Source organism: Shewanella sp. cp20 (assembly GCF_000832025.1).
Taxonomy (GTDB): domain Bacteria; phylum Pseudomonadota; class Gammaproteobacteria; order Enterobacterales; family Shewanellaceae; genus Shewanella.
Genome location: NZ_JPII01000042.1, coordinates 1 through 57,671, shown reverse-complemented (window position 1 = coordinate 57,671; position 57,671 = coordinate 1). Strand labels below are relative to the sequence as shown.

53 protein-coding genes and 1 pseudogene are annotated in these 57,671 nt (G+C 55.6%); 10 read left to right on the top strand and 44 right to left on the bottom strand.

Annotated elements, in window-relative coordinates; genetic code table 11:
• Positions 1 to 54: 54 nt before the first annotated feature.
• From DB48_RS13915 to pmbA, 7 genes are all read right to left on the bottom strand, one after another.
• Positions 55 to 510, bottom strand: coding sequence for a CopD family protein (locus DB48_RS13915; RefSeq protein ID WP_041510837.1), 456 nt, complete (start codon positions 508 to 510; stop codon positions 55 to 57).
• Positions 511 to 871: 361 nt separating this feature from the next.
• Entirely contained in the window at positions 872 to 1,120 is a 249-nt protein-coding gene (locus DB48_RS13910) for a PspC domain-containing protein (protein ID WP_041510836.1), read from the bottom strand.
• A 185-nt stretch (positions 1,121 to 1,305) separates the two neighbouring features.
• Positions 1,306 to 2,535 carry an organoarsenical effux MFS transporter ArsJ gene (arsJ, locus tag DB48_RS13905; RefSeq protein ID WP_041510835.1) on the bottom strand — a complete coding sequence of 410 codons (1,230 nt, stop codon included), beginning with the start codon at positions 2,533 to 2,535 and terminating at the stop codon, positions 1,306 to 1,308.
• 11 nt (positions 2,536 to 2,546) lie between these two features.
• Positions 2,547 to 3,557 carry an ArsJ-associated glyceraldehyde-3-phosphate dehydrogenase gene (locus DB48_RS13900; protein ID WP_041510834.1) on the bottom strand — a complete coding sequence of 337 codons (1,011 nt, stop codon included), beginning with the start codon at positions 3,555 to 3,557 and terminating at the stop codon, positions 2,547 to 2,549.
• 41 nt (positions 3,558 to 3,598) lie between these two features.
• Entirely contained in the window at positions 3,599 to 4,633 is a 1,035-nt protein-coding gene (arsB, locus tag DB48_RS13895; protein ID WP_041510833.1) for an ACR3 family arsenite efflux transporter, read from the bottom strand.
• A 4-nt stretch (positions 4,634 to 4,637) separates the two neighbouring features.
• Positions 4,638 to 4,985: a metalloregulator ArsR/SmtB family transcription factor gene (locus DB48_RS13890; protein ID WP_041510832.1), complete on the bottom strand. Its 348-nt coding sequence runs from the start codon at positions 4,983 to 4,985 to the stop codon at positions 4,638 to 4,640.
• Positions 4,986 to 5,183: 198 nt separating this feature from the next.
• Complete coding sequence (gene pmbA / locus DB48_RS13885) at positions 5,184 to 6,524, bottom strand: metalloprotease PmbA (protein ID WP_041510831.1); 1,341 nt, start codon at positions 6,522 to 6,524, stop codon at positions 5,184 to 5,186.
• A gap of 145 nt (positions 6,525 to 6,669) precedes the next feature.
• Here pmbA and yjgA point away from each other — a divergent pair, with 145 nt between their 5' ends.
• A complete protein-coding gene (yjgA, locus tag DB48_RS13880; protein WP_041510830.1) occupies positions 6,670 to 7,212 on the top strand; it encodes a ribosome biogenesis factor YjgA in 543 nt (180 codons plus the stop codon).
• A gap of 104 nt (positions 7,213 to 7,316) precedes the next feature.
• Here yjgA and DB48_RS13875 read toward each other — a convergent pair whose 3' ends face one another.
• The 35 genes and pseudogenes from DB48_RS13875 to DB48_RS13710 all read right to left on the bottom strand — a co-directional run bounded on the left by DB48_RS13875 (position 7,317) and on the right by DB48_RS13710 (position 46,516).
• Positions 7,317 to 8,450 carry an ABC transporter permease gene (locus DB48_RS13875; protein ID WP_041510829.1) on the bottom strand — a complete coding sequence of 378 codons (1,134 nt, stop codon included), beginning with the start codon at positions 8,448 to 8,450 and terminating at the stop codon, positions 7,317 to 7,319.
• 1 nt (position 8,451) lies between these two features.
• Positions 8,452 to 9,618 (bottom strand): ABC transporter permease, encoded by a 1,167-nt coding sequence (locus DB48_RS13870; protein ID WP_041510828.1) that lies wholly within the window; start codon positions 9,616 to 9,618, stop codon positions 8,452 to 8,454.
• A 12-nt stretch (positions 9,619 to 9,630) separates the two neighbouring features.
• Positions 9,631 to 10,602, bottom strand: a complete 972-nt coding sequence (locus DB48_RS13865) for an HlyD family secretion protein (RefSeq protein ID WP_041510827.1) — start codon at positions 10,600 to 10,602, stop codon at positions 9,631 to 9,633.
• Positions 10,592 to 11,995 carry a TolC family protein gene (locus tag DB48_RS13860; protein WP_041510826.1) on the bottom strand — a complete coding sequence of 468 codons (1,404 nt, stop codon included), beginning with the start codon at positions 11,993 to 11,995 and terminating at the stop codon, positions 10,592 to 10,594. The genes DB48_RS13865 and DB48_RS13860 overlap by 11 nt, the downstream gene beginning before the upstream one ends.
• A gap of 159 nt (positions 11,996 to 12,154) precedes the next feature.
• On the bottom strand, positions 12,155 to 13,603 hold the full coding sequence (tldD, locus tag DB48_RS13855) for a metalloprotease TldD (protein WP_041510825.1): 1,449 nt from the start codon (positions 13,601 to 13,603) through the stop codon (positions 12,155 to 12,157).
• Between the two features lie 41 nt (positions 13,604 to 13,644).
• Positions 13,645 to 14,475 carry a carbon-nitrogen hydrolase family protein gene (locus DB48_RS13850; protein ID WP_041510824.1) on the bottom strand — a complete coding sequence of 277 codons (831 nt, stop codon included), beginning with the start codon at positions 14,473 to 14,475 and terminating at the stop codon, positions 13,645 to 13,647.
• Entirely contained in the window at positions 14,399 to 18,733 is a 4,335-nt protein-coding gene (locus DB48_RS13845; RefSeq protein WP_041510823.1) for a YhdP family protein, read from the bottom strand. The genes DB48_RS13850 and DB48_RS13845 overlap by 77 nt, the downstream gene beginning before the upstream one ends.
• A complete protein-coding gene (gene rng, locus DB48_RS13840; protein WP_052813792.1) occupies positions 18,733 to 20,235 on the bottom strand; it encodes a ribonuclease G in 1,503 nt (500 codons plus the stop codon). The genes DB48_RS13845 and rng overlap by 1 nt, the downstream gene beginning before the upstream one ends.
• Positions 20,236 to 20,334: 99 nt before the next feature.
• Positions 20,335 to 20,922: a Maf family protein gene (locus tag DB48_RS13835; RefSeq protein ID WP_041510822.1), complete on the bottom strand. Its 588-nt coding sequence runs from the start codon at positions 20,920 to 20,922 to the stop codon at positions 20,335 to 20,337.
• 2 nt (positions 20,923 to 20,924) lie between these two features.
• Entirely contained in the window at positions 20,925 to 21,413 is a 489-nt protein-coding gene (gene mreD, locus DB48_RS13830) for a rod shape-determining protein MreD (protein ID WP_041510821.1), read from the bottom strand.
• A complete protein-coding gene (gene mreC, locus DB48_RS13825) occupies positions 21,410 to 22,291 on the bottom strand; it encodes a rod shape-determining protein MreC (RefSeq protein ID WP_041510820.1) in 882 nt (293 codons plus the stop codon). The genes mreD and mreC overlap by 4 nt, the downstream gene beginning before the upstream one ends.
• Before the next feature lie 133 nt (positions 22,292 to 22,424).
• Positions 22,425 to 23,474, bottom strand: a complete 1,050-nt coding sequence (locus DB48_RS13820; protein ID WP_011864209.1) for a rod shape-determining protein — start codon at positions 23,472 to 23,474, stop codon at positions 22,425 to 22,427.
• A 165-nt stretch (positions 23,475 to 23,639) separates the two neighbouring features.
• Positions 23,640 to 25,789: pseudogene (locus tag DB48_RS20560) on the bottom strand (DUF6701 domain-containing protein).
• Positions 25,790 to 26,333: 544 nt separating this feature from the next.
• On the bottom strand, positions 26,334 to 26,771 hold the full coding sequence (locus tag DB48_RS13810) for a hypothetical protein (protein WP_041510819.1): 438 nt from the start codon (positions 26,769 to 26,771) through the stop codon (positions 26,334 to 26,336).
• On the bottom strand, positions 26,761 to 27,558 hold the full coding sequence (locus DB48_RS13805; protein ID WP_041510818.1) for a PilW family protein: 798 nt from the start codon (positions 27,556 to 27,558) through the stop codon (positions 26,761 to 26,763). The genes DB48_RS13810 and DB48_RS13805 overlap by 11 nt, the downstream gene beginning before the upstream one ends.
• The gene (locus DB48_RS13800; RefSeq protein WP_041510817.1) at positions 27,558 to 28,109 is read right to left on the bottom strand and encodes a type II secretion system protein; all 552 of its coding nucleotides are present in this window, start codon (positions 28,107 to 28,109) and stop codon (positions 27,558 to 27,560) included. The genes DB48_RS13805 and DB48_RS13800 overlap by 1 nt, the downstream gene beginning before the upstream one ends.
• A complete protein-coding gene (locus tag DB48_RS13795) occupies positions 28,099 to 28,548 on the bottom strand; it encodes a type II secretion system protein (RefSeq protein ID WP_041510816.1) in 450 nt (149 codons plus the stop codon). Before DB48_RS13795 ends, DB48_RS13800 begins: the two co-directional genes overlap by 11 nt.
• A 145-nt stretch (positions 28,549 to 28,693) precedes the next feature.
• The gene (locus tag DB48_RS13790) at positions 28,694 to 29,212 is read right to left on the bottom strand and encodes a type II secretion system protein (RefSeq protein WP_041510815.1); all 519 of its coding nucleotides are present in this window, start codon (positions 29,210 to 29,212) and stop codon (positions 28,694 to 28,696) included.
• A gap of 16 nt (positions 29,213 to 29,228) precedes the next feature.
• Entirely contained in the window at positions 29,229 to 29,735 is a 507-nt protein-coding gene (locus DB48_RS13785; protein ID WP_041510814.1) for a type II secretion system protein, read from the bottom strand.
• A gap of 74 nt (positions 29,736 to 29,809) precedes the next feature.
• Complete coding sequence (locus tag DB48_RS13780; RefSeq protein WP_041510907.1) at positions 29,810 to 30,424, bottom strand: type IV pilin protein; 615 nt, start codon at positions 30,422 to 30,424, stop codon at positions 29,810 to 29,812.
• Positions 30,425 to 30,518: 94 nt separating this feature from the next.
• Complete coding sequence (locus tag DB48_RS13775) at positions 30,519 to 31,010, bottom strand: hypothetical protein (RefSeq protein WP_041510813.1); 492 nt, start codon at positions 31,008 to 31,010, stop codon at positions 30,519 to 30,521.
• A gap of 32 nt (positions 31,011 to 31,042) precedes the next feature.
• Positions 31,043 to 32,260, bottom strand: a complete 1,218-nt coding sequence (locus DB48_RS13770) for a type II secretion system F family protein (RefSeq protein ID WP_041510812.1) — start codon at positions 32,258 to 32,260, stop codon at positions 31,043 to 31,045.
• 2 nt (positions 32,261 to 32,262) lie between these two features.
• Positions 32,263 to 34,023, bottom strand: a complete 1,761-nt coding sequence (locus DB48_RS13765) for a GspE/PulE family protein (RefSeq protein WP_041510811.1) — start codon at positions 34,021 to 34,023, stop codon at positions 32,263 to 32,265.
• Complete coding sequence (locus DB48_RS13760; RefSeq protein ID WP_082035643.1) at positions 34,020 to 35,279, bottom strand: tetratricopeptide repeat protein; 1,260 nt, start codon at positions 35,277 to 35,279, stop codon at positions 34,020 to 34,022. The genes DB48_RS13765 and DB48_RS13760 overlap by 4 nt, the downstream gene beginning before the upstream one ends.
• On the bottom strand, positions 35,255 to 36,160 hold the full coding sequence (locus DB48_RS13755; RefSeq protein ID WP_041510809.1) for an ExeA family protein: 906 nt from the start codon (positions 36,158 to 36,160) through the stop codon (positions 35,255 to 35,257). Before DB48_RS13755 ends, DB48_RS13760 begins: the two co-directional genes overlap by 25 nt.
• A gap of 4 nt (positions 36,161 to 36,164) precedes the next feature.
• Positions 36,165 to 37,841, bottom strand: a complete 1,677-nt coding sequence (gene mshL / locus DB48_RS13750) for a pilus (MSHA type) biogenesis protein MshL (RefSeq protein ID WP_041510808.1) — start codon at positions 37,839 to 37,841, stop codon at positions 36,165 to 36,167.
• Positions 37,842 to 38,159 carry an MSHA biogenesis protein MshK gene (locus DB48_RS13745; protein ID WP_235375405.1) on the bottom strand — a complete coding sequence of 106 codons (318 nt, stop codon included), beginning with the start codon at positions 38,157 to 38,159 and terminating at the stop codon, positions 37,842 to 37,844.
• Positions 38,143 to 38,799: a hypothetical protein gene (locus DB48_RS13740; protein ID WP_041510807.1), complete on the bottom strand. Its 657-nt coding sequence runs from the start codon at positions 38,797 to 38,799 to the stop codon at positions 38,143 to 38,145. Before DB48_RS13740 ends, DB48_RS13745 begins: the two co-directional genes overlap by 17 nt.
• Positions 38,796 to 39,401, bottom strand: a complete 606-nt coding sequence (locus DB48_RS13735) for a PilN domain-containing protein (protein ID WP_041510806.1) — start codon at positions 39,399 to 39,401, stop codon at positions 38,796 to 38,798. Before DB48_RS13735 ends, DB48_RS13740 begins: the two co-directional genes overlap by 4 nt.
• Positions 39,402 to 40,280, bottom strand: coding sequence for a hypothetical protein (locus DB48_RS13730; RefSeq protein ID WP_041510805.1), 879 nt, complete (start codon positions 40,278 to 40,280; stop codon positions 39,402 to 39,404). It lies immediately after the preceding gene.
• A gap of 236 nt (positions 40,281 to 40,516) precedes the next feature.
• Complete coding sequence (gene csrD / locus DB48_RS13725; protein WP_041510804.1) at positions 40,517 to 42,427, bottom strand: RNase E specificity factor CsrD; 1,911 nt, start codon at positions 42,425 to 42,427, stop codon at positions 40,517 to 40,519.
• Between the two features lie 307 nt (positions 42,428 to 42,734).
• On the bottom strand, positions 42,735 to 43,982 hold the full coding sequence (locus tag DB48_RS13720) for a malic enzyme-like NAD(P)-binding protein (RefSeq protein ID WP_041510803.1): 1,248 nt from the start codon (positions 43,980 to 43,982) through the stop codon (positions 42,735 to 42,737).
• A 180-nt stretch (positions 43,983 to 44,162) separates the two neighbouring features.
• Complete coding sequence (locus DB48_RS13715; RefSeq protein WP_041510802.1) at positions 44,163 to 44,933, bottom strand: thermonuclease family protein; 771 nt, start codon at positions 44,931 to 44,933, stop codon at positions 44,163 to 44,165.
• A 368-nt stretch (positions 44,934 to 45,301) separates the two neighbouring features.
• A complete protein-coding gene (rpmE, locus tag DB48_RS19945) occupies positions 45,302 to 45,514 on the bottom strand; it encodes a 50S ribosomal protein L31 (protein WP_011864187.1) in 213 nt (70 codons plus the stop codon).
• A 204-nt stretch (positions 45,515 to 45,718) separates the two neighbouring features.
• Positions 45,719 to 46,516: a FimV/HubP family polar landmark protein gene (locus DB48_RS13710; RefSeq protein ID WP_041510801.1), complete on the bottom strand. Its 798-nt coding sequence runs from the start codon at positions 46,514 to 46,516 to the stop codon at positions 45,719 to 45,721.
• A 278-nt stretch (positions 46,517 to 46,794) separates the two neighbouring features.
• Here DB48_RS13710 and priA point away from each other — a divergent pair, with 278 nt between their 5' ends.
• The 3 genes from priA (at position 46,795) to DB48_RS13695 (ending at position 51,453) form a co-directional block, all read left to right on the top strand.
• Complete coding sequence (gene priA / locus DB48_RS13705) at positions 46,795 to 48,990, top strand: primosomal protein N' (protein ID WP_041510800.1); 2,196 nt, start codon at positions 46,795 to 46,797, stop codon at positions 48,988 to 48,990.
• Positions 48,991 to 49,114: 124 nt separating this feature from the next.
• Positions 49,115 to 50,860, top strand: a complete 1,746-nt coding sequence (gene argS / locus DB48_RS13700; protein WP_041510799.1) for an arginine--tRNA ligase — start codon at positions 49,115 to 49,117, stop codon at positions 50,858 to 50,860.
• 14 nt (positions 50,861 to 50,874) lie between these two features.
• Positions 50,875 to 51,453, top strand: a complete 579-nt coding sequence (locus tag DB48_RS13695; protein ID WP_041510798.1) for an SPOR domain-containing protein — start codon at positions 50,875 to 50,877, stop codon at positions 51,451 to 51,453.
• A 98-nt stretch (positions 51,454 to 51,551) separates the two neighbouring features.
• On the opposite strand, the gene DB48_RS13690 is transcribed toward DB48_RS13695, so the two are convergent.
• Positions 51,552 to 53,246 carry a beta strand repeat-containing protein gene (locus DB48_RS13690; RefSeq protein WP_041510797.1) on the bottom strand — a complete coding sequence of 565 codons (1,695 nt, stop codon included), beginning with the start codon at positions 53,244 to 53,246 and terminating at the stop codon, positions 51,552 to 51,554.
• 103 nt (positions 53,247 to 53,349) lie between these two features.
• On the opposite strand from DB48_RS13690, the gene DB48_RS20235 reads away from it, so the two are divergent.
• Positions 53,350 to 53,499, top strand: coding sequence for a hypothetical protein (locus DB48_RS20235; RefSeq protein ID WP_160290151.1), 150 nt, complete (start codon positions 53,350 to 53,352; stop codon positions 53,497 to 53,499).
• 70 nt (positions 53,500 to 53,569) lie between these two features.
• Here the strand turns inward: DB48_RS20235 and DB48_RS13685 are convergent, their stop codons facing one another.
• Positions 53,570 to 53,800, bottom strand: a complete 231-nt coding sequence (locus tag DB48_RS13685; protein WP_152619163.1) for a hypothetical protein — start codon at positions 53,798 to 53,800, stop codon at positions 53,570 to 53,572.
• 41 nt (positions 53,801 to 53,841) lie between these two features.
• Here DB48_RS13685 and hslV point away from each other — a divergent pair, with 41 nt between their 5' ends.
• From hslV to DB48_RS13660, 5 genes are all read left to right on the top strand, one after another.
• Positions 53,842 to 54,366, top strand: a complete 525-nt coding sequence (hslV, locus tag DB48_RS13680) for an ATP-dependent protease subunit HslV (RefSeq protein ID WP_033539082.1) — start codon at positions 53,842 to 53,844, stop codon at positions 54,364 to 54,366.
• A 55-nt stretch (positions 54,367 to 54,421) separates the two neighbouring features.
• Entirely contained in the window at positions 54,422 to 55,747 is a 1,326-nt protein-coding gene (hslU, locus tag DB48_RS13675) for an HslU--HslV peptidase ATPase subunit (protein WP_041510795.1), read from the top strand.
• Between the two features lie 72 nt (positions 55,748 to 55,819).
• The gene (locus DB48_RS13670; protein ID WP_041510794.1) at positions 55,820 to 56,215 is read left to right on the top strand and encodes a gamma-butyrobetaine hydroxylase-like domain-containing protein; all 396 of its coding nucleotides are present in this window, start codon (positions 55,820 to 55,822) and stop codon (positions 56,213 to 56,215) included.
• A 19-nt stretch (positions 56,216 to 56,234) separates the two neighbouring features.
• The gene (locus DB48_RS13665) at positions 56,235 to 56,669 is read left to right on the top strand and encodes a DUF3859 domain-containing protein (RefSeq protein ID WP_041510793.1); all 435 of its coding nucleotides are present in this window, start codon (positions 56,235 to 56,237) and stop codon (positions 56,667 to 56,669) included.
• Positions 56,670 to 56,764: 95 nt separating this feature from the next.
• A complete protein-coding gene (locus DB48_RS13660; protein ID WP_041510792.1) occupies positions 56,765 to 57,631 on the top strand; it encodes an AraC family transcriptional regulator in 867 nt (288 codons plus the stop codon).
• The last annotated feature ends 40 nt before the right edge of the window (positions 57,632 to 57,671 follow it).

Here is a 57,671-nt window from a genome sequence, read left to right as displayed (position 1 = left end):
ACTCAACCCCAACCTCGTCTGCGAGCACAAGCCTGATGAGCCTGTCGCCCACACTTAAGAGACGAGGTAGGCCAAGCCCCCCAGCTTGAAGGAGACACCAACCAATACGAACATGATTGATAATAAGGTTACCGGGACAATGTGGAGCGCCATATCCGTCAGGTTTGACGGTGACAGCTTAGGAATGACCCTGAACCTAGCATCTAAAGCCAGAAGGAAAGTGAGCCCGAGTAAGGTTAATTTCGCCGCAATACCATGAGCCAAGGGAACCGACATGTCGAACCACAGGCTAACATCTGGCAGCAGCCGATACGCTAACATCAGGCCGGTTATGATCTGGATAACCAAGGCGGGCATGCCGATTTTTTCGTAGACGGATTCAAATTCCAATAAGCGTTGAGGCGATCGCTCTTTGAGTACACGGGGCAGTACTACCACCGAAAGCACTATATGCCCACCCGTCCAGATGGTCGCCGCCAAAATATGTAGCGTGAGAATTAAACCATACATACTTAGGTAATCTCCTGTGAGTTCCAGCACTTCTCATAAGGGTTAATTTTCTAAAACCTGTGGCGAATGAGGTTTACCGCCTTTAAGTCAAGCGACATCCCCAACACAAAACCTACGCTCACACCATGGGGTTACTCATCGATAGGAAATCTATATTACACGACTTAGACACTGCATAATGCCCGTTGCGATCAATAATGAGACGTAAAAACATCTTAATTCTCTAGTCACTCTGATGGATTGCTCAACGACTCCTCGCACCTCTATCTCTCGGCACTTGAACTAAGAGCATCTAACTAAGGAAGCAATCGGCTAACTGAGATATGTCTAGCCTCGATACAGATAGCTAATACCCCGCTATTCAACGGAGTTGACTAGCCTTACGCTGCAGCTGACGGCGCATCGCCTGCGTGGTGGGAAATTGTGGCAACACTAACCAGCAAATCAGATAAACCAAGACAGGAAGGAAGAAGAATAGGCTGGTTAAGACAAAAGCAATTCGCAACCCATTGACTCTTAGACCAAAGTAGTCGGCTAAACCAGAACAGACACCGGCAATAACCCCCTTATCACCCCGGGTTAATATCTTAATACTCTCTAAATCTGTCATGAAAATCCCTTTTAAATTCAGATTACTATTAACAAACGGTCACGTTTGAACCTAGAGTCACTATAACCAAATTATCTTGATTTTGTTACACCAAGAGTCTAAGTCTTGGTATATGAGTTCTTAAGCAGTTCCCGCTGTTGCTAGAATATTTAGCAACCTCAAAGTATTCAGTCTTCATTACAAGGCTAGCGCCTCGGCAGCCCCACGCTAATCACTGCTGTTAGCCCGAGCAGCACCGTCGAGATCCATAAGCAAGCCGCCAGCCCATAGGCCTGATACACCCAGCCCGAGAGGATAGTGCCCAATAGCCGTCCCATGGCGTTAGCCATGTAGTAGAAACCGACATCCAAGGAGACGCCATCGTCACTGGCATAGCTAACGATCAGGTAGCTGTGTAAGGAGGAGTTGATGGCAAACACGGCGCCGAAGAGCAAGAGGCCGACAAGCAAAGCCGCTTCTTGGGCCATCGCCGACGCAAACCCGAGTTGTCCAGCTAGGGCCAACGCGATCGCGGCGGGGATCAGTGTCAATCCACCCGCCCATAACATGGCACTGCGGCCATCGGGCACCAGGCCGCTGGCCTTGCCGGTGATTCTGGGCGCCAGGCTCTGCACCGCGCCATAACCTATGACCCAGAGTGCCAGAAAGCCCCCCACCCGATAGTGGTCCCAGCCGAACTGACTGGCAAGATAGACAGGCAGAGCCACCACAAACCAGACGTCACGGGCGGCAAACAGACACATGCGCGCCGCCGATAAGATGTTGATCGCCCGGCTCTTAGAAAAAAGCTCGGTAAACTTTGGCTTGTTTTTGGCCTTGCCCAGATCTTGCTTGAGTTTGATGATGCTAACCAGCCAGACGATGCTGAGTAGGGCCGCCATCAGGCCGATAGCCCCCTTGAAGCCCAGCAGCGCCAGCAGGGCGCCGCCGAGGAAGAAGCCAGCCCCCTTGAGGGCATTCTTAGAGCCGGTCAGCACGGCAACATACTTGTACAGTCTGCCCTCTTCGCCCTTGGCCACCAGCATCTTGACGCTGCTCTTGGCGCTCATCTTGTTGAGATCTTTGGCAATTCCTGACAGAGCCTGGGCGGCCATCACCCAGGGCACGGTGAGCCAGGCACTTGGTACCAGCAGCATACCCAGTGCCGCGACCTGCAAGCCGAGGCCGATGTTCATGGTGCGATTGAGCCCCAAGCGGGCGCCAAGATAGCCGCCCACCAGGTTAGTCACCACGCCGAAGATCTCGTAGAAGAGAAACAACATGGCGATCGATAGCGGCGAATACCCAAGCTGGTGAAAATGCAGCACCACCAGCATGCGCAGCGCACCGTCGGTCAGGGTGAAGGCCCAGTAGTTGCCGGTCACCAGCAGATACTGGCGCATCTCACTCGGTAGGGCGCGCAGGCTAGTTAGCATGCTGGCGTACCTTAGGCCTTATCCAACCGGCCGACCATACGTGCCAGCTCGGCCGTACGGTTGGCATAACCCCACTCGTTGTCGTACCAGACATAGAGCTTGAGCTGTGTATCGTTGATCACCATGGTCGACAGGGCGTCGACTATGCTGGAGCGCGGATCTGTCTTGTAATCCACCGACACCAGCGGGCGCTCCTCGTAGCCTAAGATATCTTTCAGCTCCCCTTGGGCTGCCTGCTTGAACAGGGCATTCACCTCGGCCTCGGTAACACCACGCTGCATCTCAAACACACAGTCAGTGATTGAGGCGTTGGCCAGCGGCACACGCACCGCATGGCCATTGAGCTTACCCTTAAGCTCGGGGAAGATATGGGTAATGGCGGTGGCCGAACCTGTGGTGGTCGGGATCAGCGACTGACCACAGGCGCGGGCACGGCGTAGATCCTTGTGGGGCGCATCTAAGATGGTCTGGGTATTGGTGATGTCGTGAATGGTGGTCATGGAGCCATGTTTGATGCCGATCTGCTCATGCAGCACCTTGACCACGGGGGCGAGACAGTTGGTGGTGCAGGAGGCCGCCGTGACTATCGGATATTTGTCCTTGTCATACAGCTGATGGTTGACCCCCATGACGATGTTGAGCACGCCCTCCTCCTTCACCGGCGCGGTCACCACCACTCGCTTGACCCCTTGGTCGAGATAAGCCTGCAGCAACGCCTTCGACTTCATCACCCCCGAGGCCTCGATCACTAAGTCGCAGCCCGACCAATCGGTATCGCCGATGGCGCGGTTAGCGCTAGTTGCAATGCGCTTATCACCTATGACTATCTGATCGTCTTCGGCAACAGCCTCATGCGCCCAGCGGCCATGGATGGAATCGAAGGTGAGCAGATGGGCCAGGGTAGCGGCGTCGCCCGCCGGGTCGTTAATCTGCACAAACTCGATATCGTCCCACGCCCAGGCGGCGCGCAGCGCCAGACGTCCCATGCGGCCAAAGCCGTTGATGCCTACTTTGATTGTCATCTTGTTATCCTATTCTCTCGATTCGCTGTTTCTGTTGCCGCCTAGGCCTTACCTAGGCCGCGCAAATAATTAGTTTTATCCCGATTGACGAAGGCCACTAGGGAGAGCATCACGGGCACCTCCACCAGCACCCCCACCACGGTCGCCAGCGCCGCGCCTGAGTGCAGGCCAAACAATGAGATGGCCACGGCCACCGCCAGCTCGAAGAAGTTAGAGGTGGCGATCATACAGGCGGGCGCCGCCACCTCCTGTTCCAGCCTGAGTCGCTTAGCGGCGAAATAGGCGATAAAGAAGATGCCATAGGTCTGGATAAGCAAGGGTATGGCGATCAGCAGGATATTCTGCGGCTGATCCAATATGGTGTTGGCCTGCAGGCCAAACAGCAGCACCACGGTCGCCAGCAGTCCCAGAATAGACCAGGGCTTGAGGCGAGCGACAAAACCCTCGACGCTCAACACATGACCCTTTTTATTCAAAAAATTACGGGTGATCACGCCGGCGACAAGCGGCAGTACCACATAGAGCACCACTGAGATCAGCAGCGTCTGCCAAGGCACCTGGATGTCGCTAACGCCCAGCAGGAAGGCACAGATAGGCGCGAAGGCAAACACCATGATGATGTCGTTCACCGACACCTGCACCAGGGTGTAGTTAGGATTGCCCTTGGTGAGCTGACTCCAGACAAACACCATGGCGGTACAGGGCGCAACCCCCAACAGGATCATGCCAGCGATATACTCGCTGGCGGTCTGCGCGTCCACCCAGGAGGCAAACAGGACTCTGAAAAACAGCCAGCCCAGCAGCGCCATGGTAAAGGGTTTAACCAGCCAGTTCACCACAAAGGTCAGCAACAATCCCTTGGGACGCTTGCCCACATCCTTCACCGCCGAGAAGTCGATCTGCACCATCATGGGGTAGATCATCACCCAGATAAGCAGGGCGATCAGCAGATTGACGCTGGCATATTCAAAGGAGGCGATTAGGGCAAATTGCGCCGGCAGCAGATAGCCCAAGGCGACACCAGCCACTATGGCCATTCCTACCCAGACACTCAGATAACGTTCAAATAGTCCCATGGATTTATCCTTTACAACAGACTTGTACCCGCTCGGGGCGCTGACCCATTCTAGCCAGACGGGCCTGGGCCTGACGCAAGAGTTCAGGGTTGCCCGCCAGGGTCTTTTGGATCACCTCGCCAGCCCAGGCGGGTAGCTCGGGGTTGATACGGTAAAACACCCACTGGCCCTGACGACGGTCACTTAACAGCTCAGCCTTACGCAGCTGCGCCAGGTGACGTGAGACCTTAGGCTGGCTCTCGTTAAGCGCCGCCATCAACTCACACACACACAGCTCGCCCTCTGCCTGGATCAACAGCAGGCTCAGCAGGCGGGTCTCATCGGAAAGGGCTTTAAAGATTGCGACGGCCATTGGCACTCCCACACATAAATATATGGATAAGCATATATATGGTTTTCCGTATATTCAAGTCTTGTTTGCCACGCTTGTAACACGCCCCCCAGCCGACGAGCAGACACAAAAAAGCGAGCCATCGGGCTCGCTTCCTAGCATTTAAAACATCAGTATTTAAAATAGCAGCATGAAAAATATCAGTCTGAATATGCCGGATTAGTTACCGGCAATCTTCATCTCATCGAGCAAAATGGCACCGGTGCGGATGGAAGAGCGCAGATCCCGCTCCTTACCCACGGCCACCATGTTGCGATACATATCCTTGAGATTACCGGCTATGGTGATCTCTTCCACGGGGAATTGGATCTCGCCCCTCTCCACATAGAAACCGGCCGCGCCGCGAGAATAATCGCCGGTCACGCCGTTGACCCCCTGACCCATCACCTCGGTGACAATAAGACCTGTGTCCATCTGCTTCACCAGCTCATCGAAGGTCTGCCCGGTATGAGAAAGCGTCCAATTATAGATACCACCGGCATGGCCCGTGTTAGTCAGGCCGAGCTTGCGCGCCGAGTAGCTGGTCAGCAGATAGGTAGAGAGAATGCCACTGTCGATGATGTTGCGATCGATTGTCGCCACCCCTTCGCTGTCATAACAGGCGCTGGCCAGTGCTCCCTTGAGGTGCGGCTGCTCGGCGATGGTAAACCACTCGGGGAAGATCTGGGTATCTAAGGCATCGAGCAGGAAGCTCGACTTGCGATACAGGCTGCTACCGCTGATGGCGCCTACCAGATGCCCCATGAGACCGGTGGCCACGTCAGGTGCAAACAGAATCGGCAGCTTAGTGGTGGCAATCTTGCGTGCCCCCAGACGACTCAAAGTCTTCTTGGCCGCCTGCTTGCCCACCGCCTCCGGCGTCCATAGGTCTTCGAAGCGACGGGCGACCGTGTAGTCATAGTCACGCTGCATATGACCGTCTTGCTCGCCGATCACCACACAGCTCAGGCTGTAGCGTGAGCTAACATAACCATTTAAGAAACCATGGCTGTTGCCATACACCTTGGCACCTGTGTGCGCATTGGCACTGGCACCGTCGGAATTGATGATGCGGGCATCGCTATCTAAGGCCGCCGTTTCAGCGCTTGCCGCCAGAGCTTCGAGTTCGGCAGGCGCAGCCTCGTGAGGATAGTAGAGTTCGAGATCTTCTATCTGCTTGGCCATCAACTCGGCATCCGCCAGGCCATTGAAAGGATCTTCCGAGGTGAAGCGGGCAATATCATCGGCGGCCTTCACGGCGCGGCGAATCGCCTCAGGGCTCAGATCTGATGTCGATGAGCTCCCCTTGCAGCCATCCCTGAACAGTGTGATCCCCAGCGCACCATCTTTATTAAACTCAACGGTCTCAACCTCTTTCAGGCGCGTAGAGACTGAGAGTCCCTGCTGCTTGCTGATGGCCACTTCGGCCCCTGAGGTACCCAATTTGGCGGCATATTCCAATGCCATAGACACGGCGTCTTTCAGTGAATTCAATTCGGTTTCGATGCTGGGAGAAGGCACAAATCTACTCTTTTGTTATCAAACGTGGCCGTAGCATAGCAAACCCGTCCGGCTTTCACATTAAATAACTGAGTCGTTTCGTAGGCGATATTGGCCGGAAATGGTATCATTAGGGGAGTTATGGCTTAGACCCCAGAGAGTTTTAATGAATAATATTGTTGGTGACTCAGAACACTTTAAACAGCCCTTCGATCATGACGATGATTACGTCAGCAGAGCCGATATAAAGCGCGAGATTGCCATTTACCAAGAGCTAGGTAAGAAACTGGTCTCCCTCAGCAAGAGCCAGCTGAAGAAGCTGGAGCTGGACGAGCTGCTGCACGACAACATCTTGAAAGCCAAGACGATACGCATCAATAGCGAGGCCCATCGCCGCCAACTGCACTATGTCGGCAAGCTGATGCGCAACGTAGATATCGACGAGCTGCAGGAAAACCTGAAGAACGTGCTCAACCAGAATCGTAACGAAAGCTCTAAGCAGAACGTCGCCGAGAAGCAGAAAGATCAGCTGCTAAGTGGCGGTGATGAGGCGATTCAGGCCCTGCTCGAACAGCATCCAGGCCTAGAGCGTCAGAAGCTGCGCCAGCTGGTGAGACAGGCTAACAAGGAGCTGACCAAGAAGCCCGACGAGGCCTCTAAGTCTGCCGCCGAATTGGTCAAGTATCTGCGCGCCGAGACTGGCGAATAGGCACTAATTCCTTGAAAAGATAATCCCTCGAAAAGATAGCCCTTCGAGCGAATAGCCTTTCGAACAAATAGCCTTTCGCGAAAATTGCCCGCCATCAGCGCGGGCTATTTGCTATTTAAACGGTACCTGACGCCCAGATAGGCTAGCAGAAGATAGACCAGGGCCAAGCCCCATAGCTGCCACCAGAAGCCGGCAACACTGCTCCAGCTGGCGCCCATCTGATTTAACTGCAACATGCCCTGTATGCTAGGTATGGCGGGGATCACCTGGGCGATCCAGATAAGCGGCGACGGGATCAACTCAAACGGCCAGATAAACCCTGAGACAAACAGGATCGGCATAGAGATAAGCAAAAGCACCTGGGTCGGCAGATCACGCCGGGTAAACATACAGCTAAAGGCGACACCGGCAATTGCCGTACAGATAACGAAGGGCACCAGGAACAGGACCACCTGGGATAGCACTCCCTGTACGCTGACCCCATACCAGTAGTTACAGAAGCCCACATAGAAGCTGGTAAATAGGCTGTAGATAAGGGCGAACACACTCACCCGGGCAAAAATAAGCTTGATGGCAGGCACCTGCTGCCAGTAGCCCTCTCTTCCCCATTGCCCCGCACCGAGTATGCCCGCGCCAATAAGCAGGGTCTGGTGCAGCACCAATAACAGCACGCCAGGCACCACATAAGGGATATAGCCCAGGCTAGGGTTAAAGGCGGGTACGCTGTTGAGCTTAATCGGCTCCAGGTCATGCTTCACCTGTTTGGCCGAACTCCCCCTGGCCAGCAGACCATTAAATTGTACATATTTGCCCGCATCTATCCCGGCAGACACTAAACCTTCGAGCACGGCAGAGTAGATCAAGAAGTAGTTTGCATCGCCGCCGTAGGCTAAGGTCACCCCTTTTTGACGAATCAGATCCCGCCTAAATCCTTCAGGAATCACCATATAGCCATGGGCTCTACCCGAGGCGATCCAGTCCTCCGCCTGGTTAATATTATTCAGCTCAGCGACGACCTCGAGCTTGGGGCTGGCATCGGCATGGCGAATCAACTGACGACTCAGGCTCGAGTGATCCCCGTCGACGACGACTATCTGCTGCTTGGTCGGCACTTCATGCAGATAAGGCAGTGGATAGAGCACAGAGTAAAAGAGCACGCCGCCAAACAAGGTGATAGCGATCGCCTTGTCTGTCACTATCGACTTAAAGTCTGCCCACATCAAAGACCAAAAATCCATATTAAGGCGCCTCATTCATAGGCTGACTGCTGGCTTCGGCAGGCCATTCCCGCCTGACCCGGCGAGCCAAGAGCACAATCACAGGCACCAACAACAAGAAGCCCCAATAGCTAGTCACCTGCTGGACAAAGACAGAAAAATCCTGGCCATAGCTCACCACACCAACATGGGTATCTATGTAGTGGCTCGATGGCATGAGCTTTCGCCACCACTGGGCCAACTGCGGCATCTCCTGGGTTGGAAAGGTGATCCCCATAAAGGGAAATGCCGGAGCAAACAGCGCGGTGCAGAAACTGATCACCCTGGCGGCGTCTTGCAACAGGAAGAAGATGGTGAGTACCAACAGCCACACCGCCAACAACATCACTATCTGCGCCAACAATAGCTGACCGAATACCCCCGCCAGCGGTAATCCCAGGTACTGATATAGCAGGGTCAGGATCAGGCGCCCCTGCAGCACAATCAAGGGCGTATAAACAAGCATCTTGGCCCATAACACGCGCCGCGTGCCCAGGCTAAACCACTCGGTCATGGTCTCCTGTCTTAGCTCCCGATTAAGGGAGTTGGCAAACACTAACATGGCGAGCAGTTGCCCCAGGGCGAGCAGTATCGGTGGCAGCAAGAACACCACATAGTTACTGTTGGCATTATAGAGCGCGCTTACCTGGGTCTTCACTAAGTTAAGGTTCACTTCGGCCTGCGCCATAGGCACACCCGCGGCCAATTGCTTCAACAGCGCCTTGCTCTTGAGTCCATCGGCCAGGCTGAGCTGGATCTGGCTCGATAACAGCTTACCAACCAAGAGGTATTGGCTGTTGTAACGTATATCTATGGTTGGCTGATGACCCGTAAGTAGATCGCGATTGAGCTGAAACGGCAACACCACCATGGCATAGGTTTCGGCGCTCTCCATCGAGGCCTTGGCACTATTGATGTCTTGATAATGAATTGGGGTGATCACAGAGTTAGCCTGTAGCCGCCTCACCAGCATACGGCTGATCTGACTCTGATCCTGATCGACGATCGCCACGGGCAACTCACGTGGCAGACCGGCACTAAATAGCCACCATAAGCCGAATATCCCCACCAAGGGGATATAGCTCACTAAGGCGAGTTGCCAAGGGTCATTCCACAAGGCGATTAACTCGCGTTTAATTAGCTGCTTCATGGTGGCCAAGGCTTAACGCACCAGCAAGGTTGTCATGCCCACTCTCAGATCGGCGATCGGGGCGTCTGGCCGCAACTCCATCTCGAAGGTGCGCATATCGAAGTCGTGACCGCTCTCGGTAGAGCGCCAGGTCGCAAAATGGCCCATCACACCAATATGCTTGATGGTGAACGGATAACTGGCCCCCAATGCCGGAATCTCGACCTCGAGGGTGTCGCCTATCTTGTAGTTTTTAAGCTGATCCTCACGCACCTGAAAAACCGCCCAGGCATCCTGCATGTCGATAATGCTCACCACGGGGAATCCACTCGGCGCCAGCTCACCTGGCTGCAACAGGACTTCGCTCACCTCGCCGGCTCTGGGCGAGCGCATCTGGCTGTCGGCCAAAATGGCACTAACCTCTTTCACCGCCCCCTCGGCCATACGCGCATTGCCTTCGGCCGCGGCCTTGGTCTCTTCGCGGGCGCCCTCTTCGGCCATCTGATACATGGCGTAGGCCGCCTGCTCGGTATACTTGGCTGCCTGCCACTGAGTAAAGGCCTCGTCGCGTTTCTGGCGCGCCAGCACCCCTTCGCTAAACAACACCTCTACCCGTTTATAAGTGGTCTCGGCCAGGGTCGCCGCCGCCTTGGCTTTCAACCATTGCTCTTTCGACGCGGCAACCTGCTGCTTACGGGCGCCATTATCCGCCTCCTGCTGCAAGGCCTTGGCAGCATCGCGGCCCCCCTGGGCCTGCATCAGCTTGGCGTTGAGCTCGGGACTGTCGATGGCAAATAACAGATCCCCCTCGGCCACCCGATCGCCACGGCGCACCAGCACCTCGGCGACGCGTCCCGGCACCTTGGAGGAGATGTTGTATTCCCTGGCCTCTATCTGCCCCTGTAGTCGTTCGGGCATAGGGGTATGGGCTAGCTTTAATCCGTACCCGAGTAAAGCCACCAACACCAGTAAGGCGACAACGGCTAAGGCTCTATTAGTTCGCATTGACTCTCTCCTGGGCACTCGATGAGCGACCGATAAATTCATCTAACTGGCCACTGATGGCCATCAATCTGGCATAGGCCTGCACATAGCGGTACTGAGCCGCCAACTGTTGGGTCTGCACGCCGCTTAGCTTGAGCTCGGCGTCAACTTTCTCAATAGAAGTCGACAGCCCCTGACTGAAGGCGAGATCCCTCAGGCGTTTATTCTCTTTGGCGAGGGCCAGCGATAGGTTAAGTGACTCGGTCTCCTCTCTGGCCTGCTCGAGCTGGCGATAGCTCTGATCCAGCAAGAGGCTGAGATCCTGTTGGGTCTGCGCCTTGGTGTAGCGTGCCTGAAGCAAGGCACTGCGGGCGGCTTCGACCTTGCCGCTGCGTCCATCACGACTGATCAGCGGGATCTTCACCCCGACGCCGACCATCCAATCGGGCTCCATCTTAGCCAGCAGGCTATCGTCTTCATACAGGGTGTAGTTGCCGTAAAGGAAGACGGTGGGGTAATAACTGCCCTTCTCTACGTCGATAAGGCCATTGGCCTGGACTTCCTTGGCTTCCAGCAGCTTGAGCGCCGGGTGTGTCGTCAGGGTCAGCTGGCTTAATTGGCCTAAAGAGGGCGAGTTTTCCAGCATGAACAGCCTGGAGGCGGTATCGATATTCTCCCGATGTAACATGCGCGACAGGGCGATCTGAGTCATCTCCAGCTGACGCTTGGCGCTGGCATAGTCCACCCTCGCATTTTCCAACGCCACCTGGGCGTTGAGACGCTCGACCTTGGCGATCTGTCCCTGCTCCTCCAGCTTGACCGCATGCTCGGCATGCTCACTCAAGGCGTCCACCAGCTGGCCTCGGGTGGTCATCAGGGCATGACTCACCGCCACGCCATAATATCTGTCCACCAGCTTGACGAAGAGATCCCGCGTCGACAGCTGATGCTGCTGCTCCTTCTCGGCGACTTGCGCCTCATGGATCCCCTGCGCGGCGCTGATACGACCACCGGTATAGATGGGCCACATCGCCTGCAGGCTGGAGCGGAAGACATCCTGCTCGGTAAAAGGGGTAATAAACAGCGAGCCAGGAATGGCGCCTAGGGCGGCGCCGAGCGCCGGTGGCAGACTCGCGGGATCGAGACTGGCCAAGGGATTGAGATCCCTCAGGTCCAGCTCCAGGGGGTTCTCTAAGCGTGTGTAGCTGCCGTTGATCGACAGCGAAGGCAGGTTGAGATCCTCCCCGGCGGCTCTTTCGGCCAGGGCACGGTTAACCTCCTGCTGACTGGCCTGCAGCTTGTCGCTGACCTGTAGCAGCTGCTGCCAGGCCTCGCCAAAGGCGAGTTCTTGCGCCTGCGCCGCATGCCCCGCCAAGGTCAACAACGACAGCCAAACAATATGTGAATATCTCATCTACACCTCTAGAGCTAATACTCTACTTCCTTGGCAAATGTTAACACCCTATGGAGGCGTTGAGAAGCAGGCCTTGTTGACAAGCCTCTCTAGCGCCTTATCGGCAGCCTTCCCAGCAATCGCCGCTAACGCTCTCTACAGACAGCGAGATCCGGCTAACTAGGCCGTCCCCCCCACCGTCAAGCGGTCGAGTTTCAGGCTAGGCTGGCCCACACCCACGGGCACGCTTTGACCATCTTTGCCACAGACACCGACGCCCTTATCGAGCGCCAAATCATTCCCCACCATGGAGATCTGCCCCATGGCCTCGGGGCCATTACCAATTAGGGTCGCCCCCTTGATCGCCTGGGTGATCTCGCCCTTCTCGATGAGGTAGGCTTCGGACGCCGAGAACACAAACTTGCCCGAGGTGATATCGACCTGACCGCCGCCGAAGTTAGGCGCATAGATCCCCTTGTCGACCGACTTGATGATATCTTCAGGCGAACTGTCGCCGGCTTCCATATAGGTATTGGTCATGCGCGGCATCGGCAGATGCGCATAAGACTCACGGCGACCATTACCGGTTGAGGCCTGGCCCATTAGGCGGCCGTTGAGCTTGTCTTGCATATAGCCCTTAAGGATACCGTCCTCAATAAGCACTGTCTTCTGCGTCGCCACCCCTTCATCGTCTATGCTCAGCGAGCCGCGGCGATTTTCCAGGGTGCCATCGTCCACCACGGTCACCAGGCTTGACGCCACCTGCTGGCCGACCAGGCCGCTAAAGGCGCTGCTGCCCTTACGGTTAAAGTCACCCTCCAGGCCATGCCCCACCGCCTCGTGTAGCAAGACACCGGGCCAACCGGCGCCCAGTACCACAGGCATCTCGCCGGCGGGGGCATCTATAGCGGTCAGATTGACCGAGGCCTGACGCACGGCTTCACGGGCAAAGGCAAAACAGCTGGGCAGACCGTCGTCGCCCGACTCGAAAAAGACTTGATAATCATGGCGTCCGCCGCCACCGCTGGCGCCGCGCTCGCGCTTGCCTTCCTGCTCCAGCACCACACTACAGTTGAAACGTACCAGCGGGCGAATATCCGCCGCCAGGGTGCCGTCACTGGCCGCCACCAGGATCTCCTCATGCACGCCTGAGAGGCTGATCACCACCTGTATGATGCGCGGGTCCAGGCTGCGTACATAGGCGTCTGCCTGCTTGAGCAGTTCTATTTTCTTCACCTCTTCCATGGCGGCGATAGGGTCGGCGCTCTGATAGAGCGGCGTGACCTTCTGCTGTTTCCAGGCCTGCACACCACCGCTTTTGCCCGCCGCCGAGATGCCGCGAGCCGCCTCGACCGCCGCGCTAAGTGCCACGGGGGTGATCTCATCGGCATAGGCGAAGCCTGTCTTCTCACCACTGATGGCACGCACGCCCACGCCGCGCTCGATATGGAAGCTGCCTTCCTTGACTATGCCATCTTCTAACACCCAAGACTCGTGGCGACTGCCCTGAAAATAGAGATCGGAAAAGTCCACCTGATGCTGATGAATGCTATTGATATAGCCTTGCAACTGATCCAGCGACAATCCGTCTTGCAAGAGGCTCTGTTCTACTTGGGTTAAAAATGGCATTAATTCTCTCTCTATGGCGCCTGCATGAAGACGCGATTTTATTATCTCTTTAATTTGGGTGGCTCGAAACGATTGTGAGCGACCACTGGGATGTTACGACGTATCCCTTCTAGGGTCGCCAGGTCTATCTCTGCCGACAACCAGCCACAACCTTCGGGCTGAATAGCCTGCACCTCCCCCCAAGGAGAGATGACGCAGGAGTGTCCCCAGGTCTCGCGCCTGCCCTGATTGTGCTCGCCCCATTGAGCGGCCGCCAACACAAAGCACTGGGTCTCTATGGCTCTGGCCTGCAGCAAGGGCAGCCAGTGCACCCGCCCGGTCACCCGGGTAAAGGCCGCCGGCAAGACGATGATCTCCGCTCCCTGCAGACGCATGGCCCGAAATAGATCGGCAAACCTGATGTCATAGCATATCGCCATCCCGACCTTACCGAAAGGCGTATCGATAACGCTAATCGCCTCACCGGGGCAAAAGGTATCGCTTTCCCGGTAGGACTTGGTGCCATCGTCCACATCCACATCGAACAGGTGCAGCTTGTCGTAATGGCCTAAGGTCTCGCCGTTGTCGTCAAACAGATAGCTGCGGCTAAACACCCGCCCCTCATCCGCTAGGATAGGAATGGTGCCCGCCACCAGATAGATGCCATACTGCTTGGCCAAGGCGGCCAGGGTCTGCTTGAGTTCGCTGTCGGCATCATTGCCGGCATAGGCCAACTGTTGGCGCTCGTGACCACCAAACAGCAGGCAGCACTCTGGCAGCACCACCAGATGGGGGCGCTCACTACTCTCTAGCAGATCAAGCTGCTCGCGAATAAACTTGAGGTTCTCCTCGACGTCGCGACCACTCTGACATTGTAATAGGCTGACCTGCATCGCTTGGCTCCTTGTTCACCGGCTTTTCCTGTGATTCTTGCTGTTGCGGCGCCTGAGGTTGTTGCTCGACGGGCTGCAGGCCGGTCGGCGTCTCCTTAAACTCGGGCATGGCTTCGACCGCACTCTTAGGGATGGTGACACCCGATGGCATCACCTGCTCATCTGCCGAAACGGCCTCGGGCTGAGCCGCAGTCTCTTGTGGAGCCGCAGGCTGTTGCACCTGATTCTGTTCTTGTTGAAGCTGTTGTTTTGGCTCTTGCGCCTTTTTCTGTTTCGGCTCTTTCGATTCGCTCTGGGGCTTAGTCTCTGCGCCAGGCTGCTGTTCTGGTTGACGTGGCAAGACAGACTCGGGGATCTCTATCTCCTTGCTCTTACGCTCCAGCTCCTCGAGCTTAGGCTCTGACATGGTCCCCGTCAGCCTGAAGCGAATTTCCGAGATCACCTCGATCACCGGCTCCAGCACCTTGGTGAGGGCAAACGCGCCTAGGCCTAGGGTCCAACCACCTGTGCTGAGCAGCACCACGGTCGGCACGCTGGAGGCCAATTGCGGCACGAAACGTATGTCATAGTTGAGGCTCTCTGTGGTGAGGTCGGTATAGCCCCGCACCTTCATGTTACCCGCCACCGCATCCATCTCGGAATCTGTGGTCTTCACCACGCCGTTGTCCAGCTTGAGGGTACCGGTAAAGGCATTAAAGTAGAGTCCCTTACCGAAGACATCGGAGAAATCCAGCGACAGCTTACGCAGCAGGGAATCCAGGCTGAACAGGGAGAAGATACGCGCGCCCTTGTCGCTCACCTCTGACAGATGGCCCTTACCTAGCTTATAACTTATCTGGCCGTTGAGGGTCTCCAGCGAGAAGGCGTGGGGTGCTCCCTGCCAGGACAGCTCGGCCTGCAGATCCAGCGGCGCCTCCTTGAGACCCGGGTCTATGCCCAGCCGCTCGGAGACCTCATCGAACTGCTTGGCCTTGAGATCCACCTCAAACTCGGTCAGGTTCTGCCCCTCACTGTTCGACCAGGCACCCTTACCCTTGAGGGTGATCCCGGGCGTGGTGATGGCGATTGTCTGAATCTGATAGTCGCCATTCTTGGGGGTCGCCTGCAACACTAGGTGACCGAGAGACTTGCCGTGGACACTAAACTGATCCACATCCACCGCCAGCGGCGGCAGTATGCTAAGCACCTCGTCGCTGGCTAACTCAGACTCATCGCCTTGTGTCCTTTCGGGGGCAAAGTTAAACCGGCTCGCCACCAGCTTTAACCCCTGGGTCGACCAGTCGGGATAGAAATCGACCCGGCCGCTAAATTCGTTTGCGTTCCCCTCGAAGCGCCAACCATGCTCTGTGGGATAGGCCTCCAGGCTCAACTCGGTCAGCGGCTGCCCATAGAGATTTAACTGGCGTACCTGGCCATCCACGGCGATCAAGAGCGGGAAGAAATGGCTCTTCTGAGGTGCTTCTTCTGCCTGCAGCAGCGGGGTTTCTTGTGTTTGTTCTTCAAGGGCCTGACGCATGGCGGCATCTAGGGAGGATTCCAGCGCGGCGTCCCCCATGAATCCCTTGATGATGGGGAGCCAGGGGGCAAACTCGGTGGCCGGCATGTCCAGCTGTAGATGGCCGGCCTGACGCTTGAGTTGATCGCCGGGCTTAAACAGGCGTCCCAGCAGCAGGTCGAAGTGCGCCAGATGGTCGCCCGACTGCTCGTCGAAACCGCCCCAGAACTCCATCTGATCCCCAAGCTTGGCGCCCAGAGAGGCCTGCTTGTTATCGCCGATAAGCTCGAAGGAGAGCGCTCGCTGACTGTCCGCCGTCTTGGCAAACTTACCCGGCAGGCTGAGCTCGACGCCCTGCATGTCGCTCTTCACCTGCGCCTGAATACGATAGCCTAGCTCATCGAAGATCAGCGTCATGGCGCCCTGCCAATCCAGCTCGCCGCTATAGTAATCCTTCAGCGGATTATCCAATGACGGTGGGAGCGAGGCCAGTGCCCACTTACCCTGCATATCCAGGTTCAGGCCATAATTTTTGTTGCTCTTACCGGTATCGAAGCTGAAACTCACGGGTTGCTCAAACAGACGCGCCTGTATCTCCTCGCCCGTCACCACATCGTTGGCAAAATGCACCACACCGGTTACGCCCTCGAGCTGCACACCGGGCTGAGTAACATAAACGGGGGTGTCGTCGAAGCTTACCTGCCCCAATATCTGCGCTTTGCCGCCATGATAGAGGGGGATACTCAGATCCAGCTTGCCCGAGACATCGCCTTGCACCTGCACCACCTCGAGTGTCGCGCCAACCGTATCGGCCAGGGGCGAACGCAGCAGCACCTGCTTGGCCGCCTCACCCTGAGTGCGAAGATCCGCCTTCACCGTCAGCAGAGTCTCATGACTCATACGCGGAATGGCCACATGGGCGCCGTCAGCGGGAACATCCATTAACATCCCCTTGTTCACCCAGATATCCATAGCCGCATTTTCAAACAAGGCATCGAGACTCAGCTCGGTCACCTCGGGCCAATCGGGCTGAAACTGATAGCGAGCCTGATTGAGGGAGAAACCGGCCTGGAATACGCCGCTGTTGTCGTCATAAGGAAAATGCTTGAGGGCGCCGTTCCACACCACCTTGGCATCCTGGCTCTGTCCCGCCTTGATGGCGCCGCTGAGGTAATCGACAAGCGACTCACTCATCCCATGTTTCGGAAAATAGTATTTGGCCCTGGCGGCGTTTTTCACCTGTACGTCGGCCAGCAGATTTAGGCTGGCTTCGCCTGAAAAGCCAAACTTCATCGCCGCGTCGAGATCCAGATCGGCGTTATAGAAATGCAGCTTAGGCGCAACCAGCGCCGCCTCGCCCATGGCGTATTTAAGCGTAAAGGCATCGCCGTCGAGCGACAGTGGCGCCTCGAAGCCGCCATCAAAATCCAATCGATAATGCTGCTCTGGCGCAGACAGATAGAGATCGCTGCCCTGGATGCCGAGCATAAGATCGATTGCCTCGGCCCCCGGGATGGAACCACTCGCCTGCCAGGCAAACTGAGTTAACTGCGCCGACAGGGCAAAGCCCTGCTGCTCGCCATAACCCAACTTGAGCTGCTCTATGGTGCCACTGGGATCCATCGTCTGCCACAGGTGGAGGCCATCGAGATCCATGCCGGGCACTAGTGGCAAGAGGGGCAGCAATACCTTGGCATCGAGTTGATTAATATTGGCCATCAGCTGGTCGTCACGCTTACGCGCGCCAATATGCAGCACCGGCCAGGCCTGGCCATTGGTCACAAAGGCCAGATCTGAGCTAGTCAGTTGCCAACCCGAGACTTGCGGCTGCCAGTTGAATTGCCCGCCCTGTATCTCAAATTTTTGCTGCTCGCCCTTGAGCTCCCATTGCAACCAGCTCGGCTCGAAGGCGACCGTCGCCGCGGTAAAGGCTCGGTTGGAAAATTCGGCCCAGGCCTGCAGGTTCACCACGCCTTCTAGAGGCAGCTTCTTACCCGAGGCATAGGGGTTTTCCTGGCGCGATGCCCATTCGCCCAGATCCAGTGAGTTGGCCGCCAGATAGAGCTGACCGGTCAAAGACTCGGGGCTATGGCCATCGCCACGAATATCGACGGCGAGAGAGAGACGCTCGACCTCTGAGGCCCGCTCGTCGAGAAACAGCGCCCCCTCGGCCCTGTGTCGCCCAGCTAAGTTACGCCAGCGCAGGTCCCTGATATGAATAGGCCTGAACTTATGGGAACGACTGATCAGCTGCATGGTCACATCTGTGATGGCGAATCGATCGAACTGCTCCAGCATCAGGGCATAGAGCCAATCGGTATTCTGCTCCACCACAGGAGCATCGCTGCTCTGCTCGCCCTTGCCGCCCTGGCCGACGCGATCCAGATCCAGGGCAATCTTAACCCCTTCGAAGATCACATTCTCAATTTGCGGCGAGGCCGAGACCAGGCTGTCCCAGAAATCCAGCTTGAGATGGACATTATCTATGATGAAGGTGACCGGCAGATTCTCCTGCACGGGCAACACCAGATGCTTGATGGTCACCGCCGGGCCGAACGCCTGCCATTCGGCGGTCAGCTCTGACACTTCGACCTTCACCTGATACTGTTGGTAGATATAGCTCACCAGCTCCTGACGGACCTGATCCAGCTTAGGCAGCAGGCCTCTGAACAGGCTGACACTCAGGGCGAAGAGCACCACTATGATGGCGATCATCTGCCAACATAGGCGGCCGAAGGTGCGGGGACAGAATGGGCGGGACACTACATTATCACCACATCGAATTTGTTTTGCGCGTACATGGGCTCGTTTTGCAGACGCACATGCTTGCCGATATAGGCTCCTAGCTCTGCCACCAGATGACTCTCCTCGCCCGTGAGGCTGTTATAAACCGTGGGGGCGCAGTAGACCAGGAACTCGTCGGCATCATAGCCGCGGTTGAGGCGGATGATCTCGCGGAAGATCTCATAAGAGACGGTTTCGACTGTCTTCAGGCTACCGGTACCGAAACAGGCCGGACACTCGCCACACAGCACATGCTCCAGGCTCTCGCGAGTACGCTTACGGGTCATCTCCACCAGACCTAGGCCCGAGAAGCCGCTGACATTGGTCTTCACCCTGTCGTTGGCCAGTGCCGCCTCTAGGGTACTGAGGACACGCTTCTTATGATCTTCATTCAACATGTCGATAAAATCTATGATGATAATCCCCCCCAGATTTCGCAGGCGCAATTGGCGGGCGATGGCGTGTGTCGCCTCCAGGTTGGTGTTGAATATGGTCTCTTCAAGGTTGCGATGACCGACGAAGGCGCCTGTGTTGATATCCACAGTGGTCATGGCCTCGGTCTGATCTATGATCAGATAGCCGCCAGACTTGAGCTCCACCTTGCGCCCCAGGGCGCGCTGCACCTCGTTCTCCACATCGTAGAGATCGAAGATGGGTACCCGGCCGGAATAGTGTTCTATCTTGTCGGCGATCTCGGGCATAAACTCCTGGGTAAACTGCAGCAGCTCCTCATAGGTCTGACCTGAATCTACCTGGATCTGATCCAGCTCTGTACCGACGAAGTCGCGTACGATACGCACTGGTAGGGCGAGATCTTGATAGAGCAGCGAGACACCGGGACGCTTACGACGCTCACACACCTTGGCCCAGACCCGGCGCAGGAAGGCCGCATCCTGAACCAGCTCCTGCTCGCCGGCATTCTCGGCGGCGGTGCGGATAATGAAGCCGCCATCTTCGTCGACGAAGGGCTCGGTCAGCCCCTTGAGACGGGCACGGACCTCTTCGGACTCGATCCGTTGCGACACGCCCACATGGCTGGAGCCCGGCATGAACACCAGATAACGTGAGGGTAAGGTGATATCTGTGGTGAGGCGCGCGCCCTTGGTGCCCAAGGGATCTTTTACCACCTGCACCATGATGTCCTGGCCCTGACGAACCAGCTCGGCAATATCACGCACCACGAAGTTGCCCTTCTCGATATCCGCCACACACTCGGTATGAGGCACGATATCTGAGGCATGAAGAAAGGCCGCCTTGTCCAGGCCGATATCCACGAAGGCTGCCTGCATGCCTGGCAGCACCCGGCTGACCTTGCCCTTATAGATATTGCCAACCAGGCCACGCTTCATGCGGCGCTCGATATGCACCTCTTGCAGGATGCCATATTCCACCAGCGCTACCCGCGCCTCGGTCGGCGTCACATTGATCAATAACTCAGAACCTATCTTTTTCTGTACTCTGTTTTTGACTATGTGACTCATGCTTACTCACTTAAATATGATTAATGCATTAACGGCCCCAGTGGACCGTTAATTTTAGAACAATTTACACCTAAATGGCTCAATCTACTGGGTAAAATGCTAAATGGATAACAGCTTCATCTCGGCCAGCAGCGCCCGGGTTTCCACCAGGGGTAGGCCCACTACCGCCGAATAGCTGCCATCTATGGCCTCGACGAAGCAGCCGCCCAGGCCCTGAATACCGTAGGCACCGGCCTTATCCATAGGCTCGCCGGTGGCGATATAAGCCAAGATAGCCTGTTCTGTTAGGCCGCAAAATTGCACTTTAGTTTCAACTAATCGAGACAGGGTCCGCTGACCATCGGTCACCGCCACCGCCGTCATCACACTATGGCGCTTACCAGAAAGCGCGCTAAGCATCTGCCTGGCGTCTGCTTCATCCTTAGGCTTACCTAAGATAGCCCCCTCTAATACCACTATAGTATCTGAGCCCAGCACCACGGCATCCGCTTGCCCCCACAGCGCCAATCCGGCATTGGCCTTCTCAATCGCCAGACGCACCACGAACTCTGCGGCACTTTCCCCGGCCCTATGGCTCTCATCGATATCGGCGGCCAGCGCCTCGAAACTAAATTCAGCTTGGCCCAGGCCGACCTGCAACAGCAGCTCACGACGACGGGGAGAGGCAGAGGCTAATACCAGTTGCATGATTATCTCACTTTATAAATACGACGAATGCGTCTCAGCATCCAAAATACCCAAGGCCAGATGATCAGGCTCGACAGGGCTGGCAGGAACAGGCTGGCATCGAAGCTGGCCACATTCACCACAAACTGTGTCCAGAACACCAGCAGATGGTGCAGACAAACCAGGCTAGCCACCATCAGAGCCTGCTGCCACATGGGGAAGTTACGCAGCCGCTGGAAATGCAGCACCACCACATAGATCACCAGCGACATGGAGAGCGCGCGTATGCCAAGATGTGCCCCCAGCAAGATATCCAGCAACACGCCCAGTAACCAGGCAGATAAGATGTTATAACGGTGCGGCAGTGCCATCGCCCAGTAGATCATGACCAACAGCAACCAGTCGGGACGCCAGGGTTCGACCAGGCCGGGCAGCGGCATGATCTGAAACAACATGGCCAGCAGGAAGCTTAGCCAGACCACCCAACGTCCATGGGGAATATGCATGCTCATGGCGTCTCCTCCGCTTTAGGCTCGTCGGCTTTAGGCTTGGCTTGAGGCTCGCTCAATTCACTCTGGTTGCCGTCTGGCCAGATCAACAGCAGATAACGAATACGGTCCAGCGCCGCCAGGGGCTGGGCGGTTACCGTGGCATAGCTCTGGCCATCATCACGCTCGACCTTCATGATACGCGCCACCGGGTAGCCCTCGGGGAAACGTTTACCCAGGCCTGAGGAGACCAGGAGATCGCCGACCCTGAGATCAGTGCTCTTCGCCACATGGCGCAGCTCGAGCTCATCGAGCTCACCTATACCCTGGGCCACCAGGCGGACATCGTTGCGGGTCACCCGCACCGGAATGGCGTGAGTCACGTCTGAGATCAGCAGTACCCGACTGGTCAGCTCGCTGATCTCCACCACCTGGCCGACGACGCCGTGGGCATCCACCACCGGCTGACCGACGAATACGCCGCTACGGGCGCCATGGTTGAGTACCACATAGTGACGAAAGGGATCGCTGGCCACCTCCATCACCTCGGCAACCATCTTCTTGGAGTCCATATGCACCGGAGAGCCAAGCAAGGCGCGCAGACGATCGTTTTCCTGTCTCAGGTGCTCGAAACGCTGCAGACGCTCGCTCATCAAGAGTTGCTGCCTGAGCAGCTGCTTGTTTTGCTTGGCCAGCATGTTGCGGGTAGCGATACTCTCGGCCGACCAATCCAGCACGACACCGGGAATATTGGCCACGTATTGTAAGGGGCTGAGCAAAGAGGAGATAGATTGGCGAACCGGCTCCAGCCTATCGTTGGCCACCAGTAAGATCACCGACAAAACGATTGCCAATGTGAGCCTGAATTGATTCGAAATACCGCGGGCAAAAATAGGTTTCATAAAACACTTAAGGCAGCGAACCCGGTACCCGCTTTACCCTTTCACCTTGTGGTGTCGGGGCGGCGAGCCATCAGTTGCTGTGTCTCGCCCGGAGGATAACCAGAGTCTTGCTGCCTATTTTATTTGGGCCGAATTAGTTTTCGTCAGAGAAGAGATCGCCACCGTGCATGTCGATCATCTCAAGTGCCTTACCACCGCCACGGGCCACACAGGTCAGCGGGTCGTCGGCTACCATCACTGGGATGCCTGTCTCTTGCATCAACAGACGGTCAAGATCACGCAGCAGGGCGCCACCACCAGTCAGTACCATGCCGCGCTCAGAGATATCTGAGGCCAGTTCTGGCGGAGACTGTTCCAGTGCAACCATCACGGCGCTGACGATGCCAGACAGTGGCTCTTGTAGTGCCTCGAGGATCTCGTTGCTGTTCAGGGTAAAGCTACGTGGTACCCCTTCGGCCAAGTTGCGGCCGCGCACTTCGATCTCCAGCACTTCGTCACCCGGATAGGCGGTACCTATGGTGTGCTTGATACGCTCGGCCGTGGCTTCACCGATCAGGCTGCCATAGTTGCGGCGCACATAGTTGATGATGGCGTCGTCAAACTTGTCACCACCGATACGCACAGATGATGAGTAGACCACGCCGTTTAGCGAGATGATAGCCACTTCGGTAGTACCGCCACCGATATCCACTACCATAGAACCAGTCGCTTCCGATACCGGCAGACCGGCACCGATTGCCGCCGCCATCGGCTCTTCAATCAGGTAGACTTCACGAGCACCTGCGCCCATGGCCGACTCACGAATCGCACGACGCTCGACCTGAGTCGCTCCCACTGGCACACATACCAAGACGCGTGGGCTTGGACGGAAAACGCTGTTGTTGTGCACCTGTTTGATGAAATGCTGCAGCATCTTTTCGGTCACATAGAAGTCGGCGATCACGCCGTCTTTCATTGGACGTATGGCCTGGATGTTGCCCGGCGTACGACCCAGCATCTGCTTAGCTTCTGTTCCCACGGCGGCAACCGATTTTTGGCCGCCGCTGCCGCGTTCGCCTCGAATTGCAACAACCGAAGGCTCATTTAACACTATGCCCTCTTCGCGAACGTAAATTAAGGTGTTAGCCGTACCCAAATCGATCGAAAGATCGTTAGAAAAAATGCCACGCAGCTTCTTGAACATGTAACCAGCCTGTCTCAGTGGAGTCGGAAAAATAAAAATCAGGTAACTTTATCAATGCCCCCCGCATTCCACAAGGATATTATGCTGATCCTTAGATAAATATCTGTTCATCATTGGCCCTAGTGTCAGCCTAAGTGAACACTCGCTCAGCAATTGGTAGATCGGCTATTTCACTTCCCGCCAATAGATGATCTTATCGTGTCCACGATAGGTGCCAAAATAGGCATTTGCCCTGGGATCAAACAGGGTATCTTCGGCGTTCTCCAGATAGTTCCAGTATCCCTTGAGCCAAGGTTCAACATGCAGTTTCAGGGGCAGCTCGCCGGCCTGATTGGGGATGGCAAAGTAGAGGTTAGCGACGCCGTTAACCAAGGCGCCACTGCGCAGCGACAATCCGCTGTCGCTATAGGCCTGAAGATCGGGGAAGCCCGAAGGTAGGACGCGATACAGACCAGAAGTTGCTGTCTCGCCGGCATCTAAGGAGGTCTGGGTATTAAATACCGAGCAATTGTCGTCGCCATTGAGTGTCCAAACCGGCGCGCCAGCAGTCACACTTGAAACATATTCGCTGCGTAGCGGCAGCCGCAGGCTCTCCGACTGAGGACCATAGCCGTTTTCCAGCACCATGCGGCCATAGCGCAGCTCGAAGGCCTTACCATCACCGATATTGCTAAAGCTAAAGCCGCGGCAGGCGGCCGTGGCGCTGTCTTGGTAACAGATGCCATCTTCATCGCTGACATCCAACGCCGACAAAACCAGATCGAACTTGGCGTCGAAGGGCGCCAGTGGCGTCTGGGTACGCTGATAGCTAGGCTCGGCGCCGATTAACTCGGCGACATTGGATGAGCCCCTATAATTGACTTGGCCAGAGAGTGCGGGCGCCTGACTGTCGCCAATCACAGCAGACCCTGTGCTGTCTTGATAGCTGCGTTCAGCCCACTGGTTACGCTCTGCCTCATCCCTATGTTTGTAGCGCCACCAATCGCCGAGCTGGTAATTGCTGGTCACCTTATCCTGGGCATTTAACCCCGCCACCTCAATGTTTGGCTCGTCGCCCGTTTTAAAGCCGAAGGGCTGATCCAAATAGGTGAATGTGCCGCAGCTCTGGGCTGCCTTAGGGATATTGCCCGTGATGCCTAGGTAGGCTGGCGTGAAACGGCCAAACACCTGGCTGCTAGACTGGCTGGCGGGAATCGTCACGCCCTCATAACTTACATCCGCGCCAAGCTTCACCTGCATGGTGCCCACCTCGCTCCAGCTCTGATCATCGACGATCTGGGCACTGGCGCCTGATGATAACGAGAACGCCAGACTATCACGGCCTAACACGCCATTGACCCCTGTCTCGGGCGCCACCACCTGAGAGACCACAGACAGGCCAGCATGTTCGAAATTTTGCAGCGCCGTGTTGCCACCGAAATCCTTGTCATCATCGCTCGCCAACAGGCGGCCGTTACCTGCATACTAAAGGTCTCACCCGCGGCGGCCAGCACCTTACAGCCTGCGTCATAGGGATCGCCGGCATCACAGCGCGAATTTGCCGCGACATTGGCAAAATGAAAACCGGCAGGTGCCGAGGTAAAACTATCGCTATGGGTGAGCACCAGAGTCTCAGTGCCGCCCGACGGCTGATTCACTGTATGCCGATATTCGGCAGAGAGTGTTACTACGCCCGCCTCGGGATAGTTGGCCGACAGGCTCGCCACCCCTTCGCCGTTGAAATGCACCTGCATTGCCTGAGTGCCGCCACCATCGATAGCTACCGAGCCGGTCGGGGATAACAGGCTGTTCAGGGTAAGCTTGGCGGGATTATTGGCCACAGCAGGACGCAGATAATCGAAACCGAAATTAACAGTCTTGGTCTGGTTGGCAAACAGAGGCTTACACTGCTGCGTCTGAGTATCCTTGGTCACCGCAAACAGGGTGAAGCTGCTGCCCGTCTTACAGGCTGTACCATCGGGCACATCGAAATAGAACCCGGTATCGGCAAAATTGAGCAGACACAGGTCATTGTCCACCAAGGCGCCGTCGATATAACAGCGATAGGGCGCGGCTGGCGCCGTGGTGCCCAGCCCAAGGCGCACGCTGCCGCCGTCAGGGTGCCACACCTGGGTTTGAGTCGAACCGGTAACGCTCACATCGGCGTATTTTTCCTTATTCTTAATCAGCTGGACGCTCGAGGTTACGCTCGCCTGAGTCGAACAGTCATCGTTGACACAGGCCCGCAGCAGTATGTCTTTGGCCGCACAGCTTAGCGCATCCGAGGTAAACTCGAGTCGATAATGATCGACACTCACCCCGCCCTTATCACACATGCCACCGAAGTCGGCATCATCCACAGCACCCAGGTCGACATCCGCACCACCATTGCCGCCAAAACTCAGGCTCCCCCCTGATGCGATGGCGCCATCTATCCAGGCATTACCGCTGAAGCTAACATCACCAACAACATAGAGAATGCCGTTGACATAGTTCTGTCCGGCAACAGAGAGATTGCCCCTGACATAGATGATCAAATTTTCAGCTTTGCCCGAAGCGTTAATGCTGGCATTGTTCATCGACAGGCTATCGAAGTAGAGACGAGCCGTTTTCCCCGTGGTGGTTATCACAGAGCGGTTACCAAAATTCCCCGTGGCAAAGTCATAATCACCCGGCGCAAACTGCGGACTGCGCTCCGTACAGCTCCCCTTAAAGCAGTTTAGATTGCCGAGTCTAGGCCCAATATCATCGGGTGGCACCAAACCAGGATTATGATTGCCCGTCGGTGGGTCGGTAAAGATCTCATCACACTGAGGTACGGCGAGAACAGCCGTAGAAAAAACCAGATAGAGTAGGCAGCCCAAGAAGCACTGAAATAATTTAGTCACGGGCTTCGACCTCCACCTTACGATTGACACGCAGACAGGCCTCGCCATCACAGCTACCCACGGCGCAGGTCGCCTCACTACCGATAAGATACTGGGTCACGCTGTCGTTCCCCGCCCCCACAGTGGTCTGACTGCAGCTTAATACCACGCTGCAGCCATGAAATCCCACCACATCAGGCGGCGCCCAGCTGGCAGAGACGCTAGCGCAGCCCACCACTGTACCGCTTAAGGGAAATAGCTGCGCCAAGGCGGCATCGGCGCCGCTGTTAGCCGCGGCGAAGGCGCGGGTTGCCAACACCTCAAGGTTTACCCCCTCGTCGGCATCGCTGACGATATTGATCAACGCCGCCGCCATCAAGAACATCACGGTAATGATGAAGATGCCAATCACTAGGGCGCTGCCTCGCTGCCTAACTCGATTAGGGAACATTGATCACCTGCACCTGATGTTGATATTGAAAGGTCTGGCCGTTCACCTCGAAACGGGGCGACAGCTGCACCACAGCATTGTTAACTAGGGTACCCGACGTGTATTGAATCGGCGCCTCGCTGCCGAGATTATTCACCACATGCTGGCCCATCAGGGCGCCCGTTCCCATCTGTACAGGGATCGGCTGGCTGGTCTGAATCCCATAGCCGTCGTAGCGCCTGATGTCGCCGCTACTCAAGAAACAGTAACTCACGGCGCCATTGACCATGAAATAACGCCGCTGGGGCGATGCCTCATCGAAACGCAGCGCATTATTAAACTCGAGCCGATTACCGCTCAACTGCTTGATAGCGAAGATACGTCCCTGTTTGGTCGATGGACTGTCTTGGTAGAGCTGATCGGGCGATAGCGGATAGACCACTATCTTGTGGGCTAGGTTTACTTCCTGCGCCGGCAACATGATGCTGCCGCTGTCAGCCGCGCTGTCTGGCGCAATCGGCAGGCTGATATAGCTGGCGCTGGCGCTAATAGGCATAAACTCTATGCATTGTGCATCGCTTGACTTGTCCACCCGGATGCTATTTGGCAGGGCATTACGCAGCTCACGGGTCATGCGTTCAATCACGAAACGACTCTGACTCAACACCTGATCCACCGAGCTGGACTCGACGAAGATACGGGTGCCCAAGATGACGAAACTGCTCACCCCAACCACCAGGATGCCGAGTATGATGATGACGGTCACCATCTCCACCAGGGTGAAGCCCTTGTTAGTTTGCAGCTGCATCAGTAGTTACTCCGCAGTGCATGGTAGGTGATCACCTCGCCACTTGGGGTGGTCACATTGATCGCCACCAGCTTGCTGTTCTTGTCGCTGCCGGGATAAGTGACGCTCACCGATAGCTGGTAGTTAATATATTCCTTAGCATAGGTGCGATCCGAATTCAGCATCTTGCTAGCCTGGGTCAGGCCATGGTAGTCATCCACGTCACGATAGGCGTTGCGCGTCAGGCCGTCAGGGCCAAAATCAGCCTGGTCGGTACAAGGCAGTCCGGCGGGCAAGCCAAGATCTGGCCGCGCCGCAGCGCCGCAGGCGGGCACGCCGCCATTAGGGTTGGCATTCTGATCGTAGCGCTTGCCCCAGATCTCGTTAAGCAGGGAGTGAGCCAGCTCGGCAGAGCGTACTCTGTGTAGTGTCTCGGCGGCGCGATCCGCCTGGGGGAACAGCATGCTGGTGAGCATGACCAGGGCGACGCCTAGGACTATCATGCCTACCACCAGCTCGATCAGGGTAAAACCAGAGGCGCGCCTTGATGCCTTGAATCTACTAGCGTCCATGAATATACCCCTGGCTCTCGATAGTAAGATCTAAGGTTTCATCGGCGGCGACCTTAATGGTACAACCCGACGCGCAGCTTCCTGTCACCCGACCATCGCGATCGAATGTTAGGGTAAAGCTGTTCGCCCCACCTAGGCTCAGGCTTGTCTGCCGGGGGAGCGACTGGGCATTGCCTGTGACCGTCAGGCTATTGCAGTCGGCGCCATAGATATCGGCGCGATAGGCCGCTTCTGTCACACTCACCTTGTAGCAGCGATCCAGGTTATTGAGAGCCATCAGCTGTACCCGTCTGAGTTCGCTAATCAGTTCGTCTCTGAGGGTATAGGCGCTGTAGCTTGAGGCGGTAAAGAAGCGCGGCAAGACCACCACAGAAAGAATGGCAATCAAGATGATGGTTGTGACCAGCTCTACAAGGGTAAAACCTTGTTGTTTATTCATCGACACCCCAGCTGCAACACGCTGATAGCGTTAAACTTTCTAATAACCTACAGAGTATGGCAAATATTGCCATCGATTTCAGTAATTAGTCTCACTGCAGAGACAAAAAAGGCCTGCAATGCAGGCCTTTAGAAACGTAACAGGCTTAACAACCTGTAACGACTGTATTGACAGTAATTGCGCCGTAAGCTGTTAACCCATTTACATATTGCACATAACAAGTGCCTGCATCTTGGGCATCTATAGGACTTTTTTGTCCCTGAGGATAGAAGTAGATGCTTTTAGCATCTGCAGCAGGAACATATAACCACTCAGCATCGGTGCCAGAAGCGGCAGCATTAATATCTAACACATTCTCTAAGCTATTAGTCCATACAGGTGTCGCATGACCATAGTTCAATGCCACTGTTGTACCCGCTGCATCTACCTTTACGGTCGGTGCAGGAGTTGCGGTACTTGCTTGAGTTTCGTTGCCTGCAATCAATGATTTAGAATGCACTAGGCTGTCAGCTCCTTTTATCGCCGCTTCCAATCCAGAGACTGTCGATTTACGGGCATCACTCTGCAAGTTGATAAACTTAGGTGCGGCGGTCACCGCCAGAATCCCTAAAATGATAATAACCACCACTAATTCGATCAGTGTAAAACCTTTCTGTTGATTCATTTAATATTCCTATAATTTAACAATTTGAAGTCGTTGGCATGGCAGCAAATGTAGGGCCAGCACTGGAACTTGTCGCTTGGGTATATTCCAACTTACAGGCTGCTGGGGCCCCTTTTTGCCAAATGGTAACCTTTGAAGTCTCCTCTTTGATGATCCATTCATCGGTTGCCGTTGTGGATGTTGGCTTACCATCTGCACCAGCAGCGAAAGTAACGTCTAACCCATTCTCAAAATCTGTTTCAGTTGCTTTCATGTAACCATAAACGATATTTATATCTGTTCCTGTACCTATATCTAAAGTTTCAGCACCACCAGTGCCCCCTTTTTCTTTTCCGGCAATAGCTGCTTTGGAATAGACTAAAGAGTTAGCACCTTGGATCGAGGCCTTCATCCCTTCTAACGCAGAAAGGCGCGCATCGCTCTGTAAGTTAATAAACTTAGGCGCAGCGGTCACGGCCAGAATCCCTAAGATGATGATCACAACCACTAACTCGATCAGCGTAAAGCCGTTTTGCTTCTTCATGTCGTACCCTTGTTATTGTCGCTTATGCTAACTTATTTAAAATTTTGTCTACCTCGCCAGGGCAAGGGACTAGATCAATTGGTAAAGCTGAGCACCTGGCCTGTGCCTGGGTTGTACAGTATGCCTTTGGCATTGGCGGTCGCCAGATCCGGTGCTGGTGTCGGCACCCCTGTGGTGGTGTTTAATACCAAAGAGGTCACCTGATGGTAGACACAGAGATCTAAGTTGCTCACCTGAGTCCCATCTATGGCTACCCCATTACCACCGGCGCCATCTAATACCCGCGCGGTAAAACGCTGATTACGGGCATCCTGATTAAAGAGCACGTTACGCGGTGCGCCCTGCAGAATGTTCTGAAATACCTCCTGACAGGCGGCATCTGTCATGCCTGTCGCACTGACGATACCACTTCCCGAGGTTAATCCGGTTGGAAAACCGAAACGGGTATCGAGAGAGATCTGGGTGCCATCTAAGACCACATTGGCATTGTTACGTCCATCGACTTCCCACTGTGAGCGCACGAAGCTTACCGCCGTGGCCAAGCCACCGGCTACACCATCTACGCTAGCATCTTCGGCATCGTCGGTCACATTTAAAAAACGGGGAATCGCTGTGGCCGCCAGTATGCCCAGGATCACAATAACGATCACCAATTCGATCAGAGAGAAACCACTCTGGTTCACTCCCATGTTATGGGCTCGCATTTTCATAAAAATCTCCCTTAGATAATCCTGATAATTCTAGCAGTTACAGCAAATTATAAAACCTTAGAAGTTGCTAAATTCAAAGATCAGTCAAAAAAATAACACGCCCGCTATTGAGTTGATAACTCAAACGATCACCATTATTAGCAATATAACTACAAACCTCTCCGACCTGGTCGGCCTGTGTAACAATTTTGGCTAAATCGTCGCGCCCACCCAACAGCTGCCACCAGAGGGTCTTGCAACTCTCCTGGGTTATCTTGTCTAAGGTTGGCCACCCCTGATCACTCATCTTGATCAGTGGCTGCTCGCCGCCCCTCAATTCCATCGCAGTGGACCAATCCAGATGCATCTCAGCTGGGCGTCCCTGCACCAACCATTGCGATCGCACCATGGCCAATACATTCAGCAGGCGACTGTGCTCCAGCCTCAAGCCTTGGGAGGAGACCTGATCGACCTTGGCAAAATAACCGTAACCCAGCACGCCTAGGATGAGCAAGAGCACCACTATGGCCACTATCTTGCCGTAGGCCTGCATCAGCTCGCTGTCGACCCGTGTCTGGTTTTCCATCAGCACAGCTCCCGGCTCAAGGCTGCCATGGGTTATCCCCCCTTGACCACATTGAGCATATCCCACATCGGCAGGTAAATACCCAGCGCCAGGATGAGGACGATCACCGCCACTATGCCAATGAGAATCGGCTCCAGCTTGGCGGTCAGGTTCTTAAGGTCGTAATCAACCTCCCCCTCATAGAAGTCGGCGGCATCGTTAAGCAGCTGATCTATCTGGCCAGTTTCTTCTCCCACGGCCACCATCTGCAGCACCAACGGGGTAAAGAGCTGGCTCTGATTCGACACCCGCAGCATGGACTCGCCGGATTCTATGCCCCGGCGCATGGCCACGATGCGATCATGCATGTAGGCGTTATCTACGGCATCGGCCACCAGGCTTAAAGCCTGTGTCATGGGCACGCCCGCACTCAGCATCATGGAGAAGCTGCGACAATATCGCGACAGGGTCGAGCGCTCTATGATGCTCCCCACCGCCGGGATCTTCAGCTTCCATCTGTCCCATTGCTGCTCGCCTTTCTCTGTGTTGTGCCAGTAGCGGATGCCCACGAAGCCCACCACCACAGCGATAAGCAGCAGATACCAGTAGTTGACGAAGAAATTAGAGGTGCCGATCAACAGCTTGGTGGCCCAAGGAAGATCGGCGCCGAAACGGGCGAACAGATCGGCAAACTTAGGGATCACCATGATGTTGAGCACCACCATAGCCAATGCCACCGCCATCAATACGAAGACAGGATAACGCATCGCCGCCTTAATGCGCCTGCGGGTCTCCTGCTCACGCTCGATATAGCCAGAGAGCTGGATAAAGGCATCTTCCAGCTTACCCGTGTTCTCCCCCACATGAATCATGGAGACAAACAGGGCGTCGAACACATCTGGGTGGTGGTTCATCGCCGACGACAGGGGGCGACCCGAGATCAACTGCTCTGAGATATCATTCAGGGCATCCTTCATCCGCTTAGAGTGAGAGCTCTCGGAGAGGCCGGCAATGGCGCGCAGAATCGGGATACCTGAGCGGGTGAGCGAATACATCTGCCGGGTAAAAATCTGCAGTTCATCCAGGCCGACCTTGCTCTTAAACAGGCTGCCGAGCTGAAACTCCCGTGCGGCCTTGGCCTCCACCAGCTCAAGGGGGATCACGGCGCGAGACAGCAGCTGATCGGCGGCGGCGCTCTGGGTGGTCGCATCGAGTCGACCACTGACCGCCTTGCCCTGTGCATCACGTCCCTTGTACTGATAGACAGGCATAGTTAGCCCTCAATCTCATGTTGATGGATCATCTCCTGAGAGATAGGCACCTGGGCATCGCTGGCATCTTCAATAAGCTTGGCCACCTCTTCCATAGTGGTCATGCCCTCGGCCAGGTAGTTGAGTGCCGACTCCGCCAGCGGGGTAAAGTTAGGGCTCTGGTAGGCAGCCGTCGCAAACGCCTGGGGATTACCACTACGCATCGCCTCAATCATCTGCTCATCCAGCTCCAAGATCTCAAATACCCCGATACGGCCACGATAGCCACTACCGTTACAGCTCTGACAACCTGTGCCGATACGGAACCTAGCCTGGCTAAAGTCACGGCTACTGATGCTACTCAGCCAGGCATGATCCGCGGCGCTGGGCTCGAAGGGCTGGGCACAGTTATGGCAGACACGGCGCACCAGGCGCTGGGCGATGATCACCCTAAGTGCGCTGGCCACCAGGTAGCTGGCGGCGCCCATGTCCAGCAGACGCAGGGCAGAGGTGACCGCATCGTTGGTATGCAGGGTCGATAGCACGAAGTGACCTGTCAGTGCGCCCCTAAGGCCAATCTCCACCGTCTCTTGGTCACGCATCTCACCCACCATGATGATGTCGGGATCCTGACGCAGGGTGGTACGCAGTACATTGGAAAAATCCAATCCTATCTTATGGTTAACTTGTACCTGATTGATACGCGGCAGCTGATATTCCACAGGGTCTTCCACCGTGATGATCTTGCGATCTGCGGTATTAAGCTCGCTCAGCACGCCATATAGCGTGGTGGTCTTACCGCTACCCGTAGGTCCTGTAACCAGCAGCATGCCGTGGGGGCGCTTAATCTGTTTACGCACCCGCGCCAGTATCTCGGCAGGCATGCCCGTCTCATCCAAGGTGAGCAGACCCGCGGATTGGTCAAGCAGACGCATCACCACAGACTCGCCATGATAGATAGGCATGGTCGACATACGCACATCTATCTTGTGTCCCTTGATCTCCATGTGGAAGCGGCCATCCTGGGGCAGTCGCTTCTCCGAGATATCCAGGCCAGCCATCAACTTGAGACGCAGCACCAACGCCGAGGCGATATTCACTTCCTGCAGGGTATTTTCCTGGAGCTGACCATCGATACGCTGACGGATCCTTAGCACCTTGTCGCCTGGCTCGATATGAATATCCGACGCCCGCATCTGCACCGCATCTTCGAAGATCGACTGCAGCAGCTTAACCACAGTGGTTTCGTTATCGCTGTCGGCATCGGTCAGGCTCGCCAGGTCGAACTGGTCGTCGGCGGCATATTCCTCCTCCAGCTTACCGGCGATCTGCGCGATCTCACCGGTGCGGCGATACAGGTTATCGAAGGCCTCCAGCAGCTGGGTCTCGGTGACAACGGCTATCTGGATCGCCTTAGGCGCCAGCAACACCTCGATATTATCCATCGCCTGCAGATCCGCAGGATCACTCATGGCCACCAGCACATGGTCGCCATTATCTTCCACCGCCAGGGCGCGATAACGACGGGCCTGCACCTCGGGAAGAAGGTTCACCACCTGTGGTGGAATCGCCCGGCGACTGATATCCAGGAAGGGGATATTCAGCTGCTGCGACAGAAACTTAAGTAGCTGCTCCTCGGTGATACAGGAGAGATCGATCAGGGTGCGTCCCAGCTTCTTGCCGGTATTTTTCTGCTCCGCCAGGGCCTGGCCCAGCTGCGCCTCGCTGATAATCGCTTCCTGTACCAATAAGTCGCCGAGGCGCATCTTTAACTTGGGTTTCACTCAATATCTCCTAACTGCGCCAGTCGCTGCTGAATAAAATCGCTGGCCTGCTGCGACAAGCCAGGTAAGCCTAGGGCCTGACCATAGGCCTGCTTGGCGCCGGTATATTTTTGCTGGGAATCTAAGGCATAGGCCAGCCCCATCCACCACTTGGCCTGATTGGGTTCGACCCTGGCCAGGCGACGATAACTCTCTTCGGCCAGGGTAAATGCCGCGGCCTGCTGGGCCAAATGACTCTGCATCACCCACTTCTGCTTGGCGAGCAGGTGATCATCAGGGATCTTGTCAAGCGCCGCCAATGCCCCCTGGCTATCACCCTGTGCCTGCAGCACCCTTGCTAGCATGAGGGCGTAATCGAATTCGCCTGGATAGAGGGCGAGCCCTTGTTCCAGCACCTTGTTGGCCTCACCCAGCTGCCCCTGACCATAATAGAGGGCCGCCAGATGTTGACGCGCACCGTGCAGCGCAGGATTCAGGCTTATCGCCTCACTAAAGTCCTTCACCGCCTGGGCGAGCTGGCCGCCCTCCTGGGCCGACTTGCCCTGACTAAAGCGCTTCTCGGCCAGCGCCTCCGGGGAAAGCTTCACCTCGGTCACCGCCATGGTGCCAGTCTGTTTTACCGCCTTAGCACTCGATGCCTGGGCCTCTGCGGCCGCCTGAGGTTTTGCTACTTGCCTACTTTCGACGACAGGCTTGCTCTCAATGCCAGGCTTATTTTCAACGACAAGCTTGTTCTCGACGCTAGGCTCTGTATTTGAAGCTGTTTTAGGCTTAGTTTTGAGCTCTGCTTCAGACTCAGCTTTTGATTCTGGAATCGCTGCGGCCTGGGTCGTTACTAGCCCAGTCGGCACTTTGCTAGCTGAGGGCTCTCTATGAGCTGAGGGCTCTTGTCTAGCTGAAGGCTCTTTACTCGCCAATGGTGCTTTACTCGCTCCAGGTGTGGCTTCAGACGAAGCGCTGTCCACCAGCGAAGTGCTATTCCCTGTAGCGATCTCCTGAGTCAATGCCTGATTATCCTGTTGCAGCGCCAGGTTGGTGCGTGCGAGCACCGCATATCTATCCCACGCCAGATAACCCAGAGCCAAGAGTAACAGCGAGAGCAGCCCGAGTAGCAACCAGGGCAGTCGCGACTGAGGCGCCTGACGATATTGCAGCGGCGGCACCGGCAACTCATCCAGTCCATGGGGCTGCTGGCGCTTATCTAAGTCTTTGAGCATGGTGTTGATGACGCTCATGCCAGCCCCCTGGCTAACCATAGCCACAACGCGCCCAAGCACAGCGACACGGCCCCGGCGGTGCCCAGCCACCAACGGGGAAACAGCCCCTTGTCGGCGTCCTGAGTATCCTTGATCGCGCCCTTCACGTGACAGAGATTCACCCTTGCTGCACCCTCACCATAGGCCAGCAGCAGAGCCTTATGGGATAAGATATTGATGAGTCTTGGAATTCCTCTTGCGGCGCGGGCGATGCGTCTGCTCTCATGTGCGCCAAATAGCCCTTCGCCGCGATACCCGGCTACCTCTAATCGGTGAGCCTGATAGGCACGGGTCTCGTCGGAGGTCATGGCCCTCAGTTGATAACTAAAAGTAATACGCTGCCTGAGCTGACGAAACTGCGTCTGCTGCAGACGGCTATCGAGCTCCGGCTGACCAAACAGCACCACTTGCAGCAGCTTGCGGCTCTCCGTCTCCAGATTGGTGAACAGCCGCAGCGCCTCCAGACTCTCATCGGGCAGGGCCTGAGCCTCGTCCAGCACCAGGACGATGGAATGGCCGTGGGCACTGAGCGCAATCAACTGCTGCTGAATCAGCGTGGTGAGGCGCTGCTGATCCATATCGGCGCTGTATTTGAGACCAAGTTCCAAGGCCAGCGCCCAGCGCAGCTCGCAGGGACTGAGATAGGGATTGGGTAGATAGGCGCAGTGAAAACGCTCGGGGATATCGTTGAGTAACTTACGACAGATCAGCGTCTTACCCGTACCGACCTCGCCGGTAACCTTGATAAAACCCTCGCCCGTCTGCAGGGCAGTTTGCAGCACTTGTAGCGCCTCGACATGGGGCGCCAAGCCGAAGAAGAAGCCGGTATTTGGCGTCAGCGAAAAGGGCGGCTGCGCCAAATGAAAGTGCTGCAGATACAAACCTCTACTCCTGCTTCTCTTCTGGGTACCAGCGATCCAGCAGAGCCTTGGAGCGTTGCAGCTCGGTCTGCCAGGTCTCGGCGCCCACCACGGTCGGCTTGAGCAGGATCACCAGCTCAGTCTTGCGTAGCGAATTGGAACGATTGGTAAAGGCCTCGCCCAGTAACGGAATATCCCCCAGCAGCGGCACCTTAGAGACCAACTCGATATTCTCACTCTTCATCAGGCCACCTATCACCACCACGTCGCCGGTATTGGCCTTGATGACAGTATCCGACTCGCGGATCTCACTCTGGGCTAGGGGCAGCTCGAGTGTGCTGTCTGACACCTTGATCGACTTGTTCTGCTCCTTGATATCGATGACAGAAGGATGGATGTGCAGCAGCACGCTGCCCTCTTCGTCGATCTGTGGCGTCACATCCAGGGCGATGCCCGAGAAGAAAGGGGTCAATTCCACTTCTGGGGTGGTCACCGGCGTGGTTCCCGCTACCGTGGTCGATGACACGTCGGTCACGAAATACTCGTCGCGGCCCACCTTGATCACCGCCTTCTGGTTGTTGGACGCCGTCACCCTTGGGCTAGAGAGCACATCCACATCCCCCTGGGTGTCGAGCAGGTTAATCATGGTGCTAAAGTCTTTGCCCTTGATCTGCAAGGAGGTGATACCACCTATCGCCGAGGTGATCACATCCCCCAGGCCATCTGGCGCCGGAGAGGTGCCAAACTCGACGCTGTTGTTGCCACTCTGCCCCAACACACTTTCCCAGTGGATCCCCTGCTGATAACCGTCAGACAGGGTCACCTCTAGCACCTTGGCCTCGAGGATCACCTGACGCTGCAGGTGACTCTCGGCGGTCTTGAGGAAGCTCTTCACCTGACGCAGTTCGTTAGGATAGGCCCTGATGGTCACTAGGCCCGCCTGCGGGCTGACCACCACCTGACGGCCATTGCCTGTGCTACCTATGATAGAGACCAGGGTCTCCTTGAGCTCTCCCCAGAAGTCTGTCTTGGTCTTTGAGCGGATGAAGGTACCGTTGGTCGTCTCGTTGCTATTGTTGTTACTGCCGTCGTTGCCGTTGTTGTTGGCGTTATTGTTGTAATTATTGCTGTTGTTGCCGTTGTTATTATTATTGTTGTTGTCTGAGATGCGGCCAGAGTTCACCGAGGTCAGCGACAGCCCCTGACGCTCCATGTAGAGATAATTAAGCGGGAAGGTCTCGGTGCGCATGCCCGCAGGAAAGACGCGCAGAATGCGCCCTTCACGGCTCACCTCGTAGCCATAGATATCTTCGACCACCTGCAGCGCCTCGCTCAGAGTGACCCCCTTGAGGGACAAAGACACACTGCCTGTCACCGCGGGATGCACGGCGACACTCAGGGGCGTGCCCTGCACCAGGCTTGGGAAGAACACCTTGGCATCGACATCCTTGGCCGACACATCGAAACGACGCTCGCTTGGCTGACTCGGCGTCAACGAGCTTAGCAGGGCCGACGATTGCAGTTCGCGCTGCACGGAATCTGGCATCACCGCCGCCGGAGGGGGCGTCTGCGGCTTATTCTGCGCCGCCGCGATCGAGGTATCGATCGCCGATTTCGACTCGACAGGCTGGGGACGATCCGTTGTCTGACAGGCGGCTAACATCAGCACGAGCAGAGGTGTTATGGTTTTCATCGCAGTCATTTATTGTCCCTTTGTCGCAGTTACTTCTGGGTAGAGCTTGAGTTGGCGGCCATCGGCGAGCCAGACCCCCTGCTTAGTGATGCGAGTAATGCTCACACCTTGTACCCTGTCACCTGTGGTGAACATCTTGTTGTTGATAATGGCCGTCGCCGAATGGTCGGTGATCATCAGGCTGTTTAACACCAGCTTCTGACCGCCCTGGTGCTGCGCCGAGCCTTGGGCGCCTACACCCGGCCGGGTCGGATCCCTCAGGGTCTGCGCCGAGGCCTGAGTCAGGCTAAGCAGTGCCAACAGGCAAACACTAATCTTGATTCGCAACACTGATAAAGTCCTTGTTAATACTGAGTGTGTAGACCTCTAACATCACCTCGGCCTTAGGGTAATCACCCACCACATAATCCAGTTGACGCCAGTAGAGTTTATTGGGCATAGACTCGACCGCCTCGATAAACTTGAGGGTAGAAAAGTAATCCCCCTCGAACGCCAGCCTGATCCCGTGGCTGTAGAGATTAAGCTTATTCTCATCCCCCAGGGCCAGCAGCGGCTTAGGCGCCAAAGATTCGAAACTTTGCAGACGTATTCCCTTCACCCGGCCAAGTAGCTCGCCGAGCATGGTCGGCATCTTGTCGGCGGGCACCATGTCGACCATCTGAAACGACAGCTGCTGATCGAGATCCGCCACTTGCTGTTGCAGACTCGCCAGACGCTGACGGTATTCCAGGTCGGGATCGCTCGCCAGCGTCTGTTGATACAGGTCGATCTGCTGTTGGGAGATACGGTTCTCCGCCGTTAAGGCCTTGATATTGCTTTGCACGCGGCTGTTCCGGGTCAGTAGCGACTCCAGCGGCAGATAGAGCAGCATGCCGATCACCACCACGACGGCCAGTGCAATCATCACCCGCTCGCGCTGGCTCAGTTTATTGAAGGCTTCTCCCCAGCGGGCTATCTGCTGCTTCATTTCACCTGCTCCTCATCACGCTTGCTACGCAGCACAAATCCCAGCGGCTGCTTGTCACCCCGGTTCATGGTGAGTGTGCTAAAGGCCTGGCCCTTGAGCGGCTCGACCCCTTGCAGGCGTGCCAGCCACAGCGGCACTGCGTTGGGTGCGGCGCTAAAGCCTTCGAAGACAAACTGATTTTCACTCACCTGAATGCGACTCAGCCAGAGCTTATCGTCGGTCACCCGGGCAAGCCCTGTCAGCAGGGGCGAATAGCCCTTACTGGTCAGCGTCTCCACATGGGTGAGTTCGCCCAGGAGAAGGCGCTTAAGCTCCACCTGCTGTGAGAGGAGATCCACCTCTTGTACCAGAGCCTGAGAGGCACTGCGTTGGGCGATAGCCTGCTCGAGCTGCGCCTTTTGCTGGTCGAAGGCGGCCTTCTCGGTAAGCAGCTGCGCCTTTTCTATCTCCAGGCTACCAAGCTGTACATAGGCCAGTAAGTTAGCCGTCAGCATCAAGACAAACAGGCCGAAACCAAGCTGCAGCAGGCGCGTAAATGAGAGACGCAGCCTGGGCGGTAACAGACTGGCGGTGTAGAGGTTGACCCGCAATTTTGGATTCATCTAGGCAGGCTCCTCCGTTTGACGTTCAAGCTCGACCAAAGCCCACTGGGCCAACTTGTCCTGCACCTGATCGCAGGCGATCACCTCGACAGTTTGGTCAAAGTTCTTACTCAGTAGCTGGGCCAGAATCTGCCGCTCCCCCCCCATCAACAGGGCGATAGACGCCACAGGTGCCTGGCGCAGCTGGCTCTCGAAATAGTCCATGGAACGCTGCAGCTCCAGGCTGAGGTTATCGGCCACGCCGAGCTGAAGATCTTGGCTGGAGACCCTGTCGATCTGGCTGAAGCCGCGAATACGACGCTGCATATAGAGCTGCCCCTGTTTCACTACGGTCAGCAACAATTCGCTCCCCGGCTTATGGCAAAGCACCATGTGCGCCAGCTTGTCCTCGGCGCCATAGTTACTGATGGCCATCTCTTCGATGCTGATCCCGCCAATGCTCACCTCATGCTTGTCGGCCGCCTTGACCAGTGCCTGCAACATCGCCCGGTTCACCACCACCACAGTCACCTTATTGTTGGTGGACTCAGGCGGCTCAAAATAATCCAGATGCAGCAACTCGACAGGTTCTGACACCATATCCTTGATCGACCAGACGAGCGCCTGATGCATCTCCTCGGGCTCGACCATAGGCTTGTCGACCACCAACAGCTGGTAAAAATCTTCGCTCAGCACGAGTTGCAGGTTGGGAGCGGGGATCTTGTCGGTCAGCGCCTGAAATACGCCAGACCAGTCATCACCCGACAGGGGCAGAGAAAAGGAGGTATCGCCATCGCGGTTATAGAAAGTCATCGCGGCGGCGTTGAGGTATACGCCTAAATCGACTCTATCGTGCTTGGTTTGCCAGAAGGCAAATTTACTCAAAAGACTATTTTCCATTTAAGGCATATCCACCAATTTGATACTCACGCGCCATGAGTGTCCCAAATCGCTCTACCTCAAATACAGGGCCGATATTGCCTCGAGGAAAGCGTCAAAATAATAGCGTTATTGTAGCGACTAATCGCCTAATTTTATAGAAAAAATCTAACATCAATCAGATACACTCAGATAAACATAGAACAGTAACCCAGCCCTAACAAGCCCTTATCAGCCCCAACAGAGAGATAACAAAATCACTCTGCCTCGAGCGGTTCGCTAAAGAAACTGCCCTGCCCCGCACTCACCCCTAAAATTTTCAGCGTCTGCCACTCCTCCAGCGACTCGACCCCTTCGGCAAAGACCTGCACCTCGGTGCGATAGAGGCCACCGATAAGGCTTCTGACAAACAGTTGATTTTCCTGGCGTAAATGTATCTGCCGCACGATAGACCTGTGTAGCTTAATCAGATCCACGCGGCAGGATTGAAGATATTGAGTACTCACCACCTGCTGCCCGACCCTGTCGACACACAGGCTGGCTCCCATCTTGGCGATCATATCCAGCGGCGCCTTCAGCTTAGCCAGGTTGTTTACCAGGATATCTTCGTTGATCTCGAAGATGAGCCGCGGCGTCAGATGACGATACTCCAGCAGAGTCGTCTGCAACCAACGGATAAAGGCCCTGCTGGTCAGTGTGTCCAGAGAGAGATTAATACTGTATTTATGCTTGTCCTTGGGTGACTTGGGTAACAGATCAAACAACACGGCCTCGATCACCTGACGTTCAATCTGCGGGATCAGGCCACACTTAATGGCCATCGGCAGGAACAGGGTGGCGCGCACCAGATTGTTGCCGCTGTCCCGCAGACGACAGGAGACCTCACTATGGTGCTCCTTGCCGTCGCTGTCGAGTACCGCCTGCGTAAAGGGCACCACCCGCTTGTTGACCAGGGCATACTCGAGAAAGCTGCGCCAACGCACCGAGCCCCGGGCAAACTCCTCGTCCACCGCGCCCTTGTCGTACATGAACCAGCCACTGTTGCCCTGAAACTGCGCCGCCCGCAGCGCCATCTCGGCCTCCTCGATCAGCTGCTCCTTGCTCTCGCCGACCTTGAAGTAGGCCACGCCGATATGAAAAAAGTCGTCGCGGTTATTCACCCCTTCCAAGGGCTGACTCAGGCAGACCTTGAGCAGCCTGGCCGCCAGCTTCTCGGCATCCGCCAGGGAGATCTGCGGCACCACGATGGCAAACTGATTATAGGAGCGGCGGGAGAAGATGCTGTTGGCCTGGCTGTCCAGCAAGTGGCTGATGCCGCCTATGGTCTGGGTGAGCAGCTCCTGAATGCTGAACTCATCGGCCTCCTGCTGTAACAGATCCAGATCTTCCATCTCCAGCAGCAGGAGCACCCCAGGGGCCATCATGCCATCCTTGTTACTCAGGGCATCCAGACGATTCTTGAGAAATAGGCGGTTACCTATACCAGATTCGGGATCGAGGAAGGTGTTGGAGCGAATAAACTGATCGAACCTGGCGCGCTGCTTCTGGGCGTCATCCAGTTCCAGCAGCATCTGGGTCAGGGCGCGGTTGATCAATCGAGGACGACCGTGGCCCGTCTCGGCCAGGGCCTTGTCATAGTCTCCAGAGAGGATCAGATGGCTGCGCTTGGCCAGATCTTCTATGCCCTGTAACTGCTGCGCCAGCCAGAGATAGCCCCGGCGTACCAGCAGCCCCACGGCGATACAGCCCACCAAGAACACCAGGCTGCCGTGCCAGCTGATGTTATGCAGCAAGAAGGGCTGGGGCAGGCTGATATGAAAATGCAGATCTAGGGTCTGGTTGAGCACCCTGTCGTAGTTGACCACACTCTGATCATGATTGCCCCTATCGAAACGATACAGCGTCTCTTCGCCACGGATCAGGGTAAATTTCTGCGCATCGTAGGCGGCCAAGATCTGTGGCAACCAGATATCCAGATGCTGCAGCTCATGGCGGACCTGATGTTGCAGCAGCATCTCTTCCAGCTCTGTCATCTGCTGCTGTTGGAACTTATAGGTAAGCTGAATAAAACTGACCAGGGCGGTAAGCAGAAAGATGAAGGCGACCGCAGCGAGGGAAAGCAGCCAAAAGCCGGTTAACTTCTTGGTGAGGAGTTGTGTCAATTTCATTTCCGCTTCCTGCAGGATTATTATTATTTTTTACGTCTGAGACCGCTTTATCATCTAGGGTCTGTTTAGCTTTCAGGTTTACTTTTTGTTCAATCTAAACGCGTTTTGCTCAAGGCGCGTGCTGTGCGGCATAGTTATTCTATGTAAATAGCACGCAACAAAGAAATCGTCTGGAACGACTCCTGACCGCTTGCGGTGAAAGGCGTCAACGCAAAGGCTGCATATTAACACTTACCATACAAATAAAGCCGTAAAGGCACAATAAAAAAGGGCCCTGAGGCCCTTTTCTTATCATCACATTCGCCGATTAGGCGCTGTAGTGTTCAGGCAATGTCGGCAAGGCGGCAACACCTGAGTCGATAGCCGCCTGGGCAACGGCCTTGGCCACGTTTGACAGCAGGCGTGGGTCCATCGGCTTAGGGATCACATAATCGGGGCCAAACTTCAGCTCAGACACGTCTGGATAGGCAGCCAATACCTCAGCAGGAACCGGCTCTTTCGCCAGGGCCGCGATGGCGTGTACCGCGGCGATCTTCATCTCGTCGTTGATCTTAGCCGCGCGCACATCCAGGGCGCCACGGAAGATGAAGGGGAAGCAGAGCACGTTGTTCACCTGGTTAGGGTAGTCGCTGCGGCCCGTGCCCATGATCAGATCTTTACGCACATCGTGGGCCAGTTCAGGCTTGATCTCGGGATCTGGGTTTGAACAGGCGAAGATCACCGGCTTCTCGGCCATCAGGGCCACATCTTCAGCGCTCAATACATCTGGGCCAGACAGACCGAGGAAGGCGTCGGCGCCCTTGATCACATCCTGCAGGGTACGCTTGTCTGTGTTGTTGGCAAACAGCGCCTTGTATTCGTTGATATCTTCACGACGGGTGTGGATAACCCCCTTGCGATCCAGCATGTAGACGTTTTCACGCTGCACACCACACTTCACCAGCATGGTCATACAGGCGATCGCCGCAGCGCCGGCGCCCATACAGACAAAGACCGCCTCTTCCAGCTTCTTACCTTGGATCTCCAGGGCGTTGATCATGCCGGCAGCGGTCACGATGGCCGTACCGTGCTGATCGTCATGGAAGACTGGCACGTTACAACGCTCGATAAGCGCCTTCTCGATCTCGAAACACTCTGGCGCCTTGATGTCTTCCAGGTTGATGCCACCAAAGGTATCGGCAATCGCCTCGACCGTGTTGATAAACTCTTCCGCGGTACGGTGCTTCACCTCGATGTCTGTGGCATCGATATTGGCGAAATGTTTGAACAGCAGCGCCTTACCTTCCATCACAGGCTTAGAGGCCAGTGGCCCCAGGTTACCCAGGCCCAAGATGGCGGTACCGTTTGAGATCACGGCGACCGTGTTGCCCTTGGCGGTGTAACGGTAGGCGTCGTCAGGATTGGCAGCAATTTCACGCACCGGCTCGGCTACACCCGGACTATAGGCCAGCGCCAGATCCATGCTGGTCTCTGCGGGCTTGGTCAGGCTAACGGCGGTTTTGCCTGGTACGGGGAACTCATGGTAGTCAAGGGCTTGCTGACGGAAATCGGCCATTATTAGTAATCCTGCAAAAAATGCGACAAGTGTGTTCAGGGTAAGGTCTTATTTGCCCCGCTTCGCTCCCCCAGATTTGGCGAAAAACGACGCGAGCCATTAGGGCGCTAAGATACTCGAAATTATGCGATTTTTAAACAAGATATTAGAAAATTTCAGTTTATTATGAAGCCAAACGGTCTAAGGCTTATTTTGCAAACTTATCTGCGAAGGATGATGGGCAATCATCTGCCATTTTTTGTAGGAATAATACAACTCACCACGCACGACTACCGGACTTTCAAGCAGATTTAGGGTTAAAATTTTGCTAAATTTACCAGATTCTTCTCTAGGTATACCCACATAAAAGTTTTCATCGATAATCAGCCACAATTGCTGACCTTTTCTTTCAAAACCCGTCACTACTCCTCTGACCTCTCGCCAACGGTTGCGATCGTCACGCCCCAGCTCATCTGGCGACTTGGCCTGATAGCTTTTATGGCTCCATAATCCCCGCCTCTCCTGGCGTGCCTGAAGCTCGATATTGGCCAAACACTGCCAGAAATAGTCGTTCTGATAGACTCTCGCCTTAGCGTAGCCCTGACTCAGCATCATCTCCTGTAGATGCTCTCCTGATTCGGTATAGGCATAAGCCAATGTTCTTCCCTGGGGATCCAGGCGTTTACGGTCGAAGGCCAGCTTGAGTGCCTGACCGGGTACCAAGCGCTCCGCCAGAAAGTTGCGAGCCCGATTGGCGAAGGGTTCGGACAGCTCGGGATAATGTCTGTCTATCTCGGGCGAGTCGATGCCGATCAGCCTGAGTTGACGGCCATCTTCCAGCATCAGGGTATCGCCATCGATCACCGAGGCGAAAGTGACCGTCTCATCATAATGGGTCGGCGCACACAGGCTGCCGCTGGCCGTCGCCAGAAAGGAGCAGAGAGAAAGAGAAAGGGCCAGAATCTTATCCATAATAAATCGCTTCCCTAGATTAAACGCTCGGTCGATCAGTTATATCATTACCTTATACCAATCGTAATAAATAATTGATCATGCTAGCTTGTTAAAACGCTCGATAACTGTATTAGTATTTTTAATTGTAGAATAACTACTTATCTAAAAGTCCTGCTTTGTTCTCAAGCGTTTTTCCTGCGCTATTTCTGATCACATGTTTACTGTGATTGGTATTATACCAATCGTAATCAATATTGATCATTCTAGCTTATTAGGCCGAGTGCCAACCGTATTGCCAAGAGCCTGCTTGAGGGGCAAACCAGCACCGAACAGGCAACAAAAAAGGCGCCTTAGAGGCGCCTTTTTCAGAGTTCTTTGCAGAAGTATTACTTCTTGCCAAGCATACCGAAACGCTTGTTGAACTTGTCGATACGTCCACCGGTATCCATAACTTTCTGAGTACCAGTGTAGAATGGGTGACATGCACCACATACGTCCAAGTGCAGTGGCTTACCTGCAGTTGAGTTTACTTTGATAACGTTACCACAAGTACAAGTTGCAGTGATTTCAGCATATTCAGGATGAATGCCTGGTTTCATTGGGATTACCTCAAGTTTAAGGCCATGTCGCACTTCCAACCCGAAGTCGGACACCACATGCAGTTAATAAAATATTTAGGCGCGAGATAGTACAGGATACCACCAATAGATACAAGCATAGCCTGTAACTATTCTGCTGCATCATCTAAAAATATTGCGGATGGGAATAACGGCATCCGGCCCGAATCGAGCCGGGTGCCACGCTTACTCGGCCGACAGGGCCTCGAAGGTGACTCTTGCCGCCTCTGCACTATGATATTTCTGCTTAAGGGCAGCAGACGGACACTTGAGGGTCACATCTGCCCGCAGGCCATTGATCTTACCGCCGTTAAAGGCCCTGGGATTGGCCTCGAAGATGGCCAGCATGGCACCGTAGGAACTCAGCTCCCACTGCTTGGCATAGGCACTGCCGAGTCGCCACAGAGTCTGCGGCGGGGCATAATCCAGCTGACAGCCAGGTAGCACTCTATCGCCGGCATCGACAGTCCCTAAGGCAGCCATAGGTTGACGGATATCGGCAATTCGCGAAGGCTGCGCGGGGGCTTTCACCGGCTTATTCGACTTAGCCGCCTTGACTGATTTATCTGGCTTACTTGGTTTCTCGGCCTTATTTGGTTTATCGACTCTGGCGCTTCGCATGCCGGCATCGAACAATGGCATGCGTTTCACTTCTTGCCAGTTGTTGATCTGATACTCTTTGACCACCAGCTCCGCCTCACTGTCCTGCACATCTTCTACGCCACTGAGCAGCAACATATAGGTGTTCATCGGCTTGACCATCAATCGCTCGCTGCCCGATCGCTGCTCGACAATAAACTGCACCTTATCCAGGTTAACCGATTGGGCGACGATATTGACTCTGAGCGTCGGGCGCTGCCCCAATTCTGACAGCCTTTGATTGATACTGACGTGGGTAAGCTTGGCCCAAGCGGACTGACTCATTAGTCCGGCTTGACTCACCAGTACTAAGCAAAGCATGACCAGATATTGCACTCTCTTCATCGCAACCTTCTTATCCCTGTTTGGGTGAACAGACTCGAATCTTTGACGCCGACCTTAATAGGGCTCAACACGGCAACACTCGCCTCGCCTAACACCCCATTAGTCTATTAGCTATTAAGCTACAAGCTCCTTGATGTTTCAACAATTTTGTCACAAGTCTTAGATCTGAACAGCCTAAGCTTTCCACCGACTCGTGACAGATTCTGGTAGCCCTCGTCAGGCTGTCTGGTTACACTTGCTCTACTATTATTGAAGCCAGCCGAGTCCCAGCCGAACCTATGTCCCTGTTTGTCGAAGTCGCCCTCCCCGTCCCCATGCGCCAGGCCTTTAGCTATCGCGTCAAAGAGGCCGATCTCGACAAGGCTCAGGTAGGCGTCAGGGTCAGAGTCCCCTTTGGCAGGCAGCAGTTGATCGGCCTGGTAACCGGCCTCAGCCAGAGCTGCGACCTGGCGCCGAATCAGATCAAGTCGGTCATCGCCTTTCTCGACCAAGAAGCCGTATTGCCTCCCTCGCTCTACAAGCTGACCCAATGGGCCGCCCGCTACTATTTTTGCAGCCTGGGTCAGATGCTCTCTCAGGCCCTGCCGGTCGCCCTGCGTAAGGGGGCCGAGATAGAGGCGCAGCAGCTGCAGATCTGGCGCGTCACCCCGGCCGGACAGGAAGCGGATATCGATCTGCTCAAGCGCGCTCCGGCCCAGCGCAAGTTGCTACTCGCCCTGTTAGAGACTGAACTCAGCCAGGATGAACTCAATGCCCTGGAGCTAAGCAAGACGGCACTGAAGGCACTGGTGGAGCGGGGCTGGATCGAATCATTTGAGAGACAAGTCGCCTCTGATCTCAGCTGGCGCGATGGACTTGAGCTCATTGAGACGCCCCATCAGCTCAACCCTGAGCAGGCCATCGCGGTTGCCACCCTCAATCAGCAGCAGGGCTACCACTGCACCCTGCTCGAGGGGATCACAGGCTCGGGCAAGACAGAGGTCTATCTGGCCCTGCTGGAAACAGTGCTGAAACAGGGCAAACAGGCGCTGATTCTGGTGCCCGAGATCGGTCTGACACCTCAGACCATCAGCCGCTTCAAACGCCGCTTCAAGGTGCAGGTGGTAGTGATCCACTCTGGGCTCACCGACAATCAACGCCTCGGCGCCTGGCGCCAGGCCAGAAGCGGCGAGGCCGCCATCATAATCGGCACCCGCTCGGCACTGTTCACCCCCATGCGCTATCCGGGCATCATCATCCTGGATGAGGAGCACGACGCCAGCTTCAAGCAGCAGGAAGGGATTGGCTATCACGCCCGAGACCTGGCGGTGATGCGCGGCCATCTGGAAAAGATCCCCGTGCTGCTGGGCAGCGCCACCCCCTCTCTGGAGACGCTACAGAATGCCCTGTCGGGACGCTACCAACACCTTAGCCTCGGCAGCCGCGCCGGCGCCGCCGAGAAGGTGCGCCAGGGAATCATCGACATCCGTAATCAGCCGCTGAAGAATGGCCTCTCCCATGGCTTGCTCAACGAGATGCGAATCCATCTGGATGCGGGCAACCAGGTGCTGCTGTTTCTCAATCGTCGCGGTTTCGCCCCGGCGCTGCTGTGCCATGAATGTGGCCACCTACACGAATGCGACCGCTGTGACGCCTTCTTTACCGTGCATCAGTCTCTGGGGGAGATCCGCTGCCATCACTGTGGCAATCAATACGCCATCCCCAAGCAGTGCCACCAGTGTGGCAGCACCATGTTAATGGGCCAAGGGGTGGGGACCGAGCAGTTGGCCGATGCCCTCGCCAAGGAGTTTCCCCGTTACCCCGTGGTGCGAATCGATCGCGACACCACCAGCCGCAAGGGCGCGCTGGAAAACCACCTCAATGCCATCCATAAGGGCGAATATAAGATCCTGGTAGGCACCCAGATGCTCGCAAAGGGACACCACTTCCCCGATGTTACCCTGGTGGGCCTGTTAGATGTCGATGGCGCCCTGTTCAGCGCCGACTTTCGCGCCCCCGAGCGCTTCGGCCAGCTCTATACCCAGGTATCGGGCCGCGCCGGGCGGGCACGCAAGCCAGGAACCGTGCTGCTACAGACCCACCAATGCGATAACCCCATATTGCGAGAGTTGATGCACAAGGGGTACGGCGAGTTCGCCCGTGGTCAGCTGGAAGAGCGCAAACAGGCCCTGCTGCCGCCCGCCTGGCACATGCTGTTGCTGCGCGCCGAGGCCCACAGGGCCGAGGATGCCGACGCCTTTTTGGCCCAGGTCGCCCAGTTGCTGCCACAAAACGAGCAGTGCGAGATCATCGGCCCCATGCCCGCCCCCATGGACAGAAAGGCAGGCAAGTTCCGCCGTCAACTGATGTTCCAGACCAAGACCCGCGGCCTGTTGCAGCAGGCTTTCGAACAGGCGCTGCCGCAGATCGAAGCCCTGCCCCTGGCCAAGCGATGTCGCTGGAGCCTAGATCGCGACCCGCAGGATCTCTTGTGATCAAAAAATGCAAAAATAGCTCATAAAAATCCGGCAAGAGGATAGCAATTGGCCACCACAAACGGCTAAAATACGCGGTTATCCCTGAATCTTTTTATATTTAGTAACTGTCGATTAAACGCCAATGAAATCACATATTCAATCTTTGCTCGAACAAGCCATTCAAACCCTAAAACAGCAGGCGATCATCCCTGCGGATTTTGAGGCTCGCATTCAGGTAGACCGAACCAAAGACAAAACCCACGGTGATTTTGCCACCAACCTGGCCATGATGCTGACCAAGGTGGCGCGTAAGAATCCTCGTGAGGTCGCGCAGCTGATAATCGATAGCCTGCCGCAAGATAGCCAGGTGGCTAAGGTGGAGATCGCCGGCCCAGGTTTCATCAACTTCTTTATCGATGAGAACGCCCTGACCAACCAACTGATGACTGCCCTGAACGACGATCATCTGGGTGTCAGCTTGCCAGCGCCACAGACTGTGGTGGTCGACTACTCGTCGCCTAACCTGGCCAAAGAGATGCACGTAGGCCACCTGCGCTCGACCATCATCGGCGACGCCGTGGTACGCGCCCTGGAATTCCAGGGTCACAAGGTGATCCGTCAGAACCATGTCGGCGACTGGGGTACTCAGTTCGGCATGCTGCTGGCCTACATGGAAGAGCTTCGCGCTCAGCAAGGCGAGCAAGCCCAGGTTGAACTGGCGGATCTCGAAAGCTTCTATCGCGCCGCCAAGGTGCGTTTCGACGAGTCGGAAAAGTTTGCCACCCGCGCCCGTCAGCTAGTGGTCGAGTTGCAATCGGGCGACGAATACTGCAACAAGCTGTGGCGTGAGTTTAACGATATCTCGCTGAGCCATTGCCACGAGGTTTATGAGCGTCTGGGCGTCAGCCTGACCCGCGCCGATGTGCGTGGCGAGAGCGCCTACAACGACGATCTGGAGCAGGTGGTCAAGGATCTGGATGGCCAGGGCCTGCTGTCTGAAAGTAACGGTGCCAAGGTGGTATTCCAGGATGAGTTCCAAACCAAAGAGGGTGAGCCTCTGCCGGTGATCATCCAGAAGGCCGACGGCGGCTTCCTGTATGCCACCAGCGATCTGGCGGCGATGCGCTACCGCTCAAACGTGCTCAAGGCCGACCGCGCGCTCTACTTCGTCGACCTTCGTCAGGCCCTGCACTTCCAACAGGTGTTCAGCCTGGCTCGCACCGCTAATTTCGTCCGTCCAGAGATGAGCCTGGAACACATGGGCTTTGGCACCATGAACGGCGAAGATGGTCGCCCATTCAAGACCCGCTCTGGCGGCGTGGTGAAGCTGGTTGACCTGCTGAGCGAGGCCGAGACCCGTGCACTGGAACTGGTACGCAGCAAGAATCCAGATATGGATGAAGAGGAACTGGCCAAGATCGCCAAGGTGGTCGGTATCGCCTCGGTGAAATATGCCGACCTGTCGAAGAACCGCGCCAGCGATTACATCTTCAGCTTCGAGCAGATGCTGAGTTTCGAGGGCAACACGGCGCCTTACCTGCTCTACGCCTACACTCGTGTGGCCGGTATCTTCAAGCGTGCAGCCGACGTCGACCTGACCGGTGCCAGCATCAAGCTGGAACACGACAAGGAGAAAGAGCTAGGCAACAAGCTGGCCCAGTTTGCCGAGGTGCTAGGTCGCATGGTGGCCAAGGGGCAGCCTCACGCCCTGTGTGGTTACCTGTTTGAACTGGCTGGCGCCTTCTCAAGCTTCTACGAGGCCTGTCCTGTACTGGCGGCCGATAGCGAAGATGAGAAGAAGAGCCGTCTACTGCTGGCACAGCTGACCGCTAAGACCTTGAAGCAGGGTCTGGATCTACTGGGTATCGAAACCTTAGAACGCATGTAGTATAGGGCGCTAGGATGAGCAATCGCGATTACGCCAACAGAAGACCTGCCTCGAAAGGACGCAAGAAGAGCACCGGTGGCCGACGTAAGTCTGCCCCGGCGCCGAGACGCTTCCCCTTCGTGCTCTCACTGGTGACCTTAGGATTGGTGGGCGGTTTCGGCTACTTCCTCTGGAGCATCAACGACAGCGCCGACAAGGTAGAGACTCAGCCCGAGGTGCAAACGGTTAAGCCTAAGGTGGTCAAGAAGGACCCTAATGCGCTGCCGCCAAAGCCGAAGGAAGAGTGGACCTACCAAGAGGAGCTTGAAAACAAGCAGGTCGAGGTGGATATTCCCGAAAATACTGCGCCGACCCGCCCCTATCAGATGCAGTGTGGCTCCTTCAGGAAAGAGGCTCAGGCTAATGAGATGAAGGCGGTTATCGCCTTTCAGGGCCTAGAGGCTCAGGTGCGTAAAGTCAGCGGCAGTAGCGGTATCTGGTACAAGGTGGTCTTAGGCCCCTACGAGCGTAAACGCCTCGCCGAGAAGCATCGCCATATCCTGCAACGCGGCGGCCTCAACGGCTGTCAGATCTGGTTCTGGGAAGGCAGTTAACCTCAGCAGACTAAAGACGGGCCCTGGCCCGTTTTTTTATGTTTGAGGCAATAAAAAAGCCAGCGTGATGCTGGCTTTTTGTTGTCTGCGTTAATCGCTTAGTTCTGGGTGATGGTTGCCGTGTTACCGAAACCACCGGCCTGCATGATAGAAGCGCTATCGTTCATGCCTAGCTGGTTGATGGTCGCCAGGTTATGTGCGCCATCCTGGCCCAGGCCTGATTGCTCAATCATGGCGTAGTTTTCATCGCCTTGTTGCAGCAACACGGCGTCATTGTACTCACCACCACTCTGGTTTACCCAAGCTTCGTTATCGGCACCGGTCTGATCGATATCGGCCGCACCAAAGTCGCCCATCTGCGTCACGTTCGCGCGGTTAAGCGAAGCCGTCTGGTAAACATCGGCCATGTTATCCGTACCGCTCTGGCTCACCACGGCGGCTTGGTCAACGCCATCTTGGTTCACGTTTACCATACCGCCAATACTGCCAGTCTGATTCACGTCGGCATTCAGTTGGCTACCTGGGCCCTGGGCCACAAATACCGCCGAACCGTTAACGGCAGACTGCATCACAGTCGCGGTAGAGTCTGCAGCTTGGTTCTGCGCCACGACAACGTTACCCGACTCGCTACCATCGATCTGAGCGACAAAGACGTTAGCGTTGTCTGACTCATTAAGCTGGCTCACCAAGGCGATGTTACCATTACCGGCCTGGTCCACGGTCGCCTGCGCCATGTAAGAGGTATCTTGGTTGATGTTGGCATTGTTGAGGTTACCTACTGTGGTCACGGTAGCCGATGCCGGTTCATGGAAACCAAAACCATACTGGCGAACAGTGCTGGTGTTAGAGTCACCGGTTACGGTCACGTTCGCGACGCTGTCATTCACATGCTCTTGATTAACAGAGGCGATGTTAGACGCACCCTCTTGCATCACGCTCAGGCTGGTGTTGATTGCGTGCTGCTGTAGCGTGCTGACCTGGTTAGAGCTGCCGGTTTGCGACACGCTTGCAACCGCATTTAGGCTGTTGTCATCCTGAGTCACGGTCGCCAGGTTGCCGCTGCCGTTGCTTTGAGTGACATCGGCTGTGCCGATAGAACCGTTAATCTGGTTAATGGTGATGCTCGAATCGGCAGAGCCGTCCTGAGTCGCGGTGGCCAGAGAGCTATTAGTGATCTGATTGATGGCAACAACCGAGCGCTCGGCACCGTTCATCTGGTTTACGTTGGCGATGTTATCTGCACCGGTCTGCACCACGGTCGACAGGGCATCGGTAGAGGTATCTTGATCTGAAGTCGCGCTATTGTTGTTACCTGTCTGCAGTATGGTCGAACCGGCAGGATTGTGGATGCCGAAACCATACTGTCTGATGTTGGCGTTGTTGGTGTTACCCTGCTGCTGAACGATCGCCTGAGAGTCGTTAACATGCAGCTGGTTCACATCGGCGTTGTTACTCTCACCGGCCTGGGTCACAGTCGCATGGGTGTTATCCATATGCTCCTGGTTGATGGTGGCATTGTTTGACGATACAGACTGAGTCACCATGGCGCTCGAGTTAGCCACGCCGCCAACCTGGTTGATGGTGGCCGTTTGTGCATCACCGGCTTGGTCTATGTTGGCCGAGCTGTCGAAACCTAAGGCTGTGTTAATGGTCGCGGTATGGTTAGTCCCTGTCTGCACTGTGGTGGCTAGGTTGCCTGAACCATTCTGTGAAGTAGTCGCCGTGCTGTCTGCAGCGTGGGCGGTACCAATTGTCATCGCAATGGCGGCGGCCAGTGGAAGTAGCTTTGTCATGAGTAATATCCTTTACTAAATTTATCTGTCGGGCGCTCAGCTAAAGCGGCCCCCAAGCACACCAAGTCAGGTGGTGCAATCCTATGCAAGTCTCAGCAGTAACATGAAACTGCGATTACCAGATGTCGAATCTTCATCGCCCATCACTGAGATGTTGGCGCATCCAGAGAAGATCCCGACAAGCGTCACCGTGCAACCTCTGGCCAATCGACCCCTACACCGCGAACCGTTTTCCTTTCATCCCCATGTTTGAAACAAGCGGCTTAGAAACAAGCGCCAGCCTTTGCTGGCAGGCAAAAGTATGCGGACAAGCCCCTTCCCCTTCATCCGGCTAAGGTATGAAAGCCCGCCACCAAGCGGCTAGTTTTGCCCTGGAATACCCCCTCTTTAGTATTAGCCTCGGTGTCATACTCAAATGAATAAGGCGATAAAAATAAAAGGCTTTTCCACCTAAGAGGCACAAAACTCGGCTTTTCGCGGATTGCATGGGTAAACCTATGGCTGATCTCCCTTGAAAAACGAAATGCCATCCCCATATCTAAGCTATTGTCCACCGATGAGTTTCCTACTCGTCGGCTTGAGAAGAGGAAATACCGTGACCACAATCGTTTCAGTACGTCGCAACAATCAGGTTGTTATTGCCGGAGACGGCCAGGTATCACTGGGAAATACAGTGATGAAAGGAAACGCTAAAAAGGTTCGCCGCCTATATCACAATAAGGTCCTCGCGGGCTTTGCCGGCGGTACCGCAGATGCCTTTACCCTGTTCGAACGCTTCGAGGCCAAGTTAGAGATGCATCAAGGACATCTGATGCGCGCCGCGGTCGAGATGGCTAAAGACTGGCGCTCCGACAAGGTATTGCGCAAGCTCGAGGCCCTGTTGGCGGTGGCCGATACCGAGTGCAGCCTGATCATCACAGGTAACGGCGATGTGGTACAGCCAGAAAACGACTTGATCGCCATAGGATCGGGCGGCAACTTTGCCCAGGCAGCCGCAACCGCGCTACTGGAAAATACCGATCTCAGTGCCAAAGAGATCGCCGAAAAGTCTTTGACCATTGCCGGTGACATCTGTGTATTCACCAACCAGTTCAAGACGATAGAAGAACTGAATTACTAACACTGAGTCCGCTCATTGTTAACAAATATATGCACCCAAGCATTAAGGGATACTTATGTCTGAGATGACTCCACGCGAGATTGTTCACGAGCTGGACAGCCACATCATAGGCCAGCAAAATGCCAAGCGTTCGGTCGCTATCGCCCTGCGCAACCGCTGGCGCCGTATGCAGCTTGACGCCGCGCTGCGCCAAGAAGTCACCCCAAAAAACATTCTGATGATAGGCCCAACGGGTGTAGGTAAAACCGAGATCGCCCGCCGTCTGGCCAAGCTGGCCAAGGCGCCCTTCATCAAGGTCGAGGCCACTAAGTTTACCGAAGTCGGTTACGTGGGTAAGGAGGTCGAGCAGATCATCCGTGACCTCACCGACGCCGCCGTTAAGCTGACCCGTGAAGAGCAGATGGCCAAGTGTAAGTTCAGAGCCGAGGAAGCGGCCGAAGAGCGCATTCTCGACGCCCTGCTGCCTAAGCCGAAGGAAGACTGGGACAGCGAGCAAAAAGATGATTCAGGCACTCGCCAGGTATTTCGTAAGAAACTGCGCGAAGGCCAGCTGGATGATAAAGAGATCGAAATCGATATCGCCGCGCCTCAGGTAGGCATAGAGATCATGTCGCCACCCGGCATGGAGGAGATGACCAACCAACTGCAGAGCATGTTCCAAAACATGGGCCCCGGCGCCAGCAAACGTCGCAAGATGACCATCAAGGAAGCCTACAAGCTGTTGATCGAAGAGGAAGCCGCCAAGCTGGTAAACCCTGACGATCTTAAGGAACAGGCTATCGAACTGGTCGAGCAGCACGGCATCGTCTTCTTAGACGAAATTGATAAGATCTGTAAACGCGGCGACACCTCGGGCCCAGACGTCTCCCGTGAAGGGGTTCAGCGCGACCTGCTGCCACTGGTAGAAGGCTGCACGGTGAACACCAAACACGGCATGGTCAAGACAGACCATATACTGTTTATCGCCTCGGGTGCCTTCCAGATGTCCAAGCCATCGGATCTGATTCCTGAGCTGCAGGGGCGTCTGCCGATCCGTGTCGAGCTGGAAGCCCTGTCGGCCAACGACTTTAAACGCATCCTCACCGAGCCCCATGCATCGCTCACAGAGCAGTATATGGCGCTGATGGCCACCGAAGGCGTTAAGGTAGAGTTCAGCGAGTCGGGTATCGAGCGCATCGCCCAGGCTGCTTGGCAGGTGAACGAGCGCACCGAAAACATTGGTGCCCGCCGTCTGCATACCGTGATGGAGCGTCTGATGGAAGACCTCTCCTTTGAGGCCTCGGACAAATCGGGCAGCACCACAGTGATCGATGCCGACTATGTCAACGCTCACCTGGACAACTTGGTACAGGACGAAGACCTCAGCCGCTTCATCCTGTAAACTTAAAGGGCCCGTCAGTTCCCCTGCGGGCCCTCTTTTTTTAATCTCCAAGCGTTCCCAAAAGGCAAAGCTATGACTCCTCAAAGCGATACCCCCAAGGTCACAGGACTCAAACTCAAACGTAAGTCGCGTCAGCTGGAAGTCAGTTTCGATAACGGCCAGCAATATACCCTCAGCTGTGAACTCTTAAGGGTTTACTCCCCCTCGGCCGAGGTGCATGGTCACGGCAACCCAGTGCTGGTGACTCACAAGAAGAACGTCAATATCAACGCCATCACCCCCGTGGGCAACTATGCGGTCAAGCTGGTGTTCGATGACGGCCATGACACAGGTCTCTACTCCTGGAAGGTGCTCTATGACTTAGCTACCAATCAGGTGGAGTTATGGGAGAACTATCTGGCCAGGCTGCGCGCCGCCAAGGCCAGCCGCGAGCCGCTGATCGACATGGCCGTGAAGTATCACACCTAGGCCATAAGGCCAGCCTACTTTGTCTAAGCTCAAAGCCGACGTCACCATACTGCAGGCGGGACTCTTCAGCCGTTGGGATGAAGAGAGCCCAGATCTGCCCAAATTTCTCAAGGCCACAGTCCATGTGCCTGCAGAGATAGACATAGAATTTGGTTTTATCGCCCGCATCCGCAAGGCCAAGAATCGCAGGCTAAGCTACTGCATCTATCATCCCCACATTCCCGATCAGCAGGGCAATATTCGTCCGCCCTTCGAGGGTGAGCTGTTCGTCGAGTCTAACGACTGGAAGTTCTATCTGGGTGACACCATCTGGGCCCCCGAGCATGATAAGGTGGGCAAGTGGCGCATGACCCTCTCCCTGGGCGACAAGGTGGTTGCCGAGAAAACCTTTCATGTGCACCTTAATGACGAGGAGAGCCAGGTGGCCAACTTCTGGAAGCGCAGAGGCTTCTAAGACGGTCCGCTCAGCCATCCTCAATTGAGCAATATGAGTCAGGTAAAGCCGACCATCTCGTCGCACAATGGCCTCTCACTTGAAAAGGGATGTATATGAACCGAGCAGCGCACCAGGCCTACAGTCAACGCATACAGACGGTATGCGACTACATCGCCAAACATCTGGACCAGCCCTTGACGCTGGAACAACTCAGCCAGAAGGCGCACTTCTCCAAGTATCATTTTCATCGCCAGTTTCAGGTGTATACCGGCATAACCTTAGGCAGATACATCAGCCTGCTCAGGCTGAAGCGGGCCTCGTACCGATTGGTGTTTCACCCCGAGCTCAAGATCACCGACATCGCCCTCGATGCCGGGTTTGAGAACGGCGAATCCTTCTCGCGTGCCTTCAAGCAGATATTTGCCCAGACCCCATCCCAGTTCAGGTTGACCCCGCAATGGGAGCAATGGAGTCAGGAATATGCCAAGGTGAACTATACAAGGAGAGAAACTGTGCAAATTAAACTCACGCAAAGAGACGATATCAAGGTCGCGGTGCTGGAGCACCTGGGCAGCCCGGCCTCACTGAACGACTCGATTCAACAATTTATCAGCTGGCGTAAGCAGAGCGACGAATCCCCTGTGGCCAGCAGTCTGACACTAGGGGTGCCCTTTAACGACCCCAACACGGTCGAGCCCGAGGCGTTTCGTTTCGACATCTGTGGCTCGGTAGCCTCTGAGGTCAAGGCCAATGACTTTGGGGTGATCACCAAGACGATCCCCGGCGGTCGCTGCGCCGTAATCCGCCACCAGGGGCCGCACGATCAGATGGACGATAAGATCTATCAGTTCTACCGCGACTGGTTACCCGAGAGCGGCGAGGAGCTGAGGGATTTTCCCCTCTACTTCGAGTACCACAACTTCTTCCCCGAAGTGGCGGAACATGAGCTGATCACCGACATCTATTTTTCACTCGTCTAAGCCCATGAGTTCATGGTGCTAACGTCGCTGGTGTTGGTTG

Bases quoted from the DNA above. Each gene is read 5' to 3' on its own strand.
- DB48_RS13915 (WP_041510837.1), bottom strand. From the start codon at position 510: ATGTATGGTTTAATTCTCACGCTACATATTTTGGCGGCGACCATCTGG.
- DB48_RS13910 (WP_041510836.1), bottom strand. From the start codon at position 1,120: ATGACAGATTTAGAGAGTATTAAGATATTAACCCGGGGTGATAAGGGG.
- arsJ (WP_041510835.1), bottom strand. From the start codon at position 2,535: ATGCTAACTAGCCTGCGCGCCCTACCGAGTGAGATGCGCCAGTATCTG.
- DB48_RS13900 (WP_041510834.1), bottom strand. From the start codon at position 3,557: ATGACAATCAAAGTAGGCATCAACGGCTTTGGCCGCATGGGACGTCTG.
- arsB (WP_041510833.1), bottom strand. From the start codon at position 4,633: ATGGGACTATTTGAACGTTATCTGAGTGTCTGGGTAGGAATGGCCATA.
- DB48_RS13890 (WP_041510832.1), bottom strand. From the start codon at position 4,985: ATGGCCGTCGCAATCTTTAAAGCCCTTTCCGATGAGACCCGCCTGCTG.
- yjgA (WP_041510830.1), top strand. From the start codon at position 6,670: ATGAATAATATTGTTGGTGACTCAGAACACTTTAAACAGCCCTTCGAT.
- DB48_RS13875 (WP_041510829.1), bottom strand. From the start codon at position 8,450: ATGGATTTTTGGTCTTTGATGTGGGCAGACTTTAAGTCGATAGTGACA.
- DB48_RS13870 (WP_041510828.1), bottom strand. From the start codon at position 9,618: ATGAAGCAGCTAATTAAACGCGAGTTAATCGCCTTGTGGAATGACCCT.
- DB48_RS13865 (WP_041510827.1), bottom strand. From the start codon at position 10,602: ATGCGAACTAATAGAGCCTTAGCCGTTGTCGCCTTACTGGTGTTGGTG.
- DB48_RS13860 (WP_041510826.1), bottom strand. From the start codon at position 11,995: ATGAGATATTCACATATTGTTTGGCTGTCGTTGTTGACCTTGGCGGGG.
- tldD (WP_041510825.1), bottom strand. From the start codon at position 13,603: ATGCCATTTTTAACCCAAGTAGAACAGAGCCTCTTGCAAGACGGATTG.
- DB48_RS13850 (WP_041510824.1), bottom strand. From the start codon at position 14,475: ATGCAGGTCAGCCTATTACAATGTCAGAGTGGTCGCGACGTCGAGGAG.
- rng (WP_052813792.1), bottom strand. From the start codon at position 20,235: ATGAGTCACATAGTCAAAAACAGAGTACAGAAAAAGATAGGTTCTGAG.
- DB48_RS13835 (WP_041510822.1), bottom strand. From the start codon at position 20,922: ATGCAACTGGTATTAGCCTCTGCCTCTCCCCGTCGTCGTGAGCTGCTG.
- mreD (WP_041510821.1), bottom strand. From the start codon at position 21,413: ATGAGCATGCATATTCCCCATGGACGTTGGGTGGTCTGGCTAAGCTTC.
- mreC (WP_041510820.1), bottom strand. From the start codon at position 22,291: ATGAAACCTATTTTTGCCCGCGGTATTTCGAATCAATTCAGGCTCACA.
- DB48_RS13820 (WP_011864209.1), bottom strand. From the start codon at position 23,474: ATGTTCAAGAAGCTGCGTGGCATTTTTTCTAACGATCTTTCGATCGAT.
- DB48_RS13810 (WP_041510819.1), bottom strand. From the start codon at position 26,771: ATGTTCCCTAATCGAGTTAGGCAGCGAGGCAGCGCCCTAGTGATTGGC.
- DB48_RS13805 (WP_041510818.1), bottom strand. From the start codon at position 27,558: ATGCAGCTGCAAACTAACAAGGGCTTCACCCTGGTGGAGATGGTGACC.
- DB48_RS13800 (WP_041510817.1), bottom strand. From the start codon at position 28,109: ATGGACGCTAGTAGATTCAAGGCATCAAGGCGCGCCTCTGGTTTTACC.
- DB48_RS13795 (WP_041510816.1), bottom strand. From the start codon at position 28,548: ATGAATAAACAACAAGGTTTTACCCTTGTAGAGCTGGTCACAACCATC.
- DB48_RS13790 (WP_041510815.1), bottom strand. From the start codon at position 29,212: ATGAATCAACAGAAAGGTTTTACACTGATCGAATTAGTGGTGGTTATT.
- DB48_RS13785 (WP_041510814.1), bottom strand. From the start codon at position 29,735: ATGAAGAAGCAAAACGGCTTTACGCTGATCGAGTTAGTGGTTGTGATC.
- DB48_RS13780 (WP_041510907.1), bottom strand. From the start codon at position 30,424: ATGGGAGTGAACCAGAGTGGTTTCTCTCTGATCGAATTGGTGATCGTT.
- DB48_RS13775 (WP_041510813.1), bottom strand. From the start codon at position 31,010: ATGGAAAACCAGACACGGGTCGACAGCGAGCTGATGCAGGCCTACGGC.
- DB48_RS13770 (WP_041510812.1), bottom strand. From the start codon at position 32,260: ATGCCTGTCTATCAGTACAAGGGACGTGATGCACAGGGCAAGGCGGTC.
- DB48_RS13760 (WP_082035643.1), bottom strand. From the start codon at position 35,279: ATGGTTAGCCAGGGGGCTGGCATGAGCGTCATCAACACCATGCTCAAA.
- mshL (WP_041510808.1), bottom strand. From the start codon at position 37,841: ATGACTGCGATGAAAACCATAACACCTCTGCTCGTGCTGATGTTAGCC.
- DB48_RS13740 (WP_041510807.1), bottom strand. From the start codon at position 38,799: ATGAAGCAGCAGATAGCCCGCTGGGGAGAAGCCTTCAATAAACTGAGC.
- DB48_RS13735 (WP_041510806.1), bottom strand. From the start codon at position 39,401: ATGAATCCAAAATTGCGGGTCAACCTCTACACCGCCAGTCTGTTACCG.
- DB48_RS13730 (WP_041510805.1), bottom strand. From the start codon at position 40,280: ATGGAAAATAGTCTTTTGAGTAAATTTGCCTTCTGGCAAACCAAGCAC.
- csrD (WP_041510804.1), bottom strand. From the start codon at position 42,427: ATGAAATTGACACAACTCCTCACCAAGAAGTTAACCGGCTTTTGGCTG.
- DB48_RS13720 (WP_041510803.1), bottom strand. From the start codon at position 43,982: ATGGCCGATTTCCGTCAGCAAGCCCTTGACTACCATGAGTTCCCCGTA.
- DB48_RS13715 (WP_041510802.1), bottom strand. From the start codon at position 44,933: ATGGATAAGATTCTGGCCCTTTCTCTTTCTCTCTGCTCCTTTCTGGCG.
- rpmE (WP_011864187.1), bottom strand. From the start codon at position 45,514: ATGAAACCAGGCATTCATCCTGAATATGCTGAAATCACTGCAACTTGT.
- DB48_RS13710 (WP_041510801.1), bottom strand. From the start codon at position 46,516: ATGAAGAGAGTGCAATATCTGGTCATGCTTTGCTTAGTACTGGTGAGT.
- priA (WP_041510800.1), top strand. From the start codon at position 46,795: ATGTCCCTGTTTGTCGAAGTCGCCCTCCCCGTCCCCATGCGCCAGGCC.
- argS (WP_041510799.1), top strand. From the start codon at position 49,115: ATGAAATCACATATTCAATCTTTGCTCGAACAAGCCATTCAAACCCTA.
- DB48_RS13695 (WP_041510798.1), top strand. From the start codon at position 50,875: ATGAGCAATCGCGATTACGCCAACAGAAGACCTGCCTCGAAAGGACGC.
- DB48_RS13690 (WP_041510797.1), bottom strand. From the start codon at position 53,246: ATGACAAAGCTACTTCCACTGGCCGCCGCCATTGCGATGACAATTGGT.
- DB48_RS20235 (WP_160290151.1), top strand. From the start codon at position 53,350: ATGAAACTGCGATTACCAGATGTCGAATCTTCATCGCCCATCACTGAG.
- hslU (WP_041510795.1), top strand. From the start codon at position 54,422: ATGTCTGAGATGACTCCACGCGAGATTGTTCACGAGCTGGACAGCCAC.
- DB48_RS13670 (WP_041510794.1), top strand. From the start codon at position 55,820: ATGACTCCTCAAAGCGATACCCCCAAGGTCACAGGACTCAAACTCAAA.
- DB48_RS13660 (WP_041510792.1), top strand. From the start codon at position 56,765: ATGAACCGAGCAGCGCACCAGGCCTACAGTCAACGCATACAGACGGTA.